The sequence below is a fragment of the Micromonospora sp. NPDC049257 genome (assembly GCF_040678915.1).
Taxonomy (GTDB): domain Bacteria; phylum Actinomycetota; class Actinomycetes; order Mycobacteriales; family Micromonosporaceae; genus Micromonospora; species Micromonospora antibiotica.
Map to the genome: position 1 here is coordinate 1 of NZ_JBFAQU010000014.1, position 57,671 is coordinate 57,671.

Sequence of the window (57,671 nt, forward strand, 5' to 3'; positions counted from 1 at the left end):
TGGCAGGTCCCCCGCTGCCCCGGCCGGGCCCGCCGCGGGTCCGGGGGGCGGCCCGCCGGACAGTGGAGCCCGTGACCACCCGGTCCTCACCTCCTGACCGCCCGGCCGGCGGCGAGCCACAGCAGGGCCGCCCGGACCAGCTCGCCGGCGACCAGCGCGGCGACACCGCCGAGGGCGCCCGTGACCGGCACGAGCAGCCAACCGGCCCCGGCGACGACGGCGAACTGCGCCACCGCCGCCTGCGCCGACCAGCGTCGGCCCCGCGCGCCGCTGACCTCCAGGAGCAGTGCCGACACGGCGTTCGCGCCGAACAGCACGATCTCCACGGCGATCGCCGGATAGACCAGGTCCGGTCCCGCCCCGGCGGTGAAGGCGGCGGTCAGCGCGACCGCTGCGGGCAGCCCGAACGCCATGGTCGCGCCGAGCGTCCGCCGGGCGGACCGCCAGCCGGCCAGCTCGCCGGCCCGTTCGTACCGGTCCGCGACGGTGGGTTGGACGAGGCGCAGCAGGTAGCCCCACCCGGTGGACACCACCGACGTGACCACTGCCAGCACGTAGAAGAGGCTGATCTCGGCGGCGTCCCCCAGGGCGGCCAGGGCGGCGTACAGGGCCGACGCGCCGGCCGTGCCCAGCAGTTCGGCCACGCCGAGCAGCGCCGCGGCGCGCAGCGCGACCCGGCGTGGCAGCGCCGGTACGTCGGAGGCGACCGCGTCCCCGTGACCCGCAGCCGAGTCGGCACGTCGGGCCGTACCGCCGTGCGGGGCCGGGTCCAGGTGCTCCGTCGCCGGCTCCCGTGCGGTGTCCGCACCTGCTCCGGGACCGGGCGTGTCCCCGGGGGGCGCGGGCGTGCTCCGGTCGCCGCGGACGAGGCCGACGAGCAGCGCGACGTTCACCGCGATGCCGGCGGCGGCCAGCGCGGCGAGGACCTGGGTGGCGCCTGCTCCGGCCAGCGCCAGCGTGACCGCGACCGCGTACGCCGCCGCGACGGCGAGGTACGCCGCGCCGTCGACCAGCGGGGCACCCCGCAGCCGGTACAGCGCGACGAGGACCGTGGCGCAGCCGATCCCGCCGGCGGCGGTGGCCGCGGTGGCGTAGCGGACCGCCGTGTCCCCCGCGCCGGCCACGACCAGCAGCAGCCATCCGGCCAGCGGCACGGCGAGCCCGGTGACCGCGATGGCGCGCATCAGCCGGTGCAGGTGTGCGCCGCCGGGCCGCGCGATCAGGGTCAGCGCGGCCTTCTCCGGTCCGCTGGACACCGCCACGGTGTACCAGGCGAGCGCGCCGACAGGTCCCGCGTACGCGGCGAACTCGTCCGGACCCCACACGGCCAGCAGGATCAGTCCCGCGGCGTACACGGCGAGCCGGTACGCGCCGCGTCCGGCCAGGAGGACCACCACGACGCGCGGCCGGGGCAGGGCGGCCGGGACGGTTGTCCTCATGCGACCGGGTCGGGACCGCTCACGGCCGCTCTTGCGGCTGTACGTCGAACCGCAGGTGGTCGTCGACGGCGGCCAGGGTGGCGCGCAGCCGGTCGTGGTCGGGGGCGGTCGCCAGCAGGTAGCCGAGCTTCGCGCCCGCCCGGTGGTACGGCTCGACGTGGTCGCCCGGACGCACCGCGAGGATGAAGTCGACCAGGCCGGGCAGTGCCCGTACCGTGTCGTCGCCACGGACGGCGACCAGCTTGCCCGGCTGGGCGGCGCGCAGCACCCGCATCGCCGCGCAGGCCGGCGGACCGGGGGTCAGGTCGGGCCGCTCGCCGACGGCCATCGCCACGTACGCGGCGGTGACGTCGACGCCGTGCACGAGACCGAGCAGCTCGGCCGACCCGTTGCCGCCCAGGCGTGCCCCCAGTTCGATGACGATCACCCGGTTGTCGCGGTCGACGAGCAGGTCGGCGTTGAGCGACCCCCACCGGTAGCCGAGCGCGGCGACGATCTCCTCGGTGGTGGCCCGGCAGCGGGCGACGAGGTCCGCGTCCGCTCCGGGCATGACGTGTTCGAGGGTGACGAAGTGCGGCGGCTCGGTGAGGGTGCGTGCGCCGAGCCCGAAGAGCACGATCTCGCCGTCGGCGACCACGGCCTCCACCGCGTAGTGCTCGCCGTCGAGGAACTCCTCGACGATCACGATGCCCGCGGCGGAGTACGCGGCGGCGGCGTCCACGGCGGCGGGCACCTCGGCGGGTGACGCGCACAGGCTGATGCCGCGTCCGCCGCTGGAGTCGGTCGGTTTCACGATCACCGGGTAGCGCAGGTCCCCGCACCCGCTCACCACGGCCTCGGGCCTGTCCTGCACGAACCTGGGTCCGGGTTGGCCCAGCCGGTCGCAGACCTCGCGGAAGTATCCCTTGTCGACGGAGGCGCGCAGCGCCTGCGGGGAGAGCCCGTTGGGGAGGCCGAGCAGCTCCGACAACTGGTACTGGGCGGGCAGGTTGACGTCGCTGGCGGGAGAGACGACACCGGCGAGGTCGTCGCGCCCGGCGAGCGCGGCGGCGACCACTGGCACGTCACGGGTGCTCAGATTGAGGAACTCCGCGGCGTAGGAGATCGCGGGGGCGTCGGTACGCGCGTCGATGCAGATGGTGTGCAGTCCGAGACGCGCCGCCGTGGCGAGGGTGGTGATGGCCCCGTCCGCGCCGCCGAGCACGGCCAGGGTTCTCATGCCGCGTGTTCCGGCAGGGGTAGCGGTGCGCGGGCCGACCACGCCGGGGGCGGCGCGAGCGTGTCCTCGGCGGCGGTCGGGATGTTGGCCTCGCGGATCAGGAACTGCGGCAACCGGCCCGGCGGCCGGGCGATGTGCAGCAGGTACCGGGCGACGACCGCCAGGCTGGCCAGGCCAGCGGCCAGCGCCAGCCCGAGCAGGGCCGCCGCGGCGGGCAGGCGGCCGGGCAGCAGGGCGCAGAGCGCGCCGGTCAGCGCCAGTGCGGCGGCGGCGAGGCTGACCTGCCCGGCCGCGACGACCGGGCGGGGAGAGTGGGACATGAACAACTCCACGGCGTGCCGCGCCAGACCGCGTACGGTCACCTTCGCCTCGCCGCTGCGACGGGCGCGGTGCGCGGTGGGGACGGTCGTCCAGGCACCGGTCAGCCGGGGCAGGGTCGCCATGAAGTAGGGCGTGGCCAGGCGCAGGTCCACGACCCGGCGGGCGACGTCGGTGCGCAGCAGCCGGAAGCTGGTGCCACCGGCGGGGATCTCGATGCGCAGCAGCCGCCGGGCGATCAGATCGTGCAGCCCGGACGCGGCCCGGCGCAGCAGGCGGTCCTGCCGGTCCACCCGGATGCCGAATACCGCGTCGTAGCCCTCGCGGGCCCGTTCGATCAGCTTGTGCGCCTCGGCGGGCGGAAACTGGAGGTCGGCGTCCAGGTGCAGGATCCAGGGGTGGCGGGCATAACGGTAGCCCGCCGAGAACGCCGCCTCCAGCCCGAAGTTGCGGGTGAAGGAGAGGTAGGACACCGCATGGTCCTTTTCCGCCAGTGCACGGAACCGGTCCAGGGTGGTGTCGGTGCTGCCGTCGTCGATGAACAGGATCTCCAGGCCGGCGTATCCGGACAACTCGGCGACAATTTCCCCGTGGACCGCGTCGATATTGTCCGCCTCGTTCAGACATGGCACGACGACGGTCAGAGCGAACCCGTCGCCGCCTTGGTCGATACCCGGCAATACGGCCGCCTTTCCGGCACATCGTCGCGCCACCAGTGGCACCGGCACAGGTGAAGCCGGCACGCAAACGACCCCCACAATAGCGGTATGCTTCGATTCCCCATACCCCCTGCCCGAATTCAGGTATCTCAGTAGATATGCCCTCCGAATAGGAAAATGACAGCCCGGCAAATGTTGTCGAAGCCGCCGTTACGCGGCAAGCTCAAGCATCCAGTCGATGGGGATCGGAGAATCGCATGTACGTGCTGGGCATCAACCAGCATCACGACTCGGCAGCCGGGCTGGTGCACGACGGCCGCATCGTGGCCTTCGTGGAGGAGGAGCGGGTCTCCCGCGTGAAGCACGACGGGACGTTCCCGGCGCGGGCCATCCGCGAGTGCCTGGCGACGGCCGGCATCACCCTGGCCGAGGTGGACCACGTCGCCTACTTCTGGCAGGCCCGCAAGGAGGTCACGCACGCGCTCAAGCACTTCGTCACGCACCTGCCGGCGACGCTTGCGGTGCTGCGCAACGACGCGGGCAGCTACGGCGGCAAGGCGTCGGGGATCGCCGCCACGATCCGTTCCGGAGGCGTGCAGTCGCACTCCGACGACTACCACGTCGGCGGCGCGCTCCTGCTGCACCTGCGCCGGTCGTACACGATGAAGAAGATCCTGTGCGAGGCGGTCGGCCACACCGGGCCGGTGCGCTTCAAGGTGCACCTGGTCGACCACCACCTGTCCCACGCGGCCAGCGGGTACCTCCTGTCGCCGTGGGACCACGCGGCGATCATCACCTGGGACGGCATCGGCAGCGACGGCACGTCGACCTACCTCGCCGTCGGCGAGGGCGACCGGATCCGCGACGTGCGCCGGGTGCGCTTCCCGCACTCACTGGGCGCCCTGTACGCCTGCGTCACCAGCTACCTCGGCTTCCACCCCACCCGCGACGAGGGAAAGGTGATGGGGCTGGCGGCCTACGGCGAGCCGACCCACGTCGAGGCGATGCGGGAACTGGTCCGGCTGCTGCCCGACGGGCACTACGAGCTCGATCTGAGCTGGTTCCGCCACCACGCCACGGGCAAGCACCAGATGTCGGCCAAGTTCCTGGAACGCTTCGGCCCACCGCGCCCGCGTAGCCGTGACGAGGTGCCCCAGTACTACGCCGACATCGCGTACGGCCTACAGACCACCCTGGAGGAGGCGGGCCTGCACGTCGCCCGCTGGCTACAGCGGCACACCGGTGAGACCCGCCTGGTCACCGCAGGCGGGGTGGCGCTCAACAGCGTCATGAACGGGCGGATCCTGCTGGAGACCCCGTTCGAGGACTTCTTCGCCCAGCCCGCCGCGGCCGACGACGGTTCGGCACTCGGCGCGGCGTTGCAGGTCGGCGCGAGCCTCGGCCAGCCCCGGCCCACCGGCGGCTACATCTTCCTCGGGGCTCAGTACACCGAGGCGGAGATGGAGAAGGCGCTGGCGGATGCGGGTCTGCCCTACGAGCGCACCGACGACATCACCGAGACGACCGCGCGGGCCCTGGCCGACAGCAAAATCGTCGGCTGGTTCCAGGGGCGCATGGAGTGCGGGCCGCGGGCGCTGGGCAACCGGTCGATCCTGGCCGACCCGCGCGGCAGGGACACCAAGGACCGGCTCAACGAGAAGGTCAAGCACCGTGAGCCGTTCCGGCCGTTCGCGCCCTCCTGCCTGGCCGAGCGCTCCGGGGAGTACTTCGCCTCCGACTACCCGTCACCGGTGATGCTGCTGGTCTTCGACGTCCTGGAGCACCAACGCGAGCGGGTGCCGGCAATCACCCACGTCGACGGGACGGCCCGTGTGCAGACCGTCTCGGCCACCGACAACCCGCTCTACCACCGGCTCATCACCCGGTTCGACGAACTCACCGGAGTGCCGATGGTGGTCAACACGTCGTTCAACGACAACGAGGAGCCGATCGTGCGGACGCCGGCCGACGCCGTGCGGTGCTACCTGCGTACCGGTATGGACGCCCTGGCCCTCGGCCCCTTCTGGACCCAGAAGTGATCCGCCGCTGGTGGTGGCTGCTGCCGGCGACGGTGGGCGGCGGCCTCGCCGCGCTGATCATGCTGGTGCTGCCGCCGGACCGCACCATCGACCACCTGGGCGAGGTGCTGCTCAAGACCGCGCCGCTGCTGTGCGCGGTGCTCGCGGTCGCCTACTTCCCCCAGCGCCCGGCGCTCGGCCTGGCGCTGCTGGGGGTGCTGTTCGTCGGCTACATGGCAGTGGTGGACACCCTCAACGTCGACCACATCTTCGGCTACGCCGAAGCCGCCGACCAGGACGCGGCGTTTCCCCGGTTGTACCAGTGGACGATCTTCCTAAACGCGTTCACGGTGCTCGCCGTGCTCTTCGCGTACCGGCTCGGTGGTGCGTCGGCGGGCCGGGTGCTGCGGGCGGGCCTGGCCGCGATCCTGGTCCTGATCTCCGGCCTCAACGACCTGTCGTTCTACTACACCAACGACTGGGACGGCCCGCGACCACGGGTGCTGCACTGGGCGTCACACATCACGGTGTTCGTCGGTGGTCCGCCCACCGCGACGGTCGCGATCGTGTTCTGCGCGGTCCACCTGCTGCTCGCGGCGGTGATCCTGGCGCTGCCGCTGGACCGGTGGGCGGCCCGCTTCGACGGCTGGGCGGTGACGCCCACCCCGGCCGAACGCCCGCCCGCCGCGCCCTAGACCTCGCCGAGTATCCGGCGGGCGGTGTTGAGCGCCTGACGGACGACCTGGTCCATGTCGATGTAGGTGTACGTGGCCAGCCGTCCGGCCACGTAGCGGGGCGGGCCGGGCAACCCCGCCAACTCCTCAAGGTAGCGGCGGGCCAGCGCCCGGTTGGCCCCCTGCACGTCGTCGATCGGGTAGTGGCGCGCGGGCGCACCCGGATACTCGTAGCTGACCACGGTGCCCGGCCCGGTCTGGCCGCTCATCCACTTCGTCTCGATGGCCCGGGTGTGCGCCTTGAGCGGGCTCGGGGTGTTCACCACCCCGCAGGTCAGCATGTGCTCCACCCCCGGCAGGTAGTGGTTGACCAGCCGCACCCCACGCCAGGGCAGCCGGCCCAGGTGCTCGGCGAAGAACTCGTCGAGTGCGCAGGTGACCACGACCGCGTCCGCGCCCGCGCACACCTCGTCCCAGTCGTCGACGGTGACCCGACGGCCCATGACCACCGGTACGTCCCGCAGCAGCGCGTCGACCAGCCGCGGGTAACCACCCTCCGGCCAGCCCTGGTGAGGGTCACGGAACAGATCGGTGTAACCGTCGTCGCGCAGCTCGATACGCTTGGGCGCCCACCCGGCCGCAAGGTTCCGGGGATCCTCGCCCCACTGCTTGCGGGTGTACCCCTCGATCAGCTCGCGGTACAGCGTCTCCCCCAACAGACCCACCGACCAGGACTCGAAGTTGGCGGGGTCGGGCCGGGCCGGGCGGGCGGCCAGCTCGCGCGCGATCTGCGGCCACCGGGGCAGGGTACGCAGCTCCGACAGCTGGGGCGGCCAGCTCAGTTCGCGGTCGAACGCCTCGGTGCGCACGGTGTGCCGGTACGGCAGGAAGCGGACCAGCCCCGTCACCAGCCGCCACACCTCGGCGTCGGCGGTGTGGAAGATGTGCGCGCCGGCCGGCTCGTAGAGAATGCCCGCGGCCGAGGCCGTGCGGAGCTGGCCGCCCCAGGTGGGATCGCCCTCGACGACCTCGACGGTACGACCCGCCACGTGCAGGAGATGAGCGACGGTCGCGCCGGCCAGCCCCGCCCCGATCACCCGCACGCAACCCATCGCCGGATGGTAATGGGTCGCGCGCGTATCCGGGGTCCACACCCTCACCCGCCGGCCGGCCGGCCGCCGTGCCACCGCTTGGTCGAACCCGGCCGCCGCGCCACCGCTTGGCCGGGCCCGGCCGCCGCGCCAAGGACGAGACGGCATCGGGTGCCCTGGCCGACGGACGGTATGGTCGGCGGATATGAAGGCGGGTCGGGCATGAACGACGGGCTCACGGTCACGCTGCACGATCCCCACGTAGCCGACGCCCCTGCGGGCTGGGACGCCTTCATGGCCAAGGAACACCTGATGGCGGCGTGGTCCTGGCCGCTCGTCCGGGCAGCGGCGAGCCGACGGACGGTCATCGCCGCAACGGTCCGGCATGGATCCGACGTCGTCGGGCTGGTCACCGGTCGCTTCCACGGGCTACGGACGGGCCGCTCCACGGTCCCGTTGGCCGGAATCGTCGACGTCGACAGCCTCTCCTCCAGCGCACTGCCGGGCGTCACGCTCGCCGCCGGGGCCGACGGAGCCGCGCTGACCGACACCATCGGCGCGCTCCGCTCCGCGCTGCGGGAGGCCCACGGCGGGCGGGTACGCGGCCTGATGTTCCGTCAGGTGTCCGCCGAGTCCCTGCCCGCGCTGCTGACCCGACCGGCGATCGTCCGGGAGGGCGGCCCCATCGCGTGGTTCCCCAACCGGTTCGCCTCGCTGGAGGACTACCTGCGGTCGCTGGGCCGGGGCCGACGCTACGACCTGCGCCGGATCCTGGCCGGGGTCGCCGCGTCGGACCTGCACGTGGCGAGCACGCTGCGGGGGGAGCCGGTCCCGGTCCAGCCGGCACAGCTGTGCGAGCTGATCGCGAGCGTCGTGAACCGCCACCACAACAAGTGGTGGCTGCCCAAACGGTTCATGTCCCCGGCCATGGCCGCCGCACAGCTCACCACGCCCGGCGTCCACCTCAACGGCTACCGCGACGGCGACCGGCTCATCGCCCTCAACGTGATCTTCGACCACCCGGATCTGCCGCTCTCGGCCGGCTGGGGCGCGTTCTCGGTGGCCGAGGGCGGCCGTCGGGACCTGTGGTACCACAACAACCTCGAACTGGCCCGCTGGTGCATCGACACCGGCCGCCGTGGCTTCCTCAGTGGTCAGGGCAGCCTCGTGGAGAAGCGCCGTCTCGGCCACGAGATGATCCGCCAGTGGGCCGTGCTCATCCCCTTTCCGCGCGGGGCCCGGTGACCCCCGGCCGGTAAGCCGACTCGACGAAGCGGCCCTTGCCGCCCGGTGTCAGCGCGATCCGCTCCGCCCGCACGAACCGCGGTACGACGGGGGCGTCCACCGCCTCGCCCAGGGCCTGCTCGAACGCGACGCACGCGGCGGCGAAGGCCGCCTCGCCGGGAGCCTCGGGCACCAGGTGAACCGTGACCTGGCCGGCCTCGTCCTGCCGGATCATGCACTCCGCCACGCCGGGCGTGTGCATCGCCAACGCGAGGAAGACGCCGCTGTACACCCGTCGGCCGCCGGGCAGCGTGACGAAGTCGTTGGTGCGCCCGTCGACCAGCCGCATCCGGCGGAACCGGCTACCGCACGGGCAACCCGCCGGCAGGACGTACGCCCGGTCACCCAACTGGTAGCGCGGCAACGGCATGGCGCGCTCACGGAAGTGCGTCACCACCACCGAACCGGTGACCCCCTCGGGGACCGGCACGCCCGCCTCGTCCACGATCTCCAGCCACACCCGGTCCTCGTCGACGTGCATCGCGCCCGCCGCGCAGCCGCTCGACACCGTCAGCACCTCGTACGCCGAGTACTCGTCGTACACCGGCACCCCGAACCGCTCGGTGAACTGCGCCGCGACCTCGTCGGTCAACAGCTCCGAGTCGGTCATCACCAGCTTGAGACCGCGCCGTAGCCGGGCCAGCTCACCAGGGTCGAGGGCGCGCAGCAGACCCCGCAGGACCACCGGATAACCCATGATCAGTTGGGGTCGGACGGCGAGGACCGCCCGTGCCATCGCCGCGTCGGACTGGCCGGCCGGCACCACCACCCGCGGGAACAGGCCCAGTCGCTGGAACCAGCGCACCGGCCGGGGGAACGGCTTGATGTGCGCGATCCGCCACCATGGACGGTAGCCCGACAGCAGGAAGCGCCGCAGTACGGTCGCGCCGTGATAGCCGTACGCGTCGACGTCGTGGCGGATGTGCAGCCGCGTTCCGGTGGTACCGCTGGTGACGTCCGTCCGGTAGGCCCCGGCGGCGAGTCCCCGGGTGTGAAAGGACTCCGCGCCCGCGTCGAGCACGGCGCGTTTGGTCAGGATGGGCAGCCCGGCCAGCTCGTCCAGGCTCGCCAGGGGCCCAGCCGGATAGTCGGCGAAGGCCGGCACCCGCTCACGACAGTGTCGCAGCAGCGCGTTGACACCCTCCAACGCCAGTGTACGGGTACGTTCGGGGGCACGGTGCGGTGCCCGCCAGACCGCCGGCAGGTGCCGCAGCTCGCGTACGGCGACGGCGAGGCCCCCGCTCATCGGGGCCCATGGATGTCGGTAGGCACCACGCCACCGTAGCGGGTCGCCGCTCGGGCGTCAGGTGCCCGATCCGACCCCCCGGTACCCGAGTCGGGACCGGACGACGACGCGGTTCATCGAGGTCACCGCGGTGATGAACCGCTTCTCTCCCCTGCTCGGGCTGGCCCGGAGCACGATCCTGCGGTGGAGAGCAGGGCCCGGTCAGCAGGGTGGGTGGTACGGGATGCTGGACAGGTACTGCTCCCATTCAGCTCGGGTGATGGGTTCTCCCATGGTGGAGCCGATCGCTTCGGCGGCCCGTTGCGGGTCGGTCTCCCACAGTCGGATGGTGCCGTCGGTGCTGGCGGCGGTGATCAGGCTGCCGGATGGGTGAAAGTTCACCCAGTACACGTGGCTGGTCGGCCCGCGCAACGGGCGGGGCAGCGCCATCGGGTGGGCTGGGTCGGACACCCGCCACAGATGGGTGGTCCTGTCGTCACCGGCGACGGCCAGGAGTGATCCGACCGCGCTGAAGGCCACCGTTGGGGATGAGTGCGGTCGCCCCGGTGACCGTCGGTCCTATCCGCTTCGGTCGCGCCGGGCGACGAATGTCCCCGGGGTCCATCGCGCCGTCGCGTCCGCCGGCGGCCAGTAGTGTCCCGTCGGGGCTGAGTGCGGCGGTGTCGTAGCAGCCGGAAGCCCGCGGGGGGCGGGTTCGGTTCAAGTGCTGTGCAGCGTGATCTGGTCCATGCACTGAGCCGCGACGCCCTGGGCCCGGGCCTGGCCCACGTACGGGTAGCGAGCGGACCAGGCTGGCGTCTGTCCGGATCGGTAGCTCGTGTCCCACCACGATCGGATCGCGACCGGCTCGGGCGCACAAAACGTGCACCCGAGCCGGCGCGACAATCAGCAGCCCGTTACCGGCAGTCGGGCTTGGCATCCACCTCTGTGCTCTGTCAGGCGGGTACGAACTGCCACTGTTGGTTGGTCCCGCCGTTGGCGGTCCACTGCACGACTTGCGCTCCGTCGCTGGTCGAGGCGCCAGAGACGTCGGCTGCCAGTCCGCTGTTGCGGCTGACGATGGTGTAGTAGCCGTCACCGGTGGGCCGCAGGTACCACATCTGGTTGGTGCCGCCGTTGGCCGACCACTGCTGCAGTTGCAGGCCCTGCGTGGTGCTGCCGCCGTTGACGTCGAGCACCTTTCCGGAGGCGGTGTAGCGCAGGGTGTAGGCGTCCTGCGTGGTGCCGATCGTCCAGGTGGGGGTGCCGCTCTGCTGGACGGTCTTGGCGCCGTCGGCGGTGGAGTTGCCGGCGATGGCGAGGGGCTTGCCGCTGTTGCGGTTGACGATGCGGTAGGTGCCGGGAGTGGGTCCGGTTCCGCTGCCTCCGCTGAGGTTGAAGTACTCGACCGCGTCGGTGAAGACGGTGCTGCCGGACTTCGTGGTCGACAGTTGCAGGTACACGCGGCTGCCGGTGGCGGGGGTGGTGAAGGACACCGGTTGGGTGACCCGTGAGCCGAGCGGGACGGTCAGGGTCGTGCTGCCGGACGCGACGACCGCACCGGTCGGGCTGTCGAGCCGCGCCGTCCAGGTGAAGCCCACCGAGGTGTCGACGAAGTCGTCGTTGAACACGGTGATGTTGCGGGTGACCGTGGCGTTGCGGGCGTAGCCGGGTACCGCCTGCGGCAGCGGGAAGCTGCCGTTCGAGTCCGAATTGCCGGAGGCGGACCAGTAGGGGAGGTCGACAGCGGCCACCGGGTTGAACGCCGCCTGCACGCGCTGGATCTGCGGGTTGCTCCACGGGTCGGGCAGGTTGTCCGCGCCGTAGATGGGGTGACCACCCTCCTCCGGGGTGAAGTCGGTGCTCCGCACGCCGGGTACGACGCTGGCCCAGGCCGACAGCAGCGTGTACGGACGCAGGTCGGTGGCGCCCTTGCCGCGCTTGGCCAGGGTTGCCGTGGCGAACCACTCGAAGCCCTGCTTGTTGTTGCATGCCGGCCAGATGTACTCGCCCTCGCCGTCGGGCCGCCCATTCACGGTGATCAGGCCCTCCCCGTACCTGCCGAAGCCATCGACGTAGTGCGGGATCACCGCGAAGTTGGCGTACGTCATCCCGGGATACAGGCTGACATTCCCGCCGACGCCCACCTCGGCAATGATCGGCCGGGTTCCGTCGGCGCCGTTCATCGCCGCGTACAGCTCCTTCTCGAACTGTTCGGAATCCTGGCCACTCTGGTTCGGCTCGTTGTTCTGACTCCAGCGGATGATCGCGGGGTGGTTGCGGTCGCGCAGGACCAGCGCACGGGCGTGGTTGACCATGTTGTCGTGCCCGACGGACTCCTTCCACTCCTGCGAGGATTGGGAGCCGCGAATCGCGACCTCGTCGATGATCATCAGGCCCATCTCGTCGGCGACATCCAACATGTACGGACTCCCGGGCTCCTGGTGGATGCGCACCACGTTGTAGTTCAGCCGCTGGTAGTTGTCCACCGCCTGCGGCCAGCCGCCGTTGCCGGACGACGGGGGCAGGAAGCCGGGCAGGGTGTGGTACGCGTCGCCCTTGCCGCCGTTGTTGATCCGGTCATAGTCGGCACCCTGGAGGTTGTCGCCGCGGAAGTTCACGCGCACGCCGTTGAGGTAGTAGTAGTCACCGTTCTGGGTGGCCTCCCGGAACCCGAACCGGTACTCGGCGTCGCTCGTCCGGCCGTCGTCGGTGACGGCATGCACCGCCAGCCCGTGCAGCTGCGCCCGGTACCCCGACCGGTACGGCACGTTGGGCCACCAGTACGAGGTGCTGTCGAGGTTCCACGCGACCGGCCCGACGGTCACGGTCACGGTCGAGCGGGCCGCCACGGTGACCGTACGGCTGGGCAGTTCCGGGTAGCTGAAAGCCGTTCCGTTCTTGGACGACAGCGACCCGGTCAACGTCACCGACCGGGAACTGCCCGACGTGTTGCGCACCGTCACGTCGTAGGTCAGTGTCTTGTTCGCCACCGACGTACGCACGAATGTGTCGCTGACGTACACCGCCGGGTACACCCGCAGGAACGCGGACCCGAAGATCCCCTGCGGTACCGCCTCGGACCACGTGGCGGCGTCGGGCACCAGGTACCGGCCGTTGGATGCCTTCAACGCGCCGCGGCCCTTCACGTTCACCGTGATCGTGTGGGTGGTACCGGGCGCCGCGTAGGCGCTGATGTCGAAGTTCGACGGGGTGAACGCCGTCGTCTGGGTGGCGACCACGCGGCCGTCGACCGACAGTGTCGCCTGGTGGTTGACCGCGCCGAACTCGATCCAGGTCGACTGGGGCTGCCCCGAGTCCGGCACGGTGATGCTGCGCGAGTACACCGCCTCGTTCACGGTGGTGAAGCCCTGTTTGTACCAGCCGCCACCAGGCACCGCGATCGTGGTCGCCGCCCGGCCCGCGGGCGTGAAGCCCCAGGTCCCGCTCAGGTCGACCGAGGCGATCGCGGCGTTCCCGGCCGCCACACCGTCAACACCGGCGGCGACCACAGCCCCCATCGCGCCCCGCGCGGCCAGGGCCGACCGGGGGGTCGCCAGAGGCAGGCCGCCCAGTGTCAGGGTCAGGCCGAGCGCCACGGTCGCGGCAAGCCCTCTGGCCGACGCCGACAATCGGCCACCCCAGTGGGCGTTCGTACGATGCACGGCAACCTCCTGTGACTCATCCGCCAGCTCCGCAACACCGGTTCAGGGCGCAGCCTCAAGGCCAACACTCGAACCGATTCGACGAAGCTGCCGGCGTCGCCGACCACCCGGGAAGGGTGGCTACGGCCCGGATACATAGATATGTATTAATGGAACTATCGAGCGTGAAGTCAAGGTTTCAAGACGGTTACTTCCTGTTCCGTGCGCCTTGAAGGCTTCAAACGACCGCCGATGAGTACGCCCCTTCCGGAGCGCCAGGGCATCGCGATCAGGCATTCCGTGTCGCCAGCTCACCGACGCGGCGTCGACCGAACGACGAATCGATTCGACTCTGCGATGCCCGGCCGCGTGACACGTCGAAGGCGTGGACAGCACTGCGGTCCTCGGAGAAGTCGGCGGGCACCCCGGCCCGACCTGTTCGATTCGGAACTGGGGTTAGGGTGTTGGCAAGGTACGTGCTTCGCCAGCATCACAGGCGGGCTACGGGATCTTGATGGCGAGTGCATGACTGCGCAGACATGACAGCGCAATCATACATAACTATGGCCGGCGATGGGAGGTGCCATGACGCGACTGGCGAGGCCGGGTGGAAGCCCTCCGACGCCGCGCAGCGTGGACGTCGCGCGGCTGGCCGGCGTCTCCCAGAAGACGGTGTCCAGGGTCCTCAACGACGAGCCGTATGTCTCGGCCGACGTGCGCCGGCGGGTCCTGGACGCCGCCGAGGAGCTCGGCTACCGGCGCAACCAGGCGGCCCGGGCGCTGGCCTCCGGGCGGACCCGGTCGATCGGCGTGGTGACGCTCGGCAGCGCCTTGTACGGGCCGGCGTCGTGGCTCATCGGCATCGAGCGAGCGGTCCGGAAGGTGGGCTACACGCTGCGGGTGGCCACCACGATCGAGGGTGACCCGGGCGGCATCGCGAGCGCCCTGGCATCGCTGCTGGACCAGGGCGTGGACGGCGTCGTCATCTCCGAGCCGATCGACGAGGGCGTCGGCCTCATCAGCGTGGACGTGCCGGTCCTGGTCCTCGGCGCGCCGCCCACCTTCACCGCGCCGCAGGTGGTGACCGCCAGGGTCGGCGCGGGCCGGCTCGCGCGAGCCGCGACCGAGCACCTGCTGGAGTTGGGGCACGCGACCGTCCATCACCTGGCCGGCCCGCAGCGGTGGTATTCGGCACGGGACCGTCTCGCCGGCTGGCGCGAGGCGTTGCGAGCCTGCGGCGCGGACGAGCCGCCGGTCGTCGAGGGCGACTGGTCGGCCGCGTCCGGCTACGCGGCGGGCCGGGAACTGGTCGGCGACGGCACCGTGACCGCGGTGTTCGCCGCGAACGACGACATGGCGATCGGTCTCATCCGCGCGCAGCTCGAGGCCGGGCGCCGGGTGCCCGAGGACATCAGCGTCGTCGGGTTCGACGACATCCCGGTCGCCGCCTACGTCACTCCCCCGCTCACCACCCTGCGGCAGCCATTCGACGAGGTCGCGCGGCAGGGCCTCGCGCGGCTGGTACACGTCATCGAGAAACCGGATGTCGAGCTTCCACCGGCGGCCGACCAACCGATCGAGCTCGTCGTCCGCGCCTCGACGGCACCACCACCGCCCCGACCGATCCCGGGACGCGGCCGCCGAGCGACCCCCCATGCCCACGGTGGCCCGCACGATCAGCCCGCCGGCAGCGAAGTCCCCTCCACCCAGCCCTGATCAGCGTCGATCTGTCCACCTACGGGGCACGGCACCCGAGGCCCGCACCGGCCGTCGCTGACGAGCGGCGGAAGCACCCGCGCGGACGCGCACCTCTCTCGATACCCCTCCTGTCCCAGCACTCCGTTGCCCAGCGCGCCGGTCTCCCCTGCCCTTTTGATGGGAGTTCACCATGGCCACATCGCCCCCAAGAGGTCCTCGCGCCTGGCAGCCGCCATGGTGTCCGCCGGGCTTCCAGGACACGCCGAGTGTGGGTGCGGCGTCCAACCTCTTCTGGACATGCGGATCGACACTCGCCTGTTTCGAAGGTGTTCTGGCCCAGCCACCTGCACCTTCGCGATGGGGCCAGCTGGCCTGCCCAATCTGCCGACTCCGCGCCCCGGAGCACGGCGGCAGGCCGACCACGCCGTAGGGGCGTCCACGCACCGAGGAGCGGCAGTATGGTTCGGCCTGGGCAGCCGCTTGCCTCGCCCAGGCAAGCTGGCGATACCGCATCCGGATCCATCGATGACTGCAGGGCGAAGAGAATTTGGGATCCCGGCCCGGCGGGGTGGCGGCCGAAGGAACTGGCCGCCACCCCGCCTCACCGCCGTGCCATGGTGGTACGGGGTTGTCGGACCGTCAGCTACGGGTAGCCCATTGCTGGTTGCCGCCTCCGTGGCACGCCCACAGGTTGAGTTGCGTCCCGTTGGCGGTGCCGTTGCCGACGGCGTCCAGGCAGAGTCCCGACTGGACGGAGGTGATGGTCCCGTTGCTGTTCCGGTTCCACTGCTGGTTCGCGCCGCCGTTGCAGTCCCAGATCTGGACGACGGTGCCGTTGCTGGTGCCCGATCCGCTGGCGTCCAGGCACTTGTTGCCGTAGACGGTCAGGGTTCGGTTGGCGGTGTGGGTCCAGCGCTGGTTGCTGTTGCCGTGGCAGTCCCACAGCTGCACCCGGGCGCCGTTGCTCGTGCTGGAGTTGGCGACGTCGATGCAACGGCTCGACTGGCCGCCCGCGATCATCACGTTCGCCTGGCCGGCCGGCGGCGTGGTCGGCGGCGTGGTGGTCGGCGGCGGGGTCGACCCGAACTGGGTGAAGAACCGCCACACCTCAGGCTTGACCCAGCTTCGCGCGCCGCTCTCACAGCCGGCACATCCGTCCACCGGACCCTGCTGGTGGCCGCCATCGAACGGGGCCCAGGCCACCGGGTAGCCGGCCCGACACGAGTAGGTGGTGATGATGTGGGTCAGGCTGCCCCGCGCGGGCTCGGGGGCGTTCTGCGCAGCGCAACCGTTGTTTCTGAGCCACCTGTCGCGTAGTGACCGGCCGCTTTGAATGTTGTCGTTGATGCCGTGAATTCCCAGGTACGCCACGGGCTGGGTCCCACCGCTGCAACCACTGATCTCGCCAGGGGCGGCGATGGCCGCGACCGCGCGGAACACCGTCGGCCGGGAACACGCCAACGAGTAGCTCATCGCGCCGCCGTAGCTGAACCCGACCGAGAAGCGTTGCGTGGTGTCGACGCAGAGCGCGTTCTCGATCACGCGGATCATGTCGTCGGTGAAGGTGACGTCCTCGCCGTTGGTGTTGGCCCAGCCGTTGTTGATGCCCTGGGGGGCGACGAAGATCGTGGTGTTGTTTGACTGCGACAGCATGCCGTAGTAGGCCCAGGCGTAGCCGTCGGTTCCGCCCGAGGCGACGGCACTCGCGGTGCCACCCAGCCAGTGGTACCCAAAGGCCAGCCGGTGCGGGTAGGTGTTGTCGTAGCTGTCGGGGAGCCGAAGGATGAAGCTGCGGCTCTTGCCGCCGCTCTGGATGGTGTGGGTGCCGCTGTTCAGTCCCGGGGCCCTACCGCAGCCGGCAGTGGTGGCCGCCGAGGCCGGTGGGGCGTCGGTGAGGACGTACGCGCCCACGGTGACCAGGACCAGGGCGGCCAGGATCGCCCCTATCCAGGGCGCCGAGCGTTTGCGAGGTGACACAGAGTCGACTCCTTACGGGGAAGCTGCCGTCCGGCTCGGGTGTCAAGCCAGCGACCGCTACTTGAGCCACACCCGGCTGGACGTGAAGGCGTCACCGAAGCGCCGACGTCAGCACGGACGGCGGTCGAAGCGGCGGCCGCAGACGTCGACCGGCCCGGTGTCATCTCAGCCCTCCGGACGGGACGCGGGCAGGTATATATCGATGCCCATATTGGTATGACGTACGACGTCCGTCAAGTCCCTGCTGCTGTGGGCCATCAACCAGCAACGCATCGCTTACGGCCAGACCGTCACCGTCGGCCCACCCAAGACCGCCGCCAGCCGCCGCACCATCGCCCTGGACCACACCACCGCCGCCATCCTGCGCCACCACCACCGACAGCTCACCGAGCAAGCAGACCACGGAGCAGGCTGGACGAACTCCGGCTACGTCTTCACACAAGCGGACGGGCAGCCGCTACACCCGGACTACCTGACCCGCCGCTTCCGCCGCCTCGTGACCGACTCCGCTCTCCCGCCCGTCCGCCCGCACGACCTACGCCACGGCGCAGTCACCCTCGCCCACAAGCGCAGGCGCTGACCTCGAAGCCGTTCAGGAGCAGCTCGCTGCCGGAAACCTATGGGCCGGTGGACTTCAACAACCCGCGGCAGCTGGCGTTGCTGGACCTGCTCGGCGTGCACTCCCAGCGGGAGGTGTCCCGAGCCCGGCATCGTACGACCGCGGCCATGCGAGCTCAGGCAGAGTTGCAGGGCCGACATCTCGGCGGCCGGCCACCCTACGGCTACCGGCTCACCGACGCCGGCCCTCATCCGAACCGCGCCCACGCCGCCTGGGGACGGCGCCTGCACCGCTTGGAGCCCGACCCTGCCACCGCACCCCACGTCCGGTGGATCTTCGAGCAGCGACGTGCCGGCCGGAGCGTGGCCAGCATCGCCCGCGCCCTCAACGACAACGGCGTCCCGTGCCCGTCCGGCGCTGACCCAGCGCGTAACCCCCACCGCAGCGGCCGCCAATGGATGCTCACCACAGTCGCGGCGATCCTGGCCAACCCCCGCTACACCGGGCGGCAGGTCTGGAACCGTCAACGTACCGACCGTGATGCCCTCCTTGAACAGAAAAGACGACGCTCATCTTCGTGCCACCAACCATGCACCAGGTCGTTGGCCACAGCACGTCAATCTTGAAACAAGATGGAGGGTCTTTGGCGGTGCTGAACGGCTTCAACACCGTCGGCGTGTCCATGACTGACGACCACTGGGAGTCCTGCCCTCGCACGCTTCGCCGCGCGTGAGTGGCCTCGGCCTCTCTTGGATCCAGCAGGAGAAGCCGCAGGAAAGGACCGAGGCAGATTCGGACGTGGCTGGACCAGCGCAGCAGCACGCCTTAGGCGGTGCCGCTGCCAGGCGCCGCCTCGCGTTGTTCAGCTGCCCGTCAGCGCGTTGCGCAGATGCCGTACGGCGTAGTGGGCGCGCGATTTGACGGTGCCGGCAGGAATGTCGAGCAGGGTGGCCACCTCGTCGACGGGAAGTCCTTTGACGTACAGCTGCAGCAGTACCGACCGGTGTGCATCGCCGAGTTCGCCGATGGCGCGTCGCAGGGTGAGCGCGGCGATCGCCGTGTCTGCCGTGGCGTGGGCCGAGGGAGGCAGGTCCAACTCGGCGAGGTCGACCTCGACAGGCCGCCGCTGCCGTTTGCGGTACGTGTCGACTGCGAGGTGTCGGGCGACTGTGAACAGCCAGCGCCGCTGCGGCTCCCCGCCTGCGGGGAGCCGCTCCCGGCTGCGCCAGGCCCTCAGCATTGTCTCCTGTAGCAGATCCTCGGCGGTGCAGGGAGAGCCCGGTGGCGTCAGCCGCCGGAGGTATTGCAACAGCGCGCCGCCGTTGTCGCGGTGGAGTTCCCGCATGTGGGCGTCGACGGCGGTGGTTGTCGGCATCGTATTTCCCCTCGTTGTCCAGCGCGGTGCCGAGAGCGTACGGGGCCGCCGGTAAATTCCTACTCTATTGCCAGTTAATTAGCGCTCAATCAGTCGTCCAGAAGCTCTGCCGATCGGGCCGAAAGGGCGTCACGCAGCCCAGCCCGTGCCGAGACGCCGAGCTTCGGGAAAATTCGATAAAGGTGGGCGCCGACCGTGCGGTGCGAAATGTAGAGGCGCTCGGCGATCTGTTTGTTGGTCAGGCCGCTGGCGGCCAGGCCGGCGATCTCGAGCTCCTGGCCGGTGAGGCCCGTGGCCGGTTGCTCGGCGACGACAGGCTGATAGCCGGTGGCCCGCAGCTCCGCGGTGGCGCGGACCAGCCACGGGTCGGCGCCCATCGCGGCGAAGCCGCTGCGTGCGGCGAGCAGATGGGTGCGGGCGGCCGAGAGGTTCCGTCGGCGGCGCAGCTTCTCGGCGAAGGCGAGCCGGATCCGCGACGCCTCGAACAGCCAGCGCTCGGAGGCTGGGTCGTCCAGGGTCTGCTCGAGCCGTGTGCCGGCGTCGTCGCTGTCGAGCACGAGCGCGTCGACGCCGTGCTGAAGCAGCCTCATCCGGGAGGACAGGGCGGCCACGTCTGCCTTCCGCATGGCGTCGGCGTGCGCCCGGGCCTCGGCCACACGTCCGGTGCGCAACGCGGCTTCGACCAGGTCGAACATCAACCACGTGCAGTTCGGCACGTTCGCGGCGAGGACTCCGGCGGGACTGGACGCGGCAGCGTGCCGGTAGGCCGACTCGAAATCGCCCGTCGCGGCGGCGGCCAGCGCACGCGGGTGGTGGGCGATGTCCGCCGCTCCGGCGACCCCGCGCGGCAGCGCCCAGTGGGTGATCTCGTCGGCCAGCTCGTACGCTTCGTCGGACCGGCCGCGGCCGGCCGCGACGATCGCCCTGGTGTAGAGGAAGTACCAACCCAGGAAGGTGAGGCCGCTGTCGCCGCAGGCCTGCTGCGCTTCGACGGCCAGGGCTTCGGACTCGTCCCACCGGCCGGTGAGGAAGCCGTCCAGGCAGAGATGCATCATCGCGGACAACTGCCGCCGCGGCGCCCCTCCTTCACGCCCCTGCCGCACGAGCCGCCACGAGTACTCGCGGTTCTCGCCCAGCCGGTCGAGATAGATCGAGGCGGTGCCGATCCGCATGACCCGGGTCAGGTCCGCCTCCTCGGGCAACGTGGTGATCAGCGCCTGGAGGTCGGGCAGCGCCGCGGCGCCGGTGCGTACCGGATCGGGGAAGGTCCTGCTCATCACCGACAGGAGGTCGCCGGGGCCCGGCCGGAGCATGCCCAGGAGCCGGTGGAAGGTGGCCCAATGATTGGGACTGCCGGCGTACCAGGACAGCAACAGCAGCGTGTGCATGGCCTCGTCGAGTGCGGGGTCGTCCGCGCGCCAGCCGTGCGCGCCCGTCTCGATCGCACCGGCGAGAAGGCGGTGGGCGGTGTGCACGTCACCGTCACCATTGATCATCAAGAGGGCCGCAGCGCCGGCCGCGTGCAGGGTGCCGGCCGCGTCGACGCTCATCTCCCGGGACCGGGCGAGCAGGGTGGTGGCGTCCCCCGAGCCGCCGGCCTCCGCGCCGATGTACGCCGCCTCCGCGAGCCGTCGTGCGGCATCCTCCCGGGTGCCGCTGAGGTCCGCCGCGCGCATCAGGGCAGCGATGGCGGCCAGGGCGTCACCACGTTGCAGGACTCGGTGGGACGCGCGCTCGAGTTCTGCCGCGACCGCCTCGTCCGGCCCGGCGGTGGCCGCGGCGAGATGCCAGCTACGACGTTCCAGATCGCCCGGCAGGGCCTCGGCGATGCCCAGGTGCGCCCGGCGGCGCTCCTCGTGCGTGGACATCGCGACGATCGTCGACTGGATGAGGGGGTGCCGGAAGGTGAGGCGACCGGTCGTGTCGTCGACCCGTACCAGTTGGGCTCGTTCGGCCGGTGCCAGCGCGGTGAGGTCGGTCATGCCGCGCAGGGTGCGCACGTCGCCGCTGCCTTCGAACGCGGCGAGCAGCAGCAGCAGGCGGGTGGGGTCGGGCAGGCCGGCGATGCGGTGGGCGAAGCTGGCCTGCAACCGGTCGCTGAGGGGCACCACGTCCGAGACGTTCGCGGGACACGTGGGACCGGCCAGGGTGGCCGGCAGTTCGACCAGGGCCAGGGGGTTGCCCTGGGCGAGGTCGAGCAGGCGTTGCCGGGCGCGCGCCGTCATGGTGGGGAAGCGGACATCCACCAGTTGGGCCGACGCCTCGGTGCTCAGGGGCTCGACGGTGACCCCGGTGAGGCCGCGGTGGTCGAGGAAGCTCTCGGTGCCGGTTCTCCGGGCGGCGATGACCCCGACGGGTGATCTCGGAACCCGTCGGGCGATGAAGCCGAGCACCACCGCGCTGGACCGGTCGGCCCACTGCACGTCATCCACGATCAGCAGCACGGGCGCCTTCCTGGCCACGGTGGTGAGCAGGGACAGGGCGGCGTTGCAGACCAGCAGTGCCGCGGGTGCCGGGCCGGGGCCGAAGCCGAGCGCCACGGTGAGCGCGTCGCGCAGCGCCGGAGGCAGCCGCTGTATCTCGCCGTACAGCGGCAGTAACAGTTGGTTGAGCAACGAGTAACTGACGTCCGCCTCGAACTCGGAACCGGACCCGCGCAACACCCGAAAGTCGGCGGCCTCGGCCATGTCCGCTGCGGCGGCGAGCAGCGCCGACTTGCCGACACCGGGTTCGCCACGGACCATCCGCACGTTCCCGTCGTGCCGCACGGATTCGAGGAAACGACCGATACGCGCCAGTTCCACGTCGCGTCCGACCAGCAGTTCGCGGGATGCCGTCACACCTGGCACTACGCGTTCGGACCGCGCGGGTTCAGCTGCCCCGCCGGACGGACTCTAAGCTGGGAGCCGTGATCGTCGACCGCTCGCCATGCTGACGGCGCCCGGCACACCGGGCGAGGGTCCGCCGGTACGCTTCGCCGTGCTGGGCCCGGTGCAGGTGTGGCGTGACGGAGAGGAACTCGATCCGGGTCCGCGCCAGCAGCGGCTGATCCTGGCGCTGCTCCTGGCGCGGGCCGGCCGCCCGGTCGGCATCACGGATTTCGTCACGCTGTTGTGGGATGAGCGGCCGCCCCGCAGCGCCGTGAACATCGTGCACCTGCACCTGGGCAGCCTCCGGCGACTGTTCGAACCCGGCCTGCGGCCCCGCGCGTCCGGTCGGTGGCTGGTGGGCGACCCGGCCGGCTACCGCATGATGGTCGACGCGTCCGGGCTGGACCTGCTGCGGTTCCGCGACCTGGTACGACGGGCGCGCACGACCGACGACCCCGCCGAGGCGTTGGCGGCCTACGTCCGGGCGCTGGAACTGTCGCGCGGGCCGTGCGCCGGCGCACCGGATCTGATCAGCCGTCCGGTCGTCGATTTCGAGGCGGTGGACAACGAGTACGCCGACCTGGTGGGCGAGGCCACGGATCTGGCACTGCGCGCAGCAACTGCACGTGTGGTGCTGCCCATGCTGCGGCGTGTCGCCACGCAGCGTCCGCTGGACGAGGCCGTGCAGGCCAGACTGTTGCTGGCACTGTCCGCGACCGGGCAACAGGCCGAGGCGGTAGCCCGGTACCAGGAACTCCGCGGCCGGCTCTCCGGTGACCTCGGGATCGATCCGGGCCGGGAGCTCCAGGAGGCCTACCGGCAGGTGCTGCGACGCGGCGCTCCGGGCAGCACCGGGCCGCCGGCGGATCCGCTACGCGACGAGGGCCCGACGGCGGGCGGCCCCCTCGTCGTGGCGGCCCAGCTTCCGCCCGACCTGCCCCACTTCGCCGGCCGGCAGGCGAGCCTGCGCCGGGTAGGTGCGCTTCTCCACGGCCGCGCCACCGCCGGTGCCCTGCGGATCGTGGTCATCGAGGGCATCCCCGGTGTCGGAAAGACCACCCTGGCGACCCACCTCGCCTACCGGGTGGCCGACGAGTTCCCCGACGGCCAGCTCTACGCCGACCTCAGGGGCCTGGACCCGGACGCCGCGTTGGCACCGGGAGACGTGCTGCAGGCGTTTCTGCACGCGCTGGGCGTTCGTGGCCCGGACATCCCGGTGAACGACCTGGCCCGGTCCGGGCTCTACCGCAGTGTCCTGGCGGGGCGCCGGGTGCTCATCGTTCTGGACAACGCCCGCGACGCCGAACAGGTCCGGCCGCTGCTCCCCGGTGCCCCGGGAAGCCTCGTCCTGGTCACGAGCCGGTACAGCCTGGCCGGTCTCGCCGCGACACACGGGGCTGACGTGTTCACGCTCGACGTTCTGCCGAACGACGAGGCACGTGACCTGCTGGTCTCACGCCTCGGGCCCGTACGTGCTCCGGCGGACCGGCAGGCGTTGGACGACATCGTCGGCCTGTGTGGAGGCCTTCCGCTGGCCCTCGCCGTGGTGGCGGCCCGGGCCCTAACCCGCCCCGGCTGTGGGCTGCCGGCCGTGGCCCGTGAGCTGCACGACACCCGGGGCAGCCTCGACGGGTTCGGCGTCGACGATCCGGACACCGACCTGCGCGCCATCTTCTCCTGGTCCTACCGTGGGCTCACTGCTTCGGCGGCCCGCCTCTTCCGGCTGCTGGCACTGCATCCGGGACCGGACGTCACGCTCCCGGCCGCGGCGAGCCTGGGCGGCCTGCCCGCGCGCACCGCCCGCAGCGTGTTCGGCGAGCTGGTGCGCAGCAGGCTGGTCACGGAACGCCAGCCCGGTCGCTACGGTTCCCACGACCTCATCGCCGCGTACGCGCGGGAGCTGTTACTCGACACCGACACCGCCGCGGAGCGGGACGCGGCCGTGGACCGGTTGCTCGGGTACTACCGGCAGGCCGCCTACGCGGCCAATCGTCACATCAACCCCGAGATCGACGCGGATCCGCCCGCGATCCACGACGGGGTCGTCGTCGAGAGCCCGGACACCGACAGGGCGGCCGCCGACTGGTTCGCCGCCGAACGCGAGGTGCTCAAGGCCGTCATGCGTCAGGCGAACGACAGCGGCCGGGTGTACGACGCCTGGCAGCTGGAGCTCACGGTGCAGGGGTACTACCAGCGGGCCGGCTGGTGGCAGGAGTGGGCGACCGTCGTAGGCGAGTGCCTGGACGCCGCCGTCGACGCCGGCGACTCGGCCGGAGCGGCGGAGATGCTGCGCAGTCTGGCCGGTGCCCGTTTCTACCTCGGCGACAGCACGTCCGCACTGGCCCTGCTCGAACGTTCCCTCGTGATCTTCACCGAGCTGGGCAACGCGTCCAGGGAAGCGCTGACGCTGCGCAACATCGGCGAGGTGAGCTTCGCGGTCGGCGATTACGACCGCTCTGTCGCCTGCCATCACCGGGCGCTGCGCATCGCGGAGTCGCTCGGGGAGCAGATGACGCAACTGGATGTGCTCTGCCGTCTCGCCGACACCCAGTACGAACTGGGCGAGCGTACGTCCAGTTTCGAGACCATCGGGCGTGCTCTCGCCATGAGCGAGCAGCTCAACCACGATGGCCGGCGCAGCGAGTGCCATCTCCGGCGGGCCAACCTGTATCTCCGCGAGCGACGGTACGCCGAGTCGATGGCGGACTGGACCGCAGCCGACGAGCTGGCCACCGCCATCAACCATCATGTGCGCATGGTCCGGGCGAAGCTGGGCCGGGGGGACACCGCCTATGCGATGGGCGACCGGTCCGCCGCGCGGACGGCCTGGCTGGCGGCTCTCGCCGTGGGCAACGACGCGGACCCGGACCAGGAGGCCGGGATCCGGCGTCGCCTGGCGAAGCTGGGCCACCGCGCCGACGACGCGCGGGCGTAGCGGGACGGGCGGCTGCCGGCCCATCTGTCGAATGACCTAACCGGGACGTCCGCCGGCCTCGATCGCCCCGTGCTCCGTCGTGGTGTGGCGATGGCCGGCGCCGAACCCGACAAACAAGGTTATCCGGATATTCAGGCCAGCTTCTGCCCCGAGCGGCGCGACCGACCGCGCCTGACCGCAGGCGAATGACTGATTCGGTGCGCCGTGCGGGAGGCGACTCTGGGTCCACCGGCAGCCCGCCGTCAGATCGCACCGAACATCGAAAGCAGCGCTCACATGAAACCCACAGTCGTCCTGGTCCATGGGGCCTTCGCGGAGTCCGCCATCTGGAACGGCGTCATCCGCCGGCTTCAGGCCACCGGTCACCGCACCGTCGCGGCCGGAAATCCGCTGCGCGGTCCGACCGCGGACGCCGCCGCCGTGTCCAGCCTGCTCGGCACGATAGCGGGTCCGATCGTGCTGGTCGGTCACTCGTACGGCGGTGCCGTCGTCTCCGGTGCCGCCGTCGGCAACGACAACGTCAAGGCCCTCGTCTACGTCGCCGCACTGGCGCCGGACCGGGGCGAGACAGTGCCGGACCTGACCGGCAGGTTCCCCGGTGCCGCCCTCAGCCCCCACCTCTACGAGGTGCCGCTGGCCGACGGCACCACCGACCTCTACGTCCGGCCGGACTGCTACCACGAGTTCTTCGCCGCCGACCTGCCCTTCGACCAGGCCGATCTCGCCGTGGCGACCCAGCGGCCGTTGAACAGCAACGCACTCGCCGAAGCGTTTGGCGAGCCGGCCTGGAAGACGGTCCCGTCCTGGTTCGTCTTTCCGGAGCAGGACCTGACCATCCCGCGGGGAACGTTCCGCTTCATGGCCGGGCGTGCCAACGCGCGCGAGTCGGTCGAGGTGGCCGGCGCGTCCCACGCCCTGCCGGCGTCGCAGCCGCAGGCGGTTGCCGACGTCATCCTCCGCGCCGCGGCCGCGGTCTGACGCCGCGCCAGCCTGCGAAGCGACGACGCCCGTCGCCACCCGACCTGCCCCCGACGGACGACCCGATGCGGTCGGGCCGTTGCGAAATCGAAAGGACGATCCCATGAACCTCCCCTTCCCCCGGATGTCGAGGCCGCTGCTCGGCGGTGCAGCCGCCGTCGCGGGTGTCCTGACCGCCGCGCTCGTCGCCGGATCCGCGCACGCGGTGCCGGGACACCGCCCGTGGGCCAAGCCCACGGTGGTGCTGGTGCACGGCGCGTTCGCCGACTCGTCGAGCTGGAACGCCGTGGTCAGGGACCTCAAGCGGGACGGCTATCCGGTGGTCGCCGCGGCGAACCCGTTGCGGGGGCTGCACTCGGACGCCGAGTACGTGCGCAGCGTGCTGGACAGCGTCCAGGGGCCGGTCGTGCTGGCCGGTCACTCCTACGGCGGCTCGGTGATCAGCGAGGCCGCCGACGGGGACCGGGATGTCAGGGCGCTCGTCTACATCGCCAGCTTCGCCCCGGACCGGGGGGAGAGCACCTCGGGGCTGGCCGCGAAGTATCCGGGCGGGCAGCTGGGTCCGGCGCTGGCGAGCGTGCCGGTGACCATTGCGGGCACCGGGGCGGGCACGGACCTCTACATCGAGCAGGACCAGTTCCGCCGGGTGTTCGCCGCCGACGTACCGCGGCAGGTGACCGATCTGATGGCCGCCACACAGCGGCCGATCACGAGCGCGGCGCTCGACGAGCCGGCCACGAGGACGGCGTGGAGGTCGATCCGCTCGTGGTTCCTGGTGACCCGGCAGGACCTGGCGATCCCGGCCGAGTCGATGCGGTTCATGGCCAGGCGGGCCAAGTCCCGCACCGTCGAGATCGACGCCTCGCACGCCGTGACGGTCTCCGAGCCGGAGGCGGTGGCGGATCTCATCGACGAGGCCGCCCGCGCCACCACCCGCTGACCGGCCCCATCAGCCGCCCCGGCATGCCGGCTTCCTCGGCCGCCGTTCAGGCCGGGGCGGCATCAACAGACTCACGACAGTTCCCGGTGGACGCAGGAGGGTGGGGATCGTGTCCGTCAACCATGACGACGAGACGCCGCTGTGGTTCGGTGTGCTCGGGCCCGTACGGGTCTGGCGTCGGGGCGTACCGGTGGATCTCGGACCCCGCCAGCAACGGCTGATCCTCGGTCTGCTGCTGGTCAACGCCGGACAGCCCGTCGGGGTCGGCGAGATCCTCGAGGTGGTGTGGGGCCGGCAGCCACCGCAGAGCGCCGTGAACGTCGTGCACCGGTACGTGGGTGCGCTACGACGTCTGTTCGAGCCCGGCCTTGCGGCGAGATCCGCCGGACGGTGGCTGCGGGGCGACGCCGGCGGGTACCGGATGCAGGTCCACCCCGACAACCTGGACCTGCTGAGACTACGCGCGCTGGCTGGACGGGCCCGGTCGGCCGAGGGCGCCGGCCGGTTCGTGGAGGCCGCGTCGGCCCACGAGGAGGCCCTCGGGCTGTGGCGTGGCCCGTGTGGCGGGGCCGCGCAGCTCGGCGCGAACGACCACCTGGCGTTCGGCGCCGTGGACCACGAGTGCGCCGACCTGGCCCGCGAGGCCACCAGATTGGCGTTGCGCCTGGACCGGGCCCGATCCGTCCTGCCCGTGCTGCGGCGCGTGGCGGAGCACCGCCCGTGGGACGAGGCACTGCAGGCCCAGCTGCTGCTCGCGTTGTCCGCCGGTGGCCAGCAGGCCGAGGCGATCGCGCTGTTCCACAGCGTCCGTCACCGGCTCGCCGACGAACTGGGGGTGGATCCGGGCGGGGAGTTCCGCGGGGCCTACCAGCAGGTGCTGCGGCGGGACACGGCCGGATCCGTGGCGACGGGAAGCGGGAGTTGGTCCATCTGAACGAGGACGACGAGGCCAGGAATGCGGCGCTCCGCCGGGCCAGCGCGAGGGCTGGCGGCTCGACCGGGCGACGGGGGCGCGGGCGTGCCTGCGGGGCGGTCGGCACCGCCGGGCCCGCGCCGCGTGGGCGGCCGTACCCGGCCGAACAGGGCTGATCACCAGGGCCTACATGCACTGCACAGCACCGACGGTGGCCGTCGGGGCACCGAGGACTCCGCCCGGAACCGACCGGCGCGGCAACGAAGGGAAGAAAGCCATGAGCACCATTGATCGAGAGATCCGCAACGTCGTACTCGTGCACGGCGCGTTCGCCGATGGTTCGGGCTGGCGCGGCGTGTACGACAACCTGACATCCCGGGGATACCGGGTCACCATCGTCCAGAACCCGCTCACCTCGCTCGAGGACGATGTCGCGGCGACCGTGCGGGTGCTCGACCGACAGGACGGTCCGACGATTCTCGTCGGTCACTCCTGGGGCGGCACGGTCATCACCGAGGCGGGAGTGCACCCGAACGTCGCCGGGCTGGTCTACGTGTCGGCACTGGTGCCCGACGCCGGCGAGACCTCCGCCCAGCAGTACGAGGGTTTCGCCCCGACTCCGGAATTCGTCATCGACGTCGTGCAGGGATACGGCTACCTCAACCCCGACACGTTCAGGGCCGGGTTCGCGGCGGACGCCAGCGACGCCGACGCCGCGTTCCTGCGTGACTCGCAGGTGCCCGTCAACATGGCGGTGTTCTCGGCGGTGGTGACGAACGCCGCCTGGCGTGACAAGCCGAGTTGGGCCGTCATCGCCACCGAGGACAAGGCGTTCGACCAGGCGATGCTGCAGCACATGGCCAAGCGGATCAACGCGGAGGTCACCAACGTGTCGGCCAGTCACGCACTGTTCGCGACCCAGCCCGGTGTCGTCTCCGACGTGATCGTCACCGCCGCGCGCAGCGCACCCGCCGGCGTTCGCTGACCCCGAGCACCACTGATCCGGGGCCGGCTCACCCCGGTGAGCCGGCCCCGAGCCCTGCGGAGGATGACCACATGTCCACCCTGTTCCAGGTGGCTCTCTGGATCGAACTGCTCGCCGCAGGGCTGGGCGGTCTTCAGGGCGCGCTGTTCGCGGCGGGAGAGCGGCGGCACCGCATCGACGTGTTCGGTGTCGTCGTCATCGGACTCGCCGTGTCGCTCGGGGGGAGCCTGCTTCGCGACATGGTGCTCAATCAGCCGCCCGTCGTGGTTTGGAGGAACTGGTACCTGCCGGTGGCCGGCGCCTCGGCGGTCCTGGGCATGCTGCTGCAACCGGTGATCGTCCGGGTGGCTTGGCTGATCACCGGGTTGGACGCGGTGGTGATGGGAGTGTTCGGCGCGATCGCGGCCTCGAAGGCGTTGTCGGTCGGCGTCGGCGGAGCCGGGGCGCTGGTCGTGGGGGTCATCGGAGCCATCGGCGGCGGGATCCTGCGCGACGTGATCCTGGGACTGACGATCTCCATCCTCCAGGTCGGCACCCTCTACGCCGTCGCCGCCGGGGCCGGCACCGGGACGCTCGTCCTGCTGACCGCATCCGGCACGCCGACCCTGATCGCGGGGCTCGCCTGCGTCGTCGTGACGACGTCCGTACGGCTGTCCGCCGTTCGCTTCGGCTGGACCTTCCCCGAACAGCGTGCGCTAGGCCCCCGACGCCCGAATACCGGTCCCGACGGCGTCGGTCGCAGCAGGCAGCGGCACCGCCGTCACCGCGCGGGACGGTCGGCCAACCGGTCGGGCGCGTCCTTCGGCGGTAGCGTGGATGGGTGAGTGAGTCTGGGCGGTTGAGCGACCGCGAGCGCCGCGCGTGGTTCGGGTTCCTGACGATGCAGGAGGACGTCCGGCGTCACCTGAACCGCCAGTTGCTCGGCGACGCGGAGATCTCGGTGGCGGACTTCGCCGTTCTGAGCGTCCTGCGCATGTCCCCGGACGGTCCGATGCGGGTCTTCGAGCTGCGGGAGGCTCTCCGGTGGGAGAAGACCCGGGTGATCCACCAGACGTCGCGCATGATTCGACGGGGGCTGCTGGAACGTCAGACCTGCGTCGAGGATCGACGTGGCACGCGCCTCGCCCTCACTGATGAGGGGCGTGCGGTGATCGACAAGGCCACGCCCCTGCATCTGCGGTACGTGCGTCAGATCTTTCTCGACCTGCTCAGCCCCCGACAGCTCGACACCCTCGCCGTGGTCTCCGAAACCGTGCTGGACAACCTCGAGAGCGACGCCTTCGAGGACTGATCAACCGCAGGTCGGTTGGGTGATAAGTCACCCAGATTCGGCGGTGATGTCGACGGGCATGCTGCGGTTTTGGTGGTGCGCCACCCCGGATTCATCCCCAACAGGCCCCTCTCCGGTGCCAAATGGGTGATGTGTCACCACGCACAAGTTGGTGACGTGTCACCTAAAAGTGGCTACGGTCGGTCGTGGCAAGCCGCCCGTACCCCGCCGGGGCCACCAAGGTCCCGCAACCGAGGAGAGGACCACAGCCATGTCCGACGTCGTCACACTCGCCCTGATCTACTACTCGTCGACCGGCACCGGCACCGAGATCGCCAACACGATGGCGGACGCGGCGCAGGCCGCCGGGGCGCAGGTACGGGTCCGCAAGGTCGCCGAGCTGGCGCCGCAGGCCGCGATCGAGGCGAATCCCGTCTGGGCCGCCCACCATGCGGCCACTGCCGACCTGCCCACCCCGACCCCCGACGACCTCACCTGGGCCGACGCGGTCATCTTCGGCTCACCCACCCGCTTCGGCAACATCGCGGCCCAGTTGAAGCAGTTCTTCGACACCCTGTCGCCGGTGTGGCAGGCCGGTGGGCTGGCCGACAAGGTCTACAGCGGCTTCACCTCGACCGGCACCCGGCACGGCGGGCACGAGTCGACCCTGCTCGCCATGTACAACAGCATCCACCACTTCGGCGGGATCATCGTGCCGCCCGGATACACCGACGCGGTCAAGTTCGTCGACGGCAACCCCTACGGCACGTCGCACCACGCCGCGTTCGGCCCCGACCTTGGCTCGATCGACGACGACACCCGCAACTCCGCCCGCCACCAGGCCGAACGGGTCGTCCGGATCGCGCGGGCCCTGAAGTCCGGGCGTGCCGCCTGACCTGTCGGCCGCCACCGGCACCCGACCGCGTCGAGCGGCCGGGAACTACAGAAAATGCCGTCGCAGTACGGCAGAAAGGAGCCACCATGGCACGGTTGGCGGGAAAGACGGCGGTGGTCACGGGCGGCGCGATGGGCATGGGCGCCGCCACCGTACGGCGATTCGTGACCGAGGGCGCGAACGTGGTCGTCGCCGATGTGAACCTTGCGGCGGCGCAGGCTCTCGCCGTCGAACTCGGGCAGCGGGCCGTCGCCGAGAAACTCGACGTCCGGTCGGCGGACCAGTGGGCTGCCCTGGTCGTACGGACGGAGGCGCGCTTCGGCTCGCTGGACATCCTGGTCAACAACGCAGGCATCGCCGATCCAGCTCCGCTGGAGCAGTGGGACGCCGCGCGGTTGCAGCGCACGCTGGACGTCAACCTGATCGGCGTCTTCAACGGCATCCAGGCTGCGGTCCCGGCGATGAAGCGCGCCGGCGGCGGATCGATCGTCAACATCGGCTCCGTCGGCGCCCTACAGGGTGTGCCGAGAATGTCCGGTTACGTGGTGTCCAAGTGGGGCGTACGCGGCCTGACCCGGACCGCCGCGCTGGAGCTGGGCGTCCACGGGATCCGCGTGAACGCCGTCCACCCCGGTCAGATCCGCACGCCGATGACCGACGGCGTCGTCTTCGACACGGCCAACGTCGCGCTCGGCCGGGTCGGGGAGCCGGACGACATCGCGCGAATCGTCCTGTTCTTCGCCAGCGACGACTCGACGTTCGTCACGGGCAGCGAAGTGGCCGGCGACGGTGGGCAGATCGCCGGACCGGCCGACTACCAGGGTCTGCCCCGATAGCGGACCCGCCACCCACGACAGCGACCATCGGACGATCACCGGGCGCACGGGGACCGACAGGTGCTGCCCGCGCGGGACGGGCCAGCATCGTCGATGCCGTTACACAAGCAGATCAGTAGGAATAAACACGTCCTATGTAGCTTTTCGGGGGAGCCGCCGACGATCGGCGGTATTCCGCGCCCCGCAGACCACCGGGCGGCGAATCGTCGAAGAGGAAAGAGCGAAACAATGAGGACAATGCACCGTCTCGTGCGCGCGGTCGTCGGCTCTGCCGTAGCGCTGGTCATGGCCGCCGGCGGAACTGCGGTCAGCAGCGGTCCCGCGTCGGCCAACATCCCGACGGACCAGCTGCAGCAGGTCTACTTCGTCATGGAATACGGCCCCGGCGACAATCAGATGATCAGGTACTCCAGTTTTCTCGCGGCGGTGCGGAACGCCGTGTCAAACTGGGCCGACAGTCGGGGCGGACTGGTGACCCAGACGAACCGGGCCCTGCTGCGGGTCACGCTCGAGTACGCAGCGCAGGACGTCGATCTGTGGATCGACCCGCAGAACCTCTACGTCCTGGGCTTCTCCACCCAGCGGGGCACCACCTACGCGTTCTCCGACCAGGCGGGCACCCTGCGGGACAGGTTCAGCCGGACGACCAACAGTAGCTGGTACGGAGTCGACACCAACGTGCAGACGCTCTACTTCACCAGCAACTACGGCAGCATCGAGGGAGCTGCCAACCGCAGCCGGACGGCGATGCTCGCCAATTTCCAGGACGTCGCCGGCTCGGTCGGATCGCTGGCCCGCATGGAGAACCCCACCGCCAACCCCGGTGGCCGGCAGCAGGAGGCGGCCAGGTCGTTGCAGACCCTGATCGGGTTCGTCTCGGAGGGTGCTCGCTTCAACGACGTCGAGGGCATCTTCCGTCAGGGGATGCGGAGCTACAACAATGCTCCCATCACCCTTCGGCATGCTGAGCTGGAGAATCAGTGGAGTGCCATTTCCGGCGCCATTCTGGGATGGAGCTACGGCGCGACCAACACCTACACCGTGCGGCTCGGCGGCAACTCCACCCACGTCATCTCGACGATCGCCCAGGCGCGGCAGTACGTACGGGTGGCCCAGTACTGACCTGCCGCCTCGCACGACCCGGCAGACAGCGAGCGGAGAACCGGATCCATCGGGCGGCCCCGGACCTCGCTGAGCAAGCAGGGACGCGTCCGAGGTGATGCGTCCGGTCTGCCCCGGCGGACCTGCGGTGGACCCGGTGCGGTTACGGCGAGACCGACGGTCGGCGGCGAAGCCGGCACCCTGGAGATCAGCGATCCCGGGGTGCCGGCTTCGCCGCTCGACCACGCGCCCCTCGAAAGTCGGCACCTGGCAGCGGCACCCGATCGGGTGGTACCCACCATGGCCGCCGCTGACCTGGCCAGGTCGACCAAGCGGGGGCGGGTTCCGGATCGGACCGGACGCGCTGTGCTTCGCAGCGTGGCGGCCTGAGCCGATCACCGCGCGGTACGGCGGACGGTTGAGTACGCACTACTCAGGACATGCCCGCGGCAGATACCTAGGTTCGCCCCCATGATGTCCTCTCCCACTGCCACTTCCGCACCTACCTGGTTCCGGCGCGCACTGACGACCCTGACCTGCGGCGCCCTTCTGCTCCCCACGACCCTCGCCTCGTCTGCCGACGCCGCCGACGGCCGACGCGGCGACAGACTCGCCGACCTGAGGGTGTGCGACCTGTCCGCCTGCTACCTGGCGGTGGGGGTCGTGGACTCCGACGGTGACGGCGTGGCCGACGCCGACGAGACCGCCCTCGGCTACGACCCGCTCGACCCGGCGAGCACCCCGCCGCTGTCCCTCGTCCTGGCCGCGACGATCGACGGGAAACTGCCGACCTACGAACTCGGGTACGGCACGTGGGCCGTGTTCCCGGAGGAGTTCGTCAAGGGCCTCGAAAAGAAATGGCTCAACCTGCAGGAACTGCCCGGCGGTGTCGAGCCGGGCCTGCCGTCGGAGATCTTCGGGATCCCCACCCGCAGGGGCAGCATGGCGCTCGCCGGGATCGACGACGGGCTATTCAAGGGCCTCGGTGTCGAAGCGCCGTGGAAGACCGGCCTGACCTTCGGCCTGACCCTCGACAGCGGCGGCAAGACGATGGGGATCGACCTCGGCCGGTTCAACGGCAGCTGGTACGGCGCGTACGACGGGGTGACCGCCTGGTGGGCGGCCAGCCACGGCGGAGAGAAGAGCACGAGCAGCGACAACGGCACGAGGGTCACGGAGTACGGCGACGGGTCCTCGTCGAGGACCACTCCCGGCACGCCGGGGTGCGAGGAGCTGTGCACGTCGAGCAGCCGGACCGAGTACTACGACCCGGAACTGAACACGGCAGGGTCGTCGACCGACGAGGCGTACTACGACCTGAGCGGCAGGTACCACACCGAGCGGACGCAGCGCGACCAGAACGGGAACGTCGTCAAGGAGACGGAGACCGTCCACACGGGAACCAAGGACGGCGGAACGACGATCACGAAGGACACCACCGAGTACGAGCGCGACAAGGACGGCAAGGTCACCGGCACGACTAAGACCCACACCGAGCGCACGGTCGACAAGAACGGCAAGGAGACCTCCTCGACCACCAAGACCCAGAAGTGCGACGCCAAGGGTGAGAACTGCACCGATGCGATGACCACCGGCGAGGAGGGCACCGGCCTGACCCTGCCCGGCACGGCCTGGCTCTCGCACCAGGAGACGGCCGCCGCGCTCGACAAGCTGCTCACGATGAAGGGCTCGACGGTCACCCCGGTCCAGGACGGCTCGGCCACGGCTGGCGGCACCCGACCGTCGGCGGTCCGCACGGTAGCGACCAGGGTGCGACCGGCGTCGCGGGCGACCCGTACCGCGACCGCCAGGGAGACCTCGTCGCAGCCGTCCAGGTCGTCGACCGCGAGCACCGTGCCGGCGGGGACCGCCCGGAGCACCTGGGCGACCATCTCCGCCAGTGACGTCGTCGCCGGGTCGACCAGGTGCGCCAGGGCCGCCAGCGGGACGTGCGACAGGCCCCGCGTGCCCCAGGCACGGACGGCAGGAACAGCCGTGGACACGGCGTCGAGCAGCCGGGTCTTGCCCACGCCGGCCTCGCCGGTGACCAGGACCACGTCCGTCTGTGCATCGCGTACCGCAGCGAGGACGTCGCTGAACTCCCCGGCCCGGCCGATCATCGTCATGCCGGGATCATCTCCCCACCCCCGCTGGTGGACGAAGCGTGCCGCCCCGACGTCATCGGGTCCGTGTGTAGGCGCAGCTGGTCCACTCGTGGTGGTAGCGGCACTGTGCTGCCTGCATTGTGACCTCAACGAACCGGCACGCCAAGAATGCGCCTCAATCGGAATCCCGACCGGCCGGAGCGAGTGACACCGTGTTGGCCGCCCCCGTCCACCCGCGATCGCGCATTCTGGCCAGGTTCTGCCCGAATTCTGGGGAGACGAAAACGCCGCGCCGAATTGGCGGCATTGGCCCGGCATGCTCGATCTACGTCCGCCAGGGAATCCGACGTTGGCCGGCCATCAACCGACAACGATATTATCGATCACATTGAATTCCCGACCTGCCGAAGGAGCGATTATGTCCATATTGGTTCGCGCAGTCATCACGGCTGCCGCCCTGGCATTCGTCGTCGCCGGTGCCCAGACGGCGCTGGCGTCGGCGCCTTCCGGTGACGTGGTCGCGATGTGCGCCCACGCACCCCGTGGCTGTCACAGCTGAACCGCCCTGCTGCGGCCGTCGCTCAGCGCGCGGAGTCGGGATCGTCTGCCGAGCCGGACGCGGTGTCCGGCGACATCGCGATCGGCGCCGGCGGCAGGGGCGGGCGGCTGCGGCCTCCTGCGCCATCTGCCCGGGGCGGTCGACGTCGATCGGTCGGCCGTCAGCGTGGGGGACGCCGCTCACAGGGAGCGCTCCCCGGAGCAGACGGAGCCGATGAGCCCCGTCAGCTCCCTGCTCAGCTCGGGCGGTGCATCGCCCGGTAACGGCCGGGCGGGGCACCGTGGGAGCGGGCGAAGGCGCGGCTGAACGCCGGCGCGGACTGGTAGCCGACGGCTGCCGCGATGGACTCGACGGGTTGGTCGGTGGTCCTCAGGCGGCTGGCGGCGAAGTCCAGCCGCCATTGGGCGAGGTAGGCGGCGGGCGCCAGGCCGACCGCCGTCCGGGAGGCCGCCGACCTCAGCTGCTCCGGGCGGCCCGGCGGCAACTCGTCCTGCTGCCATAGTCACCACCCGGTGCGCTCACGGCGAGACCACGACGTTTGCGATCGGGGCGCCCCGATCGCATACGCACGCTGCTGCTGCGCGACTACCGCGGCCACGACTTCGAGTTGGCCGACGCCGAGGACGCGGAACGTCGCTTCGACGAGCAGGTCGAGACGATCATGCCGCACGGAGAACGCGGACAGACCCTCACCATCGGCGCCCGCGACCAACCCGCCCTGCGCATCGACATCGACGTCGATGTCGACCGGACGGCGGTCCGCCGGCTGCCTGACGGCAGCTACACCGCCGACCGCGAACCCGACACACCCCGTCACCGTGCACGAGTCACCGGACACCGGCCCGGTGGACGTTCCCGCCGCCAGGGCGCGAGTCACGCCGGCCGCAGCCCGCAGCACCGCTGTCGAGTACGTCGCCACCGGGCAACGTCCCACCGGCATGCGCTGGGTGCACGAGGTGCAGCCCGGATAGTGGCGTCAGTGGAGGAGGAGCGTCTCGCAGGTTTCGTCGTACCAGCCGCCGGTGTTGTGTAGCTGGATGGTTCCCGCGACGCGGGTCAGCATCAGCACGTCGCCGCTGCGGGTGCACAACGAGTGTGCTGAGTCGGTCGAGGATTGCTGCACCCGGCCGTGGAAGGGTGATCAGTTTCCCGGCGACCCCACCCGTTGTGCCTCGGCGATCGCCGCCTCGATGGCCTGCCGTGCACCGCCGGTGCGGGCGACAACCTGCATCAGAACCTGCTTGATGCCGTCGAGGGCCTGCACCAGGGGTCCGGGTTGTCCGCCCTGGAGGATCGCGGTGACGAGCTGCTGCGTCTCACCGATCTGGGTGATGACGCCGCCTCCTGCGCCTGCCGGTCGGCGGCAGCCGTCAACCCCTGAGCCCGCTCGACACCGGCCAGCAAGGCACGCAGTTCACCAGTGAACTTCTCAATGTGTGACACGGAGGCGGCCCTCAATCGATGACGGCGAACGGTTGCACCTGACGCTGCCGAAGGCACTCCAGACTCACCAGACAGCAGCAGTCGCCTGACCCACACGATCAGCCGGTGGTCAGCGGATCAGACCCGCAGATCGTGTTTGGCGTGTGCTGGTTTGGTGCCGAGTTGTTCGAGGCCTTTGACGGCCCAGGACCGTAGCGGCTCGTGGGCGCTGTGCAGTTGGGCAGCCAGCACGGGCAATGCGCCGCCGGGCGTGCTCGCCGATGAGTTCAAGCATCCAGCAGCGCAGGACGGGGTTGTACCCGGTACGGCGGCGGTCGGTCCAGGCTGACGGTCGCATCCCCGCCGACCTCGTCGACCTGCCGTACCGGACCCGTCGTCGACGACCCCGTCACCGCCTGCCCACCGCCCTGCGACGGGGACGGCACCTGCGACGGCGCTGATCCGGGCGGCGCTGGCACCACGGGCGGCGCGGCGGTCGGGCCGCGCGAGGAGCGTGCGACCTTGACGGCCAACCCGGTTGCCACCCCGACCCGTGCTCTGTGCGAGGGGTGGGGCTGGCAGTGGCGGACGGATGACCAGTGGCCCGAACTCGTCGAAGGCGAACATCCGCTGCGGGAGTCCGGCCTGCGCGCATTCAGCCGTGTCGCGCGAATAAGTACATTCACGTCGCTGGGATTAGCTCAGTGTGGCACGTCTCCGACTGCCGAGGATCCGGTTGATTTCGACAGATAGAGTCGGATTGGTTAATTTCGGTATAACTAAGTGCGTGTTTGAGAAGGTCTGATGTGGACGGCGTGGCGGCATGACATCGGCTGCCGCGGCGGGCAGGGTGGCGCGGTGTCTGCGCGTCGTGGTTACCCCTCGGACCTGACCGACGCTCAGTGGACGCTGATCGAGCCGCTGTTGCCGGAGCCGAACACCGACGGCCGGCGGGAGAAGCACCCACGGCGGGAGATCGTCAACGCGATCCTGTACGTGGTGCGGTCGGGGTGCCCGTGGCGCTATCTGCCGGCTGACCTGCCGCCGTGGCAGACGGTGTACTGGTACTTCACCCGGTGGGAAGAAGCCGGCGTGACGGAGAAACTCCTGACCACGCTCCGGATCAAGGCCCGGGTGCAACAGGGCCGCCAGCCGGAGCCGTCGGCGGGGATCATCGATTCGCAGAGCGTGAAGGGCGCCGACACCGTCGGCCGGGACAGCCGAGGCTACGACGCGGGCAAGAAGATCAACGGCCGGAAACGGTTCATCATCACCGATACCCTGGGCCTGCTGGTCACCGTGACCGTGCTCGCCGCGAGCTGGCAGGACCGCGACGGAGCCAAGACGGCCCTTCTCGGCGCTTACATGGTCACCCCGATCCGGCACGTCTTCGCCGATCAGGGATTCGCTGGGCGACTCGTCGACTGGACCCGCGACACCCTGCGCACCACGCTGGAGATCGTCCGCAAACCCGCCGACCAACGCGGCTTCGCCGTCCACCCACGCCGTTGGGTCGTGGAACGCACCCTGGCCTGGCTCACCGCCTGCCGCCGGCTCGCCCGCGACTACGAGCGCCAACCGGCCGTCTCAGCGGCCCTCATCCGCTGGGCCGCGATCGCCGGCATGACCCGCCGCATCACCCGCGACCAACCAGCACGCCGTCAAGCCCGCCGCACCTTCACCTGGGCCTGATCAACCCCATCTCAAACACGCACTAATGCGGGAGGTCCGTAGGCTATGTGGGTGGCGATCGACGATGACAACAACTTAGGTACGCCGACGCCGGACCATAGTGGTTCCCCGCCTGAGCGGCTCGCACTCCGCTCGTCGCAGGTCAGGGCTATCGACACCATCATGGCCTTTCTCGCCGGTGAGGATCCACGCCGGGCATTGGTCCAGGCGCCGGTCGGGTTCGGCAAGACGATCGTCATTGCCGAGCTGTGTTCGCGCCTAATCCGGGCCGGGCGAGCACGAAAAATCCTGATAGTCGCCGATCTGAGGTGGGACGCGCTGTCCATCTGTGCCGCTCTTCGGCGTTACCATCCGGCTGGCGACCCGGCTCGTTCGAGTGGGCTGCTCCGCGTCGGTCAGTACATCGGTGGCGTCTCGGTGCCGGGGAACGTAGTGGTCGCCACCAGTCAACGTCTTCTCGGCCGTGCCAAGGTCCAAGAGCAAGGTCACGGCGCTCCCCTGGTCGACGATGAGATTCTCGACGGAATCGATCTTGTTCTCGTCTACGAAGCCCACCCGACAACACAGTCCGCTCTGGTCGAATTCTCGGACAAGATATCCGCTCCCCTCATCGCCTTCGGTATCAGTGCCGATGAACGGACGCTCGACCTGTTCGGCGGGAAGCCGCTCTGGAGGCAGGGCTTCGAGCAGGCAATCCTCGAGGGGTATAGCCTTCCTCCTCGCACGTACCGCCTGACGTCCGCGCTGGAGGCGTCCGCGGGGTCCCCCTGGTCACCGGCGAGGATCCGGGAGGTAGTGACGGAGTTTCGGGACAAGCTGTTTTCGGAAGCCTTCCCAGATCGGACAATAGTCCCAAAAACGCTCATATTTACGACTAGCGACGCTCAGGCCAACGTCGTCGTAGAAGCCTGCCGGCAGGTGTTCGAGGAAACGCAGGACTTCGCGGTAAAGATCACCGCCCATCTCCCGAACCCCTACGAGGTGCTGGCCCGTTTCTGCACCGAGAGGAGACCCCGAATCGCCGTCTCCGTCGACATGCTGGCGTCCGGCGTTGACATACCCGCCGTGGAATGTCTGGTGTTTCTGCGGCCCATCAGGTCGGAGCTGCTCTACCAGCAGATGTTGGGCCGAGGAGTCCGTCGTATCGACAGCGGCTCGCTGCAGGCTGTGACTCCCGACGCCACGGAGAAGGCGTTCTTCGCCGTCTTTGACGCGGTCGGAGTCACGGCCGAAGGACACTTCGCCACGGCCGACCGAGTACCCCGGCAGGACCACCACCGTCTCACCGCGCGGCGGGTCCGGCTGTCGGATCTCCTAGCTGGTGGCGTCCTGTCGGCGGGTGCCTACCTCAGGTTCAAGTCCCGCCGCACCGGATCGGTCACGACGGCGGTGGTTCGTGACGACGGTAGGCTTGATCTACTCGATGGACGAGTGTTCTCGTCTCCGTCCGCCGCAGCCTCAGCCGTAGCGGGGTACCCACTGAACGGGTGGACTGCCTGGGTAACGGAGGAAGAGGATGCGCCGCTGGATCAGCTGCGACAAACGATGCTCAATGCAGCTGTGGACGACCTCGACAAACTGGCTCAGGAGTCTGCGACTCTCCGGAAGGCCGCCGACGCGGAGGAATTGGAGAGCCCTGATGGGCCGGATTCCGAGGCTGGCAGCGAGACAGAGGCGCGGGTCAGATGCCTGGCCGAGCTGAGGAGACTGCGCCGGGACGCGGATGCAGGCAAACCACACAGGTTAAGTGTCCGAGAATTTATCGCTCTCTGGGGCGCCCGCGGGCGTGACGCCCATCTAATCGAAATTGTCGAAACGGATCTCTCGAATCATGGACTCGTCACGGTTCCGGATTTCCGCCTGGTCACTAGGGAAGATCAGGTCACGGTCGGACTGTCAGCCGATGCGGCCACAGTGCCGTCGGACACCTTCGAACGGGACGCCGTTGATACTCCCTTGACGGATTTGACCGGGACGACGAGGGTCAGCGAGAAGCTGGAACCCTCGAAGATCCGACAGAGGCCGGAACGCGGTTTGGTGGTCGGTAACCTTCCCGCCGCAAGTCTGGACGTCGCGTCGGTGAAACCGGACGCAACGATCGAGCAGGCCATCACCACGATGCTGCTCCACGACTATTCTCAGCTGGCAGTGATGTCCGGACAGCGGAATCTGAGCGGCGCTGTCACCTGGAAGTCGATCGCTAAGGCCCGCCACCAGAAGCGGGACGCACCTCTGTCCGCCGCCGTCATCCCAGCGGTGGAGGTGAGCTATGCGGAGGACCTGATCGACGTCCTTCCTAAGATCACGGCCCATGACTTCGTCTTCGTGCGGGGGCCCCACAACACCATCTCGGGAATCGTCACGGCCAGTGATGTCGTTCTGACCTACGGCGTGATGACGTCACCATTCTTTATCATCGGGGAGATCGATCAGATTCTCCGCTGGATCATCGAGGACGCCATCGACATTGAGCGGGTCCAGGTGCTCTGCGACGCGGGCGGGACGCGGCGGATCGACGGCTTCCACAGGCTGACAATGGGCGACTACCAACGGGTGCTGGAGAACCCCGAGTCTTGGGCGGCGCTCGGCTGGCCACTGGACCGAAAGGTGTTCTCGCAGTGGCTTAGGAGAATCTGCGAGATGCGGAACAACATTATGCACTTCAACGGCGACCCCCTGCCCGATGATATGGTCACTACCTTAAAGAACTTTCTGGCCCTGCTCCGCGAATACTGCCCCTGACGGCCTGGAGTGCGGCAAAGGCGTGTTTGCAACTCCTGCCACTGTCGGCTTCGCCCGCCTCGCACTAGCCGCGGGCCCGCCTTCTGGTGCGGTGGCTCTCCGGCATCCATTACATCGGCAAGGCGACGCCCGCTTTCACCTGGCAGGTGCCGCCGTTGCGGGAGGCGATGCGGTCGTACGGCTTCACCTTCGATCGCCAGGTTGAGGCGTATCGGCTGTTTGCGCTGCCCGGGGCGGCCGGGCAGATTGTTATCACTGACAGGCTGGCCGGTCGGCACGGCTGGGAGCGGTCGGCGGCGGAGACGTACGCGGTGGTGGTCGGTGGTCATCATGTGTACCGCCAACTGACGCGCCGACCTGTTGCGGATCCGTGAACGGCCGTTTCTGCTCGGGAGTGACGGGATCTGGCCCGGCGTGCAGGATGAGCTGCTCGGCGGTGTCGGGCAAGGGCTCTGAACGGTGTCGATCGCCGGGTTGAGCTGTTATCGGCCAGGACAGCGGTCCCGGTTCATCTACCGCACGATCATGCAACGCGGCCGCAAGAGCGAGCGGCGGAGCTTCAGCGAGCGCGACTACATCGCCCTGCTGGATGCCGCTCACCAGCAGCTCGACGAGCCGATCGTGTGCTCTGGGCCAACCTGAACACCCACGCCTCCGTCGCCATGCGGCAGATGATCGACGCCCGGGACTGGCTGACCGCCATCCGGCTACCGGCCTACGCCTCGGACCTGAACCCCACCGAGTGTCAATCCCCTGGAATCGTGGAGGGTGTCGTTATGCGGCCTGGGCCTCCAGGGCGCGGGTCTCTGGTCGTTCGTAGTCGATGGGTGAGCGCCAGTCGCAGACGGAGTGCCGGCGGCGCCGGTTGTAGAAGTCGGTGATCCAGGTGGCGATCTTGATCCGGGCTTCGGTGCGGGTGTGGAAGTGGCGGCGGTGTACGTACTCGACCTTGATGGTGGAGAAGGTGGCCTCGGCGACGGCGTTATCGAAGCACGACCCGACCCGGCCCATCGACTGGCGCACCTTCCACCGGGCGCAGGCCCGGGCGAAGTCGGCCGAGGTGTACTCGCTGCCTCTGTCGCTGTGGAAGATCACCCCGTCGACGGTGCCGCCACGGGTGACGGCGGCCATGTTCAGCGCGGCGACGACCAGCCCGGCGTCGTGGTGGGCGCCCATCGCGTAGCCGAGGATGCGACGGGAGTACAGGTCGATGACGGTGGCCAGGTAGAGCTTGCCCTCATCGGTGCGGATCTCGGTCATGTCGCCGCACCAGGCCACATCCGGCGCCGACGCGGTGAACACCCGCTTGACCAGGTCCGGCGCGGCCGGACCTTTACCCTGGCGGGTCAGGTTCCGCCGGCGGCGTCTGACCCGGGCGACCAGGCCCAGCTCGGCCATGAGCTGCGCGATCGTGTTGTCCGACACCTGCCAACCCTGCTCGCGCAACTCGATCCCGACGCGAGGGCTGCCGTAGGTGCCGCCCGAGTCGTCGAACACCTTCCTGACCGGAGCCGACAACCGAGCACGCCGGTCATCGCGGCGGGTTGGTGGCCGGTCACGCCACTTGTAGAACCACGACTCGGACACCCCCAGGGCCCGGCAAGCGATCGCGTGCGGCACAGAATGCCCGGTCCTCTGGGAAGCGATGAAGGCGGCCACGCTCACCGGCCCGTCGCCTCTCTGACCCACAGGACCACGGATCGCTTGAGGACATCACGCTCCATCGCCAACTCGGCGTTCTCCCGCCGCGTCCTCCGCGAGGTGCCCGGCAGCGGCCTCACCGCGAGCCTCGCGGTCCCTCTTCACCCAGTTGGCCAGGGTCCCGCTGTTGATCCCCAGGTCGCGGGCGACCTGAGCGATCGACTTGCCCGTCTCCCGCACGATACGCACCGCGCCCGCCCGGAACTCCGGATCGAACTGCCGTCTCGTCTCAGCCATGAACCTCTATCCCTCAAGCTCCGGCCTCCACGCTACGAGGGGAAGTGCACTCCGCCTGCTCCCCGCGCATGCGGGGGTAATCCCGCTACTTCGCCCCTGCCGAGCGCGATCACAAGCTGCTCCCCACGCAGGTGAGGGTGATCCCCGGCGGCGCTGCTGAACAGCTGCCGCCGCAGGGCATCGGCGTCCGGCAAGCGGCTGCATGACGCAGCCGCTTGCCGGCCCGGTCCACCCGACTGCGTGGTGCACGTGCTCACCGACGTCCAAACCGAGGAACACGCCGTAGTCGTCGTGCACCCCACGCCTCCTCACACTCGCCGATACCTCGGCCACGGGCTGGCGTCGGGACTGCCGGCAGCCACGTTGCAAAGAGACCAACCCACCAGGAGGAGGCCGCGCATCTGTCGGCGGTCCACCCAGGACCAGGCCAGCCCGACCTTCCTCCACTCAGCTCAAGCGAGGGGATGCGGCTCGTTTGTCAGGGCCGCCAACGCGGCGGCGACCTCCTGCAGACTCGCCCGGACATACGTGGTGGTCGTACCAACATCACCGCCGCTGTCGGCATGTCCGGCGTAGGCACGGGCCACCGCGTAGCCGAAGTTCCGCTCCACCCACGTCAACGTCGTGTGCCGCAACCAGTGGGTGCTGATCTGCTGCACGTACACCCACGGCAGATGCTCACCGATACGCACCCACAGATGGTCGTACCGCCGGTAGGTGATCGGCTGCCCGTTGCGGTACCGCAGCAACTGGCCCCGCGCCGGAGCATGACGCTCCTCCGCGTGCCGCTGCAGATGTCGCATCAGCGTCGGTGAGACCGGCTGCCACCGCACCGTGTCGCCCTTCTCCCGCAACAGGATCAGACACTGATCCGGATCCAGATCCACCGGACGCAACGCCAGCGCCCCACCCCGCCGGCACGCCGTCTCGGTGTGCAACCGCAACAACAAACTGTCCAGCACCGGATCATCACCCGTACCCGCCGCGACCGCGTTGATCTCCGCCAACCGGGCATCGGCCACCGCCCGCCTGGTGCTCGCCAACCGGCGCGGCTTGGCCACCTTCACCGCCGGATTGTCCGCCGCCGCGATGAACCCGTCCGCCACCGCCCGCTTGTACAGACACCGCAACGCCGCGATCAGATGCTCCGCCGCACTCCGCCCACCCCGCGCATTCCGACGGGCCACCACATGCGTCTTGACGTACTCCGCCAACCACTCGATCTCCGACGGGCTCGGCTCATCCAACCGCCGCGACCCCCAGTGCTCCACCACCCGCTTCCAGTACGACCCGTACGCCCGCCGCGTGCCCGCGGTCACCGCCGCCGACACCACCGGCACGTACTCCGCGAACGTCGGCGCCACCGGCCGCACCGCCGCCGCCTCCACCAGATCAGCCGGCGAGATCCCCATCCGCGCCAACAACAACCGGGCCGCGTCCAACTCCGCCCGCCCCACCGCACCATCGGTCACGGCCGACCACCACCGAGAACAGCAGCGTGCACCGGGACGACCATCGCGTCCACGGCCGCCGGAGGATGCACCACCAACATTTGATCCGTAGGACAGGCCGCCAGCAGTACCCGGTCACCCGCCGCCAACCCGCACCACTGCCGCACCGCCGCCGGCAGCCGCAGATGACCCTGACCCGTCACCGTGAACACGCCCTGCCGATCCGCGCGAAGCACCACCAGACCGGCACCCTCATGGATGTGCAGCCGGGTGCCCGGCACCCAACCCAGCGCCCGAACAACCCCACTGTCGGCGATCCGACCACTGGCATCCAGCGCCGCCACCCCATAGACCATGCTGCCGGCACGAGGAGTCGGAAGATCCGCAAGCGGCAACGGCCGACGACGAAGACCCCCGCCAGAACGACCACCCGGATTACCCCGGCCCGCCAGCACGACCGGCGGGACGACGGGAGCGACCACCACGTCAGCCACGCCGACCACCCCCGCCCGAAGCGGGACCGGCCGACATCGACACGGAGATCAGATTGGTGTGGTCAAGCGTGCTTGACCACCAGTACGTCGCATACAGCAGGGATGCTGCAAAAGTGTGTCCGAGGGGGGACTTGAACCCCCACGCCCTATACGGGCACTAGCACCTCAAGCTAGCGCGTCTGCCATTCCGCCACCCGGACCTGCCCGTTCAGCCTACCGCGTCGGCCCCGGCGGCTTTCACCCCGGTCAGCCGCCCTGGCGGGCCGCACGGGGCATTACTTTACACGGCCCGTATGGATCATGCACATCACCGCCCGACCCGCCGGCGGGAGCCGGATCATCGCAGCTCAGAACGCGGCTGTGGCGGGTGGGTAGCGTCCGGACCCGCTCAGACGGCAGCATTGCTGGCGTGTCCGCACCCTCACCCCTCGCCGCAGTCCAGCACCGGGCCCTCGCCCTGCGTTCCGCCGGTGACCTGTCGGAGGCCCGCCGGCTACTCACCGACGCGATCGCCTCGGCCCGTCCCGCGTACGGTGAGGACCACCCGGAGATCATGGGCACCGCGCACCTGCTCGCGAGGTTGCACCGGGAGGCCGACGAACCGGCCGCCGCCCGGCGGGTGTTGGAGGAGGCCTACGCGGCCGGCGAGCGGCGGTGGAGTCCAGCCGACCCGTTGATGCTCGCCCTGGCCTTCGATCTGGCCGGGGTCGCCGAGGAGTTGGGCAACCGGCACGAGGCCCGCCGCAACTACACCCGCGTCGCCACCGCCGGGCCCGCCGCGCTCGGCGAGCAGCATCCCGCCGTACGCACCGCCCGTCAGTATCTCGGCATCCCCGGGGGGCAACCGCAGCCGCCCTCCCCCGCGCCACCGGCCGTCCCCCCGGCGGCTCCGCCATCGGCACCTCCCGGGTACGCCCCGGCGGCGGCCCCCCACCAGGGATACCGGCCCGCCCCGACGCCCCGGCCCGAGTCTGCGCCACCGTCGCCCCATCCTGTCTCCGCGCCTCCCACCCCCGCCGCCCCGGGCCCACCGGCCCCGGCTGGACCAGCACCCTCCTCGGGCCAGCCCGCCTCTGCCGGCCAGCCGGTACGCCCGACGGCACCACGGCCGGGACGCGCCCCGGACACCGAGCCCCGGGTGCCACTGCCCCGGCAGATGTACGGGGTCCAGCCCACCCACCGGCCCGGCGCACCCCGGCCCCACCCGGCCTCCCCCGCCCCCCGGCCCCACCCGGCCTCCCCCGCCCCCCGGCTGCACCCGGCCTCCCCCGCACCGCAGTCGGGGCCACCGGCGGCACCGCCGGGCCCGCCACCCGCCGCCCACCCGGGGCCGGACGCCATCGCGGAGGCGGCACCACCGCGACGGCATGCGTCGTCCCCCGATCCGGTCTCCGGTGGTGCGCCGCCGACGTCGCCCTGGGCACCCCCGCGCCTCCAGCAGCCGCCCCACCCGTCGTCACCGGTCCCGCCGGGAGAGCCCACCCAGCCGGCTGCTCCCCTGTCCGTACCGCACCCCGGGCCGCCGGCCACGGTGCCACCCGGTCCACCGGCCCACCACGGGCAGCCGGTCCCCATCCCCGCCGGGCCGCCCACCGACCCCGGCCAGCCGACCGGGGCACCGGCCGGGGCACCCATCCGGCACGGCCAGCCGACCGCGCTTGCACCCGTGCCCACCATCGCCGGGTCGGTACGCCCCCTCCCCGCCGCCGAGCCGCCCACCCGGGCCGAGCCGCCCAGCGGGCCATCGGCCGGCACACCGGAACAGCCGACCGGGCCCGTCGACGTCTCCATGTCCCGTCGCCCCACGGAGCAGCGGCCCGGGCCAGCCCCGACCGGGGACCGCACCACGTCGGGCTCTGCACCCGCCCACGCACCGGTGGCGAACCCGGCCGCGGCACCCGGCTCCGCCGCGGCAGCCGACCCGGTGGCGGTAGCCGACTCCGCCGCGGCAGCCGACTCGGTGGCGACTCCGGCAGCTCCACCCGCACCGGGCGCCGCCGCGACCCCGCCCGCGCCGGGTTGGGACCGGCCGACGGTACGGGTCCAGCAGATCGGGCCTCTGCTGGCGGAACCGCACAGCGGCCCCGGCCAGGCCCCGGCGGCAACCGCAGCCGACGACACGGCACGCGGGCCTGCCTCCGCCACCCCACCCGACCCGGCACCCACCCCAGCCGTCGACCACACCACAGGTCCGGCGTCCACGGCAGGGTCCGGCTTCGCAGCCCAGCCACCGCCGACAGCGACCGTGCCCTCTCCTGCGGATTTCCCACCGGCGTCCCCACCGTCGTCGGCGCACTCCTCACCACCGGTACCACCACGGACGGCACCAGGTCCCGCGTCGCCCCCACCCGCAGCCGCACCGCCGCCGGCCATGGTCACCCCGCCGGCAGTGGTACCGCCGCCACCGCGGGCCGGGCGGGATGCCGTCCCGGCCGATGCCCCCGATTCGCGGGGCTCCGCCGGGGGCACACCCGTCCCGGCCTCGACCGCCGGGCACCCCGCAGGTCTCGGCGGACCAGACGAGGACGACGATGCCCCCGCCGACGGCCCGACGTGGGGCGACGTGGCATCGGGGCGGTCGATCACCCTACCGCTGGCTCCGATGACCGAGCAGGCTCCCCAGCCGCCACCGACGACGGCACGGACCGCCGTACAGCCACCGGACACGGGACCAACCCCCGGCGCACCGTCGGCACCGGCAACCGGGCGGGGCTTCGAACCGCCACCGCCACCGGCATCACCGCCACCGCCACCAGCGGCACCGCCATCACCGCCAGCGCCACCACCGGCACCGGCATCCCCACCGGCAGCGGACAGTGCGCAGGAACTCAGGCCACCGGCCGCCCCCGAGCCGACGCGGCAGGTGGTCCCGCAGTCCGGGCCGCAGGCACCGGCACAGCCGGGTTCACCGACCGGCTCCGGTTCGTCAGCCGGGTACGACGGTGGACGTGGCACCGGCCGGGGCGTACCGCCGGAGGTGGAGGAGACGGGTTATCCGGAGCTGACGCCGTCGTACCCGACACGGGACGGACGCCCGCGCCGGCGGGGCCGGACGGTGGCCGTGGTGGTCGGGGTGGTGGTGCTCGCCGTCGGAGGCACGATCGGGGCGGTGACCCTGAGCCGGGACGCGGACGGGCCGCAGCGGTCGACCGGCACCGCGCCCCGGGAGACGGCGGGGCCGCCCCCGGCCGACCTGAAGTTGCGCGACGACGCCGCCACCATCACGGTCACCTGGTCCGATCCGAGCAACGGGTCGGTGCCGTTCATGGTCGCGGGTGGACGCACCGGTCGGGCGCTCGGGGTGATGGCCACCGTCGACCCCGGACAGACCAGCTTCACGGTCAACGGGCTGAACGCCGAGGTGAACTACTGCTTCACGGTGCTGGCGGTCTACTCGACGGACGCGTTCGCCACCTCCGGTCAGGTCTGCACCGACCGGGTCCGACCGTCGCCGAGCGGCTGACCGGTCGACGGCGACCGGCACCGCGACGGCACGTCGCCCCGGCATCCCGGAACGCTGGGTGTCCGAATCGGAACGGTACGGGTTTCGTCGTCCCGGAGTGGCCCCTATGATGGCCCACGGTTCAGGCGCGGGCGTCCGGCACCCGGCACGCCGCCCCGGGCCACCGGACGGAGGGCAGCCCGCTGTGGCCAGCATCGACGACGCCCCGAGCGCCGACGCCGGCACGTCCCGCCGACGTTCCCGGTTACGCGGCGGGCTGGTCACGGTCGGTACGGTGACCGCGTTGGTGGCGGCGTTGGGGCTCACCCTGCTCGGCCGGGGTGCCGCCGAGGACGCGTTGGCCAGCTTCGACGCCAGCAGTTGGTTGTGGAGCAGCACCCGCGGCGAGTTGGCCCGGGTCAACGGGATCACCGCCAGGGTGGACACCCGCAAGGAGGTCCCCGGGGCCCGGCAGCATCAGGTGCAGGTCACCCAGACCGACCGGTTGCTGATCCTGCGGGACCTGGAGACCGGTCAGGTCAGCGCGCTCGACCTGGCCACCCTCCAAATCACCGCGACCACCCCCACCACGCCGGGTCTCGGGGTCAACGTGGTGCTGCACGACGACGCCGCGTTCGTGGTGGACGCGGTGCGGGGGGTGGTGCGCCAGCTCGACCCCCGTTCGCTGGTGCCGGTGGGTGAGCCGGTGCTCTTTCCGCCGGGCATCACGGCCGGCGCGTTCGACGGTCGGGGCCGGCTGTGGATCGCGGTGCCGACGGAGGGCACCGTCTCGGCGGTCACCCCCGCCGCGCTGCCGTCCGGCCCGGTGTCGGGGGCGGCCGACGGTCGGGGTCCGCAGCGGGTGGAGACCCGTCCGGTGGCCGAACCGCACCACGAGTTGGCCCTGTCCACGCTGGACGACGGGGTGGCGGTGCTGGATCGGACCACCGGCACGTTGGTGACGGTCCGGGCCGGGCAGACCCGGCGTACCGTGCTCGGGGACGCCGCGGGTGGCGCGGTGCCGGCGCGGACCAGCGGCCCGGTGGTGCCGGTGACGATCGGCGGTGACCGGCGGGTGCTCGCGGTCGGTGACGGCCGGGTGGTCACCCGGTTCGTCGTGCCGGGCAGCGGCGACCGGGTCGGGCCGGCCGTCGCCTGGGCGGGCCGGTTCTACTGCGCCGACGGGGTCACCGGCGCGGTCTACGCCTTCGACGGCGACGGGCGGCTGGTGGAGACCATCCGCCCCGGCCGGGCCGCCGGCCCGTGGGAGCTGGAGGTGCGGGAGAACCACCTGTTCATCAACGCCCCCGGTGCGGCCACCGCCCGGGTGGTCGACGACGCGCACCGGGTGCGCACCGTCGACAAGTACGCCAACGACGTGCTGGGCGGGGACCCGCCGCCGGACCCGCCCCCGCCGCCTCCGCCGCCGAAACCCCGGGTGGGCAAGCCCGGTGCGCCCCGGCAGGTCACCGCCACCGCCGGTGACGCGCGGGCCCGGGTCGCCTGGCGACCGGCCGCCGCGAACGGTGCGGCCGTCCTGCGGTACGTGGTGGAGGGCGCCGGCCAACGTCACGAGGTGGGGGCGAACCAGCGGGCCGTGGAGATCACCGAACTGACCAACGGCGCGACGTACACGTTCTCGGTGCACGCGGTGAACGCGAAGGGCGACGGCCCCGCCCGGCGCAGCAACCCGGTGACCCCGACGTCGGCGGTGCCCGCCCCGCCGGCCGAGGTCACCGCGCAGGCCCGCGCCGACGGGACCGTGCTGGTGCGGTGGCCGGCCGCCGACGGGCAGGGCAACCGCATCGCCCGGTACGTGGTCACCGCGACCTCGGCCGGCGCGAGCGCCCCGGTCGGCGAGTCGCGCCGTACGGAGCTGGTGGTGCCGGCCGGCGAGTTGACGTACGGCACGCAGTACGCGTTCACGGTGACCTCGGTCAACGACCGGGGTGCCGCCTCGGCGGCCTCCCCGATCAGTGCCACTGTGGTGCCGTTCGCCGCTCCGGGGCAGCCGGTGGACCTGCGGGCGGCCACGGTGGCCGACCGGCCGGGCACGATCGCGGTGCGGTGGTCCCCGGCGGCGGCGAACGGCCGGCCGGTGAGCCGCTACCAGGTCGACGTGGGCGGGCGGACCAGCGAGGTGACCGACACCGCCACGACGGTCAGCGGGCTGGACGACGGGCAGAACGTGATGGTCCGGGTGAAGGCGGTCAACGAGGCCGGCCCGGGGCCGGAGGCCACCGCGACCGCGCGGACGGTGGCGGTGCCCCGGGTGACGGTGACCGGGTCCTCGGCGGAGGCGACGTCGGTGACGGTGACGTTCACCGTGGACGCCGGTGGTGGGGAGCCGACCTGCACCGCCGCCACCGGGGGGAAGAGCGCCACGGGCAGCTGCGCCAGCCTGCGGGTGACCGGCCTGACCCCGGGTACGGCGTACACGGTGACGGTCACGGCCAGCAACGCCGCCGGCCGGGGCACGGCTACCCGGGCGCAGGGCACCGACCCGCTCTACGGGGTGGCGACCTGCGTCAACGGGCCGGACGGCGACCAACGCACCTACTGCGACCGCGATGTGGACGGTCGCAACGGCAACGAGGTCTTCTCGGTGCCCCGGCAGGACAACGACGAACAGGTCGGTTGGGCGAAGCCGGGCACCCGGCTGCGGGCGTACTGTCGGCGGCAGGGCGAGAACGTCGACTCCTGGATCTACAACGACCAGAAGCAGTCCACCTGGTGGGTCCGGGTCGACTACCAGGGCCGCAACTACATCCCCTGGGCCTGGCTCAACCTGGCCGGCGGTGACGACATCGCCGTGCTGCCCACCTGTTGACCAGCGTCGCCGCAGCCGAGGAGCATCCCGCCGTCGTGAACGACACCCCCGCACCGCTCAGCCAGCCGGAGGTCCAGGGTTTCGCCGCCCTGGCCGCCCGGCTGGCGGAGAACGTCAACGCGGTCGTGCTGGGCAAGCCGGAGGTGGTGCGGTTGGCGTTGACCGCACTGTTCGCCCAGGGGCACGTGCTGCTGGAGGACGTGCCGGGGGTGGGCAAGACCACCCTGGCGCGGGCGGTGGCGGCGACGGTGCAGGGCCAGTGGCGGCGCATCCAGTTCACCCCGGACCTGCTGCCCTCGGACGTCTCCGGGGTGACGATCTTCAACCAGGCCACCCGAGGGTTCGAGTTCCATCCGGGGCCGGTGTTCGCCAACATCGTCATCGCCGACGAGATCAACCGGGCCTCCCCCAAGACCCAGTCGGCGCTGCTGGAGGTGATGGAGGAACGGACGGTCACGGTGGACGGGGTCCGGCACCCGGTGCCGCAGCCGTTCCTGGTGGTCGCCACCCAGAACCCGGTGGAGATGGACGGCACGTACCGGCTGCCCGAGGCCCAGCTGGACCGGTTCCTGGTGAAGCTGTCGGTGGGGTACCCCGACGAGGCGGTGGAGGTGGAGGTGCTGCGCGGGGCGACGGTCCGCTCCCCCGACTCGCTGCAACCGGTCACCGACACGGCGACCGTCGGGGAGATGGTCCGGATGGCCCGCCGGGTGCACATCGCCGAACCCCTCTACGGGTACGCCGTCCGGCTGGCCACGGCGACCCGCCAGCACCCGCAGGTACGGGTGGGGGTCAGCCCCCGGGGGGTGATCGCGTTGACCCGGGCGGCGTGCGCGTACGCGCTGATCGACGGCCGGGGGTGGATCATGCCGGAGGACCTGAAGGCGCTCGTCGAGCCGGTCTTCGCCCACCGGCTGCTGCTCACCGCCGACGCGCAGGTGCGCGGGGTGACCGCCGCCGACGTGCTGCGTCATGCGGTGGCGTCGGTGCCGGTGCCGCTGCCGTCGGGCCAGTCGACCCCGACGCACGGCTGAGCGGGCCGGGCGTGGGGCTCACCGCCCGGGGTACCGGGCTGCTCGTCGCCGCGACCGCGTTGCTCGGCGCGGGGTTGCGGTTCGCGTACCCGGAGCTGGCCGTGCTGGGGGCGGCGGGCGCGGTGGCGGTCGGGCAGGCGGTGCTGGTGGCGGCCCGCACCCCCCGGCTGGTGGTGTCCCGCACCGCCGACCCGGACCGGGTGGCGGTGGGTGAGCCGGCGCGGATGGCCCTGACCGTCCGCAACGCCGGGCGGCTGCGGGTGGGCAGCCTGCTGGCCGAGGACCGGTGCGCGGGCCGGCCGGTGCCGGTGCCGGTGGTGCGGCTGCGTCCCGGCCGGGACACCGGCCTCGGGTACGACGTGCCGACCCGTCGACGCGGGGTGCTGCCGGTGGGGCCGCTGCGGGTGACCCGCCGCGACCCGCTGGGCCTGTCCGCCGCGACCCGCGCGTACGGGCCGACGGCGGTGGTCCGGGTGCATCCCCGGGTGCACCCGTTGACGGCGGTGCCGACCGGGGCGGGGCGCAGCCTGGACGGCCGGGTGGACGGGGTGCCGCACGGGTCGATCACCTTCGACTCGCTGCGGGAGTACGTGGTCGGCGACGAGTTGCGCCGGGTGCACTGGCGGACCAGCGCCCGGGTGGGTGAGCTGATGGTGCGGGAGAACGTGGACACGTCGCTGCCCCGGATCGTGGTGCTGTTGGACAACCGGTCGGCCGCCCACCCGGACCGGGTCGGCGGGGTGGCCGGGTCGTTCGAGGCGGCCTGCGAGGCGGCGGCGTCGCTGGTGGTGGCCGCGTTCCGCCAGGACCTGCCGGTGGTGCTGCTGCTGGTGGACCCGGCCGACGACCGGACGGCTGACCCGCCGCTGGACCGGCTGGCCGCGGTGACCCTGACCGACCCCTCGGGCCGGGGGCCCGACGGCGCGACGACGGGTGACCGCGACGGTGCGGCGTTGGACGCCACCCTGACCCGGCTGCGCGCCGACCGGCCGGGCGACACGCTGGTCTTCCTCACCGGCCCCGGGGGCCGCGACGACGTCGGCCGGGTGGGCGCGCTGCGCGGGGCGTACCCGTCGGTGCTGGTGGGGGTGTTGGGGGCGGCCGGGCCGACGCCGACGGCGGCCGGGCCGGTGGTGCTCGACGCGGTCGACGGCGCGGCGTTCGCCGCCGCGTGGGACGCGACCGGCCGATGGTGACGGTGACCGAGCGGCCCGACGCCGCCCGACCGGACCGGGCGCGGGCGGGTGGCCCGGCCGGCGGTGGGCCGGGCCGGGCCGTCGCCCGGGTGCTGCGGGCGGCCGTGGTGCCGGTGACGCTCGTCGCCGCCATCGGCCTGGCCGGCGTGGCACTCGACCGGGTGTACGCCGGTGACCTGCTGACCCGGCTGGTGAGCGGCGCGGCCCTGGCGGCGGTGCTGGTCAGCGTGGCCGCCCGCCGGTTGCCGTCCTGGCAGGTGGCGCCGCTGTCGGTGGCCGCCATGCTCGGCGCGACGGCCTGGTCGGTGCGGCTCGCCGCCGCACACGCCGACCTGCCGGGCGGATTCCTCGACGTGACCGCCGACGCCGCCGCCAACGCGGTGCCCCGGCTGCTCACCGCGATGATCCCGGTCGAACCGGCCCCGGACACGGTGCTGGTGCCGGTGGTCGCCGCCTGGTTGGCCGGGCTGGCCGGTGCCGAGGTGGCGCTGCGGGCCGGTCGGGTGCTGCTCGGTTTCCTCCCGGCCACCGCGCTGTACGCCGGGGCCGTCTACGTCGTCGGCCCGAACGCGGAACCGGCGGTCGGGTCGTCGGTGGTCTTCGCCGGGCTGGTCGCGCTCGCCCTGGCCGCCGGCCGCACGCCGGGAGGCGACCCGGCCGCCGGGCTGCCGCCGGCCGTACGCGGCCCGGTGCGGGCCCGGGCGACGGTGGTCTCCGCCGCCGGGGTGGCGGTGGTGGTCGGGTCCGCCGCGCTGCTCGGACCGGCCCTCGCCGGCCGGATCGACGACCGGCCGGTCGACCCGCGCCGCTACGTGCCACCGCCCCGGGTGGAGTCGCTGGACGAGAACCCGCTGATCCGGATCTCCGGCTGGGCGTTGGAGCCGCGGCAGAAGCTGCTGGACGTGTCGACCCGGGCCCCGGGCGAGGGGCCGACCACGATCCGGCTGGCCGTGCTCAGCGACTACGACGGGGTGACCTGGCGGGTCGGGGCGACCTACCGCACCGCCGGTCGGGTCCTGCCCGGCGGTGACCCGCAGGCGGCGGACACCGTCCGGCAGGAGATCACCGTGGCCGGGTTGACCGGCCGGCTGCTGCCCGCGGTGGCCACCCCCCGCACTGTCGACGGGGCCCGGGTGGCGTACGACCCGCAGAGCGGCACGTTGATCCGGCCGGAGGGGCTGACCCCGGGGTTGAGGTACACGGTCACCTCGGCGCGGGAACGGCTGGACGTGAACCTGCTCGCCACCGCCGACGTACCGGCCGGGGCGCAGGTGGCCCGGGTGCTGCGGGTGCCCGACGGGACGCCGGAACGGTTGCGCCGGCTCGCCACCCACCTGGCCGAGGAGAACGGCGCCCCGTACGCGCGGGCGGCGGCGGTGGAGCAGTTCCTCGCCGAGCACTACCGGCTGGTGGCGGACGCGCCGAGCGGGCACGCGTACCCGAACCTGGAGTTCTTCCTGTTCGGGCCGCGCGGTGGCGGCGGCCAGCGGGGCACCTCCGAGCAGTTCGCCGCCGCCTTCGCGGTGCTGGGCCGGTTGACCGGCCTGCCGACCCGGGTGGTGGTGGGGTTCACCGCCCGGGGTGACGGACCGGTGCGGGCCGCCGACGCGTACGCCTGGCCGGAGGTGCTCTTCGCCGGGGTGGGGTGGGTGCCGTTCGACCCCCGGCCCCGCCCGGACACCGCGCCCCGGCCGGTGGAGGACGACTTCCGGCCGGCCCCGCCGAGCCCGCCGCCGTCGGAGGTGCCCGAGCCGACCGCGACCCCACCGGCCACCCCACCGGCGGCGACCGCGCCGGGCCGGAGCACCGGGGAGCGCGGCGGGCCGACGCCGCTGCTGGTGGGGTTCGGCACCGGTGGGTTGCTGCTGGCGGGGCTGGTCCTCGCCGGGCTGGTCGGGTGCCGCCGGGCGCAGACCCGGGCCCGGTTGGGCCGGGGCGACCCGGGGACCCGGGTGGGCGGCGCGTGGCGGCACACCACCGACGCGCTGCGACTGTCGGGACGGCCGGTCGGCGGGGACCTCTCCGCCACCGAGGTCGCCGACCGGGCCCGCCGCGCCCTCGCCGAGGACACCGGCCGGGCCGAGGGTTCCCTCCCTGCCGGGGGTGCCGGCACCGGTGACCCCGGTGCGGACCCGGTGGGGTTGGCGGAACTCGCCGGGCTGCTCAACCAGGCGGCCTTCGCGCCGGGCACGCTGACCGACGCCCAGGCCGACCGGGCCCGGGACGTCGCCGTGGGGTACGCGGCGGCGCTGCGGGCGGCCCGGCCCCGCTGGCGGCGGTTGCTGTGGTCGGCACATCCCGGTCCCCTGCGCTGGCCCCGCTGACCGGTTCCCTGCCCCGGGAGACCGGGGCACGGTGAGGCCCGCCGGACCGGACGGTGGCGGGACGGGACCACCTCGACCGTGGGCCGGACCCTGGCGACGCGGAACCGGACCCCGGCAGCCCGGACCGGATCGTGGTGGGCCGGGGCCGGCTACGCCGGTGGTGGGCCGGCGGCCCGCAGCCGGCGGACCAGTTTGCGCAGGCCCGCCTGCCAGCCGTCCGGGTCCTCGGCGCGGCGCAGCGCGTACCCGGCGACCTCGGGGTGGGGCAGGATGAGGAAGCGTTCCTCGGCGAGCCCGGCGACCGCCGCGTCGGCGACCTGGTCGGGGGTGAGCACCGGGCCGGAGGCGGCGATCACCCGGGCGGCCAGGTGGCCGGTGGCCAGCCCGTCGGCGAGCATCGGGGTGTCCACCCCCTGCGGGCACAGGGCGCTGACCCGGATGCCCTGGTCCCGGTAGGTGACCGCCAACCACTCGGCCAGCCCGACCGCCGCGTGTTTGGTGGCCGTGTACGGGGCGTCGCCGACCGCCGTGAGCACCCCGGCTGCCGAGCAGGTGTGCAGCAGGTGGCCGCCGCCCCGGGCCAGCATGCCGGGCAGCACGGCGCGGGCGGCGTACACGTGGGCGAGCACGTTGACCCGCCAGGCGCGGTCCCAGTCGTCGTCGGGGGCGTCGATGCCGGCGCCGGTGGCCACGCCCGCGTTGGCGCAGAACAGGTCGATCCGGCCGTACCGTCGCTCGGTGTCGGCGACCAGGTCGCGGACCTGGCCCTCGTCGGCGGCGTCGACGGCGACCCCCCGGGCGACCGGGCCGACCGCCTCGGCGACGGCGGCGGTCGCGCGGGCGTCGAGATCGGCCAGGACGACGGCGGCGGCCCCTTCGGCGGCGAAGCGACGGGCCAGCGCCGCGCCGATGCCCCCCGCTCCCCCGGTGATCACCACCACCCGGTCGGTCAGGTTCATCTCAGCCCCGTTCCGTCGGCCGTCCGGCGTCCACCGCCGACGGCGGGCCCAGCCGGCTGATCAGCTCACCCAGGGCGGCGGCCCCACCGGCGGTCACCTCCGGGGTGGGCAGCAGGGCCAGCACCGGCACGTCCACGCCCGCGTCGGCGTAGCGGCGGACCTGGTCGCGGCAGTGCTCGGGCGAGCCGTGCAGGATCAGCGCGTCGACCACCTCGTCGGGCACGGCCGCGGCGGCGGCCCGCCGGTCACCTGCCGCCCAGGCCGCCCAGACCGGGCCGAGCACGTCCTCCCGCCCCAGCCAACGGTGGAACTCCGCGTACGCGGGGACGGTGAGGTAGCTGGTGATCAGCCGCCGGCCGAGGGTACGGGCGTAGCCGGCGTCCTCGGTGGGGCAGACGAAGATCCGGGCGACCACCTCGAAGCCGGGGCCGCGCCCGGTCAGCTCGGCGAGGGCCTGCGCGACGTCGTCGGCGGCCAGCCAGTTGAGGATCACCCCGTCGGCCTCGGCGGCGGCCAGCCGCAGCATCCCCGGGCGCAGGGCGGCCAGCAGCAGCGGCGGTGGGCTGGCCGGCGGGCGTTC

At 71.5% G+C, this 57,671-nt stretch carries 43 protein-coding genes, 1 tRNA gene and 2 pseudogenes (1 of these 46 running past the window's edge); 27 read left to right on the forward strand and 19 right to left on the reverse strand.

What is annotated here, in order from left to right:
* Positions 1–86: 86 nt before the first annotated feature.
* Genes AB0K25_RS20430 through AB0K25_RS20440 form a run of 3 tightly spaced genes read right to left on the reverse strand, consistent with a single transcriptional unit; the run spans position 87 to position 3,608 of the window.
* Positions 87–1,439 carry a hypothetical protein gene (locus tag AB0K25_RS20430; protein ID WP_363821939.1) on the reverse strand — a complete coding sequence of 451 codons (1,353 nt, stop codon included), beginning with the start codon at positions 1,437–1,439 and terminating at the stop codon, positions 87–89.
* A gap of 19 nt (positions 1,440–1,458) precedes the next feature.
* Positions 1,459–2,658 (reverse strand): ATP-grasp domain-containing protein, encoded by a 1,200-nt coding sequence (locus AB0K25_RS20435; protein ID WP_363821942.1) that lies wholly within the window; start codon positions 2,656–2,658, stop codon positions 1,459–1,461.
* On the reverse strand, positions 2,655–3,608 hold the full coding sequence (locus tag AB0K25_RS20440) for a glycosyltransferase family 2 protein (protein ID WP_363821944.1): 954 nt from the start codon (positions 3,606–3,608) through the stop codon (positions 2,655–2,657). Before AB0K25_RS20440 ends, AB0K25_RS20435 begins: the two co-directional genes overlap by 4 nt.
* A 284-nt stretch (positions 3,609–3,892) precedes the next feature.
* Here AB0K25_RS20440 and AB0K25_RS20445 point away from each other — a divergent pair, with 284 nt between their 5' ends.
* Together AB0K25_RS20445 and AB0K25_RS20450 are read left to right on the forward strand one after the other, a co-directional pair.
* Complete coding sequence (locus AB0K25_RS20445) at positions 3,893–5,674, forward strand: carbamoyltransferase C-terminal domain-containing protein (protein ID WP_219463461.1); 1,782 nt, start codon at positions 3,893–3,895, stop codon at positions 5,672–5,674.
* Entirely contained in the window at positions 5,671–6,348 is a 678-nt protein-coding gene (locus tag AB0K25_RS20450) for a hypothetical protein (RefSeq protein ID WP_363821948.1), read from the forward strand. The genes AB0K25_RS20445 and AB0K25_RS20450 overlap by 4 nt, the downstream gene beginning before the upstream one ends.
* On the opposite strand, the gene AB0K25_RS20455 is transcribed toward AB0K25_RS20450, so the two are convergent.
* Positions 6,345–7,439 (reverse strand): UDP-galactopyranose mutase, encoded by a 1,095-nt coding sequence (locus AB0K25_RS20455; protein WP_363821951.1) that lies wholly within the window; start codon positions 7,437–7,439, stop codon positions 6,345–6,347. The two genes, AB0K25_RS20450 and AB0K25_RS20455, sit on opposite strands and share 4 nt — an antisense overlap.
* Before the next feature lie 201 nt (positions 7,440–7,640).
* Between AB0K25_RS20455 and AB0K25_RS20460 the strand changes: the two genes are divergently transcribed.
* The gene (locus AB0K25_RS20460) at positions 7,641–8,663 is read left to right on the forward strand and encodes a hypothetical protein (RefSeq protein WP_363821954.1); all 1,023 of its coding nucleotides are present in this window, start codon (positions 7,641–7,643) and stop codon (positions 8,661–8,663) included.
* Here AB0K25_RS20460 and AB0K25_RS20465 read toward each other — a convergent pair.
* The 3 genes from AB0K25_RS20465 to AB0K25_RS20475 all read right to left on the reverse strand — a co-directional run bounded on the left by AB0K25_RS20465 (position 8,635) and on the right by AB0K25_RS20475 (position 13,592).
* Complete coding sequence (locus tag AB0K25_RS20465) at positions 8,635–9,948, reverse strand: hypothetical protein (RefSeq protein WP_363821956.1); 1,314 nt, start codon at positions 9,946–9,948, stop codon at positions 8,635–8,637. The genes AB0K25_RS20460 and AB0K25_RS20465 overlap by 29 nt on opposite strands.
* Positions 9,949–10,149: 201 nt before the next feature.
* A complete protein-coding gene (locus tag AB0K25_RS20470; RefSeq protein WP_357537548.1) occupies positions 10,150–10,398 on the reverse strand; it encodes a hypothetical protein in 249 nt (82 codons plus the stop codon).
* Between the two features lie 485 nt (positions 10,399–10,883).
* Positions 10,884–13,592, reverse strand: a complete 2,709-nt coding sequence (locus AB0K25_RS20475; RefSeq protein ID WP_363821959.1) for an RICIN domain-containing protein — start codon at positions 13,590–13,592, stop codon at positions 10,884–10,886.
* Between the two features lie 564 nt (positions 13,593–14,156).
* Between AB0K25_RS20475 and AB0K25_RS20480 the strand changes: the two genes are divergently transcribed.
* The gene (locus tag AB0K25_RS20480) at positions 14,157–15,287 is read left to right on the forward strand and encodes a LacI family DNA-binding transcriptional regulator (RefSeq protein ID WP_363821961.1); all 1,131 of its coding nucleotides are present in this window, start codon (positions 14,157–14,159) and stop codon (positions 15,285–15,287) included.
* 621 nt (positions 15,288–15,908) lie between these two features.
* On the opposite strand, the gene AB0K25_RS20485 is transcribed toward AB0K25_RS20480, so the two are convergent.
* On the reverse strand, positions 15,909–17,246 hold the full coding sequence (locus AB0K25_RS20485) for a ricin-type beta-trefoil lectin domain protein (protein WP_363821964.1): 1,338 nt from the start codon (positions 17,244–17,246) through the stop codon (positions 15,909–15,911).
* Between the two features lie 726 nt (positions 17,247–17,972).
* On the opposite strand from AB0K25_RS20485, the gene AB0K25_RS20490 reads away from it, so the two are divergent.
* The gene (locus AB0K25_RS20490) at positions 17,973–18,431 is read left to right on the forward strand and encodes a recombinase family protein (protein WP_363822109.1); all 459 of its coding nucleotides are present in this window, start codon (positions 17,973–17,975) and stop codon (positions 18,429–18,431) included.
* Positions 18,432–18,667: 236 nt separating this feature from the next.
* On the opposite strand, the gene AB0K25_RS20495 is transcribed toward AB0K25_RS20490, so the two are convergent.
* Together AB0K25_RS20495 and AB0K25_RS20500 are read right to left on the reverse strand one after the other, a co-directional pair.
* A complete protein-coding gene (locus AB0K25_RS20495) occupies positions 18,668–19,180 on the reverse strand; it encodes a sigma-70 family RNA polymerase sigma factor (RefSeq protein WP_363821966.1) in 513 nt (170 codons plus the stop codon).
* An 89-nt stretch (positions 19,181–19,269) separates the two neighbouring features.
* Positions 19,270–22,020, reverse strand: coding sequence for an AAA family ATPase (locus AB0K25_RS20500; RefSeq protein ID WP_363821969.1), 2,751 nt, complete (start codon positions 22,018–22,020; stop codon positions 19,270–19,272).
* 88 nt (positions 22,021–22,108) lie between these two features.
* Between AB0K25_RS20500 and AB0K25_RS20505 the strand changes: the two genes are divergently transcribed.
* The 11 genes from AB0K25_RS20505 (at position 22,109) to AB0K25_RS20555 (ending at position 35,216) form a co-directional block, all read left to right on the forward strand.
* Positions 22,109–24,985 (forward strand): BTAD domain-containing putative transcriptional regulator, encoded by a 2,877-nt coding sequence (locus tag AB0K25_RS20505; RefSeq protein WP_363821972.1) that lies wholly within the window; start codon positions 22,109–22,111, stop codon positions 24,983–24,985.
* A 276-nt stretch (positions 24,986–25,261) separates the two neighbouring features.
* Positions 25,262–25,963 (forward strand): alpha/beta hydrolase, encoded by a 702-nt coding sequence (locus tag AB0K25_RS20510; protein ID WP_363821974.1) that lies wholly within the window; start codon positions 25,262–25,264, stop codon positions 25,961–25,963.
* 103 nt (positions 25,964–26,066) lie between these two features.
* Positions 26,067–26,903, forward strand: a complete 837-nt coding sequence (locus tag AB0K25_RS20515; RefSeq protein WP_363821977.1) for an alpha/beta hydrolase — start codon at positions 26,067–26,069, stop codon at positions 26,901–26,903.
* A gap of 109 nt (positions 26,904–27,012) precedes the next feature.
* Positions 27,013–27,837 (forward strand): BTAD domain-containing putative transcriptional regulator, encoded by an 825-nt coding sequence (locus AB0K25_RS20520; RefSeq protein WP_363821980.1) that lies wholly within the window; start codon positions 27,013–27,015, stop codon positions 27,835–27,837.
* 256 nt (positions 27,838–28,093) lie between these two features.
* Positions 28,094–28,801, forward strand: coding sequence for an alpha/beta hydrolase (locus AB0K25_RS20525; protein WP_363821982.1), 708 nt, complete (start codon positions 28,094–28,096; stop codon positions 28,799–28,801).
* 71 nt (positions 28,802–28,872) lie between these two features.
* On the forward strand, positions 28,873–29,625 hold the full coding sequence (locus AB0K25_RS20530) for a TRIC cation channel family protein (RefSeq protein WP_363821985.1): 753 nt from the start codon (positions 28,873–28,875) through the stop codon (positions 29,623–29,625).
* A 14-nt stretch (positions 29,626–29,639) separates the two neighbouring features.
* Positions 29,640–30,092, forward strand: a complete 453-nt coding sequence (locus tag AB0K25_RS20535) for a MarR family winged helix-turn-helix transcriptional regulator (protein ID WP_363821988.1) — start codon at positions 29,640–29,642, stop codon at positions 30,090–30,092.
* A gap of 250 nt (positions 30,093–30,342) precedes the next feature.
* Positions 30,343–30,966: an NAD(P)H:quinone oxidoreductase gene (wrbA, locus tag AB0K25_RS20540; protein ID WP_363821990.1), complete on the forward strand. Its 624-nt coding sequence runs from the start codon at positions 30,343–30,345 to the stop codon at positions 30,964–30,966.
* Positions 30,967–31,052: 86 nt separating this feature from the next.
* Positions 31,053–31,802, forward strand: coding sequence for a glucose 1-dehydrogenase (locus AB0K25_RS20545; protein ID WP_363821993.1), 750 nt, complete (start codon positions 31,053–31,055; stop codon positions 31,800–31,802).
* A 237-nt stretch (positions 31,803–32,039) separates the two neighbouring features.
* Positions 32,040–32,924 carry a ribosome-inactivating family protein gene (locus AB0K25_RS20550; protein WP_363821996.1) on the forward strand — a complete coding sequence of 295 codons (885 nt, stop codon included), beginning with the start codon at positions 32,040–32,042 and terminating at the stop codon, positions 32,922–32,924.
* A gap of 603 nt (positions 32,925–33,527) precedes the next feature.
* Entirely contained in the window at positions 33,528–35,216 is a 1,689-nt protein-coding gene (locus AB0K25_RS20555) for a hypothetical protein (RefSeq protein WP_363821998.1), read from the forward strand.
* A gap of 586 nt (positions 35,217–35,802) precedes the next feature.
* On the opposite strand, the gene AB0K25_RS20560 is transcribed toward AB0K25_RS20555, so the two are convergent.
* Entirely contained in the window at positions 35,803–36,051 is a 249-nt protein-coding gene (locus AB0K25_RS20560) for a helix-turn-helix domain-containing protein (RefSeq protein WP_363822001.1), read from the reverse strand.
* Between the two features lie 256 nt (positions 36,052–36,307).
* On the opposite strand from AB0K25_RS20560, the gene AB0K25_RS20565 reads away from it, so the two are divergent.
* On the forward strand, positions 36,308–36,538 hold the full coding sequence (locus AB0K25_RS20565) for an Imm1 family immunity protein (RefSeq protein WP_363822004.1): 231 nt from the start codon (positions 36,308–36,310) through the stop codon (positions 36,536–36,538).
* A 170-nt stretch (positions 36,539–36,708) separates the two neighbouring features.
* Here the strand turns inward: AB0K25_RS20565 and AB0K25_RS20570 are convergent.
* Positions 36,709–37,010, reverse strand: a pseudogene (locus AB0K25_RS20570) (DUF6244 family protein).
* A gap of 837 nt (positions 37,011–37,847) precedes the next feature.
* Between AB0K25_RS20570 and AB0K25_RS20575 the strand changes: the two are divergent.
* From AB0K25_RS20575 to AB0K25_RS20590, 4 genes are all read left to right on the forward strand, one after another.
* Positions 37,848–38,681, forward strand: coding sequence for an IS5 family transposase (locus tag AB0K25_RS20575; protein ID WP_363822006.1), 834 nt, complete (start codon positions 37,848–37,850; stop codon positions 38,679–38,681).
* Positions 38,682–38,732: 51 nt separating this feature from the next.
* Positions 38,733–41,423, forward strand: a complete 2,691-nt coding sequence (locus AB0K25_RS20580; protein WP_363822009.1) for a DEAD/DEAH box helicase family protein — start codon at positions 38,733–38,735, stop codon at positions 41,421–41,423.
* 86 nt (positions 41,424–41,509) lie between these two features.
* A complete protein-coding gene (locus AB0K25_RS20585) occupies positions 41,510–41,797 on the forward strand; it encodes an HD domain-containing protein (RefSeq protein ID WP_363822012.1) in 288 nt (95 codons plus the stop codon).
* Between the two features lie 85 nt (positions 41,798–41,882).
* Positions 41,883–42,065: a hypothetical protein gene (locus AB0K25_RS20590; protein ID WP_363822014.1), complete on the forward strand. Its 183-nt coding sequence runs from the start codon at positions 41,883–41,885 to the stop codon at positions 42,063–42,065.
* A 132-nt stretch (positions 42,066–42,197) separates the two neighbouring features.
* Here AB0K25_RS20590 and AB0K25_RS20595 read toward each other — a convergent pair whose 3' ends face one another.
* The 5 genes from AB0K25_RS20595 to AB0K25_RS20615 all read right to left on the reverse strand — a co-directional run bounded on the left by AB0K25_RS20595 (position 42,198) and on the right by AB0K25_RS20615 (position 45,506).
* The gene (locus AB0K25_RS20595) at positions 42,198–43,112 is read right to left on the reverse strand and encodes an IS3 family transposase (protein ID WP_363822017.1); all 915 of its coding nucleotides are present in this window, start codon (positions 43,110–43,112) and stop codon (positions 42,198–42,200) included.
* Between the two features lie 24 nt (positions 43,113–43,136).
* Entirely contained in the window at positions 43,137–43,361 is a 225-nt protein-coding gene (locus tag AB0K25_RS20600) for a transposase (RefSeq protein ID WP_363822020.1), read from the reverse strand.
* Positions 43,362–43,813: 452 nt separating this feature from the next.
* Positions 43,814–44,833 carry a site-specific integrase gene (locus tag AB0K25_RS20605; protein WP_363822022.1) on the reverse strand — a complete coding sequence of 340 codons (1,020 nt, stop codon included), beginning with the start codon at positions 44,831–44,833 and terminating at the stop codon, positions 43,814–43,816.
* Positions 44,830–45,156 carry an AbrB/MazE/SpoVT family DNA-binding domain-containing protein gene (locus AB0K25_RS20610; RefSeq protein ID WP_363822025.1) on the reverse strand — a complete coding sequence of 109 codons (327 nt, stop codon included), beginning with the start codon at positions 45,154–45,156 and terminating at the stop codon, positions 44,830–44,832. Before AB0K25_RS20610 ends, AB0K25_RS20605 begins: the two co-directional genes overlap by 4 nt.
* A gap of 266 nt (positions 45,157–45,422) precedes the next feature.
* Positions 45,423–45,506, reverse strand: a tRNA-Leu gene (locus AB0K25_RS20615).
* Positions 45,507–45,715: 209 nt separating this feature from the next.
* Here AB0K25_RS20615 and AB0K25_RS20620 point away from each other — a divergent pair.
* The 6 genes and pseudogenes from AB0K25_RS20620 to AB0K25_RS20645 form a co-directional block, all read left to right on the forward strand.
* Positions 45,716–46,132, forward strand: a pseudogene (locus tag AB0K25_RS20620) (tetratricopeptide repeat protein); the annotation flags it as partial.
* Between the two features lie 2,151 nt (positions 46,133–48,283).
* Positions 48,284–48,769 carry a fibronectin type III domain-containing protein gene (locus AB0K25_RS20625; RefSeq protein WP_357537201.1) on the forward strand — a complete coding sequence of 162 codons (486 nt, stop codon included), beginning with the start codon at positions 48,284–48,286 and terminating at the stop codon, positions 48,767–48,769.
* 184 nt (positions 48,770–48,953) lie between these two features.
* Positions 48,954–51,578, forward strand: a complete 2,625-nt coding sequence (locus AB0K25_RS20630) for a fibronectin type III domain-containing protein (RefSeq protein WP_219463581.1) — start codon at positions 48,954–48,956, stop codon at positions 51,576–51,578.
* Positions 51,579–51,613: 35 nt separating this feature from the next.
* Positions 51,614–52,612 carry a MoxR family ATPase gene (locus AB0K25_RS20635; RefSeq protein ID WP_219463583.1) on the forward strand — a complete coding sequence of 333 codons (999 nt, stop codon included), beginning with the start codon at positions 51,614–51,616 and terminating at the stop codon, positions 52,610–52,612.
* A gap of 11 nt (positions 52,613–52,623) precedes the next feature.
* Positions 52,624–53,808: a DUF58 domain-containing protein gene (locus AB0K25_RS20640; protein ID WP_357537120.1), complete on the forward strand. Its 1,185-nt coding sequence runs from the start codon at positions 52,624–52,626 to the stop codon at positions 53,806–53,808.
* An 89-nt stretch (positions 53,809–53,897) separates the two neighbouring features.
* Positions 53,898–56,132 (forward strand): transglutaminaseTgpA domain-containing protein, encoded by a 2,235-nt coding sequence (locus tag AB0K25_RS20645; protein WP_363822112.1) that lies wholly within the window; start codon positions 53,898–53,900, stop codon positions 56,130–56,132.
* Between the two features lie 149 nt (positions 56,133–56,281).
* Here AB0K25_RS20645 and AB0K25_RS20650 read toward each other — a convergent pair whose 3' ends face one another.
* Complete coding sequence (locus AB0K25_RS20650) at positions 56,282–57,091, reverse strand: SDR family oxidoreductase (RefSeq protein ID WP_219463587.1); 810 nt, start codon at positions 57,089–57,091, stop codon at positions 56,282–56,284.
* A gap of 1 nt (position 57,092) precedes the next feature.
* Positions 57,093–57,671, reverse strand: the 3' portion of a protein-coding gene (locus AB0K25_RS20655; RefSeq protein ID WP_357537122.1) for an LLM class F420-dependent oxidoreductase. The gene runs 441 nt beyond the window's last position; only the last 579 of its 1,020 coding nucleotides appear in the window; the start codon falls outside the window, past its right edge; its stop codon occupies positions 57,093–57,095.

Coding starts and splice junctions, on each gene's coding strand:
- AB0K25_RS20430 (WP_363821939.1), bottom strand. CDS start 1,439: ATGAGGACAACCGTCCCGGCCGCCCTGCCCCGGCCGCGCGTCGTGGTG.
- AB0K25_RS20435 (WP_363821942.1), bottom strand. CDS start 2,658: ATGAGAACCCTGGCCGTGCTCGGCGGCGCGGACGGGGCCATCACCACC.
- AB0K25_RS20445 (WP_219463461.1), top strand. CDS start 3,893: ATGTACGTGCTGGGCATCAACCAGCATCACGACTCGGCAGCCGGGCTG.
- AB0K25_RS20455 (WP_363821951.1), bottom strand. CDS start 7,439: ATGGGTTGCGTGCGGGTGATCGGGGCGGGGCTGGCCGGCGCGACCGTC.
- AB0K25_RS20460 (WP_363821954.1), top strand. CDS start 7,641: ATGAACGACGGGCTCACGGTCACGCTGCACGATCCCCACGTAGCCGAC.
- AB0K25_RS20465 (WP_363821956.1), bottom strand. CDS start 9,948: ATGAGCGGGGGCCTCGCCGTCGCCGTACGCGAGCTGCGGCACCTGCCG.
- AB0K25_RS20480 (WP_363821961.1), top strand. CDS start 14,157: ATGACGCGACTGGCGAGGCCGGGTGGAAGCCCTCCGACGCCGCGCAGC.
- AB0K25_RS20490 (WP_363822109.1), top strand. CDS start 17,973: ATGCGAGCTCAGGCAGAGTTGCAGGGCCGACATCTCGGCGGCCGGCCA.
- AB0K25_RS20495 (WP_363821966.1), bottom strand. CDS start 19,180: ATGCCGACAACCACCGCCGTCGACGCCCACATGCGGGAACTCCACCGC.
- AB0K25_RS20505 (WP_363821972.1), top strand. CDS start 22,109: ATGCTGACGGCGCCCGGCACACCGGGCGAGGGTCCGCCGGTACGCTTC.
- AB0K25_RS20510 (WP_363821974.1), top strand. CDS start 25,262: ATGAAACCCACAGTCGTCCTGGTCCATGGGGCCTTCGCGGAGTCCGCC.
- AB0K25_RS20515 (WP_363821977.1), top strand. CDS start 26,067: ATGAACCTCCCCTTCCCCCGGATGTCGAGGCCGCTGCTCGGCGGTGCA.
- AB0K25_RS20525 (WP_363821982.1), top strand. CDS start 28,094: ATGAGCACCATTGATCGAGAGATCCGCAACGTCGTACTCGTGCACGGC.
- AB0K25_RS20530 (WP_363821985.1), top strand. CDS start 28,873: ATGTCCACCCTGTTCCAGGTGGCTCTCTGGATCGAACTGCTCGCCGCA.
- wrbA (WP_363821990.1), top strand. CDS start 30,343: ATGTCCGACGTCGTCACACTCGCCCTGATCTACTACTCGTCGACCGGC.
- AB0K25_RS20545 (WP_363821993.1), top strand. CDS start 31,053: ATGGCACGGTTGGCGGGAAAGACGGCGGTGGTCACGGGCGGCGCGATG.
- AB0K25_RS20550 (WP_363821996.1), top strand. CDS start 32,040: ATGCACCGTCTCGTGCGCGCGGTCGTCGGCTCTGCCGTAGCGCTGGTC.
- AB0K25_RS20565 (WP_363822004.1), top strand. CDS start 36,308: ATGTCGACCGGACGGCGGTCCGCCGGCTGCCTGACGGCAGCTACACCG.
- AB0K25_RS20600 (WP_363822020.1), bottom strand. CDS start 43,361: ATGGCTGAGACGAGACGGCAGTTCGATCCGGAGTTCCGGGCGGGCGCG.
- AB0K25_RS20650 (WP_219463587.1), bottom strand. CDS start 57,091: ATGAACCTGACCGACCGGGTGGTGGTGATCACCGGGGGAGCGGGGGGC.